Origin of the sequence: Trichocoleus sp. DQ-U1, from assembly GCF_039961925.1 — a bacterium.
GTDB lineage: Bacteria > Cyanobacteriota > Cyanobacteriia > Cyanobacteriales > FACHB-T130 > FACHB-T130.
The window spans coordinates 1-57,671 of sequence record NZ_JAMPKB010000004.1; the positions used below are offsets into that span (position 1 = coordinate 1).

The following is a 57,671-nucleotide window of genomic DNA, read 5'->3' on the forward strand; positions in this document are numbered from 1 at the left end:
TTTTCAGGACGTTATCGCAATCGCAGGCAGAGATTTGGTTTGCGCTTAAACCTAATTGCTGGCTTGCTGAACTACGAACTGGCACATGCCTCCTGATTCATGCAGGAGGTCTAATGTCTGGGCAGCAGAATTTGTGCCCTGCGCTCCGGCAGAGCGACTAGCCATCGATGGCAAAAGTATTCGTTGTACATTAACCGACTATAGTCAGTCATATCAAAACTTTGTCAGCATCGTGTCGGTGTTCAGCCATCAACGGGGTGTTGTGCTGCGGATGCAACCGCTGCACAACAAAGAAAATAGCGAGCTAACGGTGGTGCAGCAGTTGGTGTCCGCCTTTACTGGTGATGCGGTGATGTTTACCCTAGATGCTTTGCACTGCCAAAAAAAACAGTGGCACTGATTCGGGAAAGTGGCAATGACTACTTGATTGGTTTGAAGGAAAATCAGCCCACACTCTGCAAAACAGCCGAGATACAACAACACACCTCACCGCCCCTGAGTCAGGCCACAGTTGTAGATCATACTCACGCTCGCTATGTCAAGCGCCATGTTCAGGTGTTCCCAGCTCCACCAAAGCTGCAACGGCAATGGGCTGGACTCACTAGCTTCGTGAGCGTCGAACGTTCCGGTCAACGGGATGGTCAGCCGTTTATCGAGACTCAGTATTACATCAGCAGTCAGTCTCAAAGTGCGAGTGAGTTTCTCCGCGCCACTCAGGGACACTGGGGGATTGAAAACCGGCTGCATTGGGTCAAGGATGTTACCTTCGCTGAGGACTTTCCATTACGACGGGGCGGTATTGCTCCGGTCAATTGGGCAATATTACACAACTTTTTTATCACTATTGCCAGATATCTTGGTTTCCGCACTATCCCACAGGCACAACGGGCTTTAGCTAACCAACTCCAGAAAGTTTTTTCTTTTTTTGTATGAAACCACCCTGCCCGGTGTCGAAGCTTTAAGGGAGAAGCGGCTTACGGCTACTGTGCGGCAAAACAGCAGACTTACTATGGCTTTCATGGTCATTTACTCAGGGGGTAACAGGAAGCTTGAAGCAGATGTGTAGCAAGGGATAGAGTCGCTAAGCACAAAAAAAGATAGGCTTGATACTTGACCACAAGCCTATCCCAAAAAATGCTGCCTCCATTCTACCAAGCTCATCTCCAACAGTGCCTCAGTCCTCGCCATTACTTGCTCGTGAATCTGCTGGTGTTGCTATTGCAATGGCACAAACAAGTGCGTCTCGAAAGACTTGCGGCCAGCTTGCCACTACCGATTCAATTTGAGGGTCGTCGCCGCTGTTTGCAACGCTTGTTTTCGAGTCCTCAGTTGCACATTGATACCCTCTGGTTGCCCTTAGTTGGCTACTTGCTGTCTTGCCAATTCCGAGTGGGACAAACTCTCTACTTGGTCCTCGACCGCACGCAGTGGCAAGGGGTGAATGTGCTGATGGTCAGTGTGATTTATCGAGGACGAGCGCTGCCTTTGTACTGGCAGTTCTTGTCCCATTCTGGGAGTTCGGGTTTAGCGCAACAACAAGCGGTTTTACGCCCACTTTTAGCGCTACTCAAGCCTTATCAAGTCGTGGTCTTAGGAGACCGTGAATTTTGCTCGGTGCATCTAGCGCAATGGTTGGGCCGAGAGCAGCTCAGCTTCTGTTTACGCCTACGCTGTAACGAGTATGTTCAGGATGGCAATGGCTCTGTTGAGCAACTCCAACACCTAGGATTAAAACCGGGCCTGCTCACAATTCTTTGAGCAGGTGAGGGTGACCAAACAAGCGGGAGTTGGACTGTTTAACGTAGCGAGTTATTGGAAACGAGTTTATCGAGGCCATTGCCAGAAAAGTGCTTGGTTTCTCCTGACAAATCTCCCCTCTTTGAGTGCTGCTGTTCAGGCTTACCAGCATCGCATGGGCATCGAAGCTTTTTTTCGCGATTACAAAAGTGGGGGCTATCAAGTCGAATCCACTCGTCTCAATCCTGAACGCTTATCGGGCTTATTTGTCCTTTTAGCTCTTGCCTATACCAGTGCGGTCATTCAAGGCTATGAAGTTCGTTCTCAAGGCTTATCGAGCTATATTTTTCGAGCCAAAGAAGGACGAAGAATGCGACGCAGACATAGCGATTTTTGGATAGGTTTGTATGCCCAAACCTGGTTAGAAGGGATGGATTTAGCCACTGATTGGGTAGAGTCTTGGATGCAGCTTAGTGGCAATAAGCAACTCTATCTTCAGCAAGGCTTGCATGCTGCTTCTCTCCTCCAGTCTTTGTTCTAGCCTTCTTGTTACCCCCTGAGTGGTCATTTACTCATCAGTGCAACCGGAGTAATTACTGGATTTAGCCTGACCCCAGCCAATGGCAGCGAACGAGAAACACTCGCTGGTTTGGTGCCTGCCATTGGTGGCTTACTCATTGGCGACAAAGGGTATCTCTGGGCTGCCCTTGAGCAGGAGCTTCAAGCCAATGGCATTCGCCTGGAAACGGCGTTGCGATCCAACATGCACGACCCTCGAAGCCCAGCGTTCGTCAAATTACTCATGCGTACCCGACGACTGGTTGAAACCGTGATTGGGCAACTGGTTGAGCGCTTCTCGATTGAAAAAGTCTGGGCACGCGACTTGTGGCACTTAACCAGTCGGCTCAATCGCCAACTCTTAGCTCACACTGTTTGTCGTTGGCTCAACCGTCATAGCCTTGACCCCTTGCAGTTTGAGCAACTTCTGGCTAGCTAGTTTTAGTCGCACATCGCGTTACAATTTCCGGCGTTGCTGAATAATGGGAGGAATCAAGCAGGAATTGGGACATCCCAAAATCTCAAGTAGTGAAGTAACAAGCGGATTGAATGTCTCAGCATTGCTTCGGATTTGGAACGGGACTTAGACAAAAACTGAGGCAAAAATGGCTTCAAATCGAGATAGAGAAATGCTTTCAGCTCAAATGGGCATAAATCTAGTATTCACTAGGGTTTCAGGCGTTTTTATGTTGTTGACCTCTTTCCCTTGTCCTGAAAGCTTTTCAGCCCCTTCAGGAGCCAGAAAATGTCTAAGCCCCAATAGCACAATGTTTTGCGATGTAATCGTGCTAGATAGTGCCTCAAACGTGTATTCTCACCTTCGACTCGTGTCATGTAGGTTTTGCTCACAATCTGATCTCCCGATGGAATAAATCCCGGATAAACACTCCAACCATCAGTGACATAGAAATAACATTGCCATGCTCCAACGATTGCCCACAAAGGTTCAAACGTCTTTGCACTACATCGCCTAATACCCAACCTAAAATGCCTGCTCTAAAGTGGTCTACTGCTGTCCACAGCCAAATTTTGTTTTTTTTGCCCCAACAAATGTTTCGAGTTCATCGAGTTCACCGACTTGTGGAACCACTTCTGGCTCATAGGCATCAGGCAGGTGTTCTCCAACCTGTTTGACCCAGTGAATTACAGTTGTATGGTGAACGCCTGTCACTCGTTCAATAGCTCGAAAGCCCATACCATTGACATACATCCGTAAGCATTGCTGCTTGATGTCGTCACTGTATCCTTGAGCCACGGTGTAGCTATCAACGAACTGACGGCGACAACTGGCACAGATGTAATGAAAGCTTACCCCTTCTCTTGCCGTTCTTACGGATGTGAGTAGATTGACAGTCTGGGCATTGCATCAAAACCCACCCTAATTCATCCCTCCATTATGCAACGCCCAATTTCCCTTAATAAACTGGAAAGTAGGGAAATCCGCATCTCGATGGGTGGGAATTCCATAGGTTTAAGTAGTCTGCCCTCTACTCAGAACGAACAGCGATCGCTCACAATCAATACTTAAGATACTCGAAGCAAGCGAATTAGAGATCCCTAACTATGCTGGAACAAGGCACAATCACGATTCATACCGAGAATATTTTCCCGATTATCAAGAAATCTCTCTACACAGACCACGAGATATTCTTGCGGGAACTAGTTTCAAACGCTGTGGATGCCATCCAGAAACTCAAGATGGTTTCCTTCGCAGGCGAATTCACCGGCGAACTGGGCGCACCAGAAATCAAAATCGCAATTGACAAAGACAAAAAAACCCTCTCCATCTCGGATAACGGTATCGGCATGACGGCAGAGGAGGTCAAGAAATACATCAACCAAGTTGCCTTCTCTAGCGCCGAAGAATTTATCCAAAAGTACAAAGCCAACGCAGATCAACAGATTATTGGTCACTTCGGTCTTGGCTTCTACTCCTCCTTCATGGTGGCCCAAAAAGTCGAGATTGATACCCTCTCTTACCAGCAAGGAGCGCAAGCAGTTCATTGGTCTTGCGATGGTTCACCCGTCTTTCAGTTAGAAGACTCACCAAAAACTGAACGCGGCACCACCATCACCCTCACGCTTCAGGATGAGGAAGTGGAATACCTGGAAGCAATGCGGATTCGGCAGTTGGTAAAAACTTACTGCGACTTCATGCCAGTAGCTATCCAACTGGACGGGGAGACAATTAACCGGCAAAAGGCACCTTGGAAGGAATCGCCCCAAAACCTGACCAAAGAAGATTATCTAGAATTCTACCGCTACCTCTACCCTTTCCAAGAAGAGCCGCTGCTGTGGGTGCATCTTAACACTGACTATCCCTTCATCCTGAATGGGATTCTTTACTTCCCGAAGCTCAAGCCGGATGTGGACACCACCAAAGGGCAAATTAAGCTGTTCTGTAATCAAGTATTTGTCAGCGACCACTGCGAAGAAGTCATCCCCAAGTTCCTGCTGCCGCTGCGAGGCGTCATTGATAGCACTGACATCCCCCTGAATGTCTCGCGCAGTTCCTTGACCAACGACCGGACAGTGCGGAGAATTGCCGATTACATTGCTAAGAAAGTAGGCGATCGCTTGAAAGAACTTTACCGCGAAAATCGCGACGAGTACATCCGCTGCTGGCAAGACGTAGGCACTTTCGTCAAATTCGGCTCCCTCAACGACGACAAATTCAAAAAGCAAGTCGAAGACATCCTGATTTATCGCACCACTGCGAACCTTACACCTGCGGCTCCAGAAACTGCTCAATCCGATATCCCAGCCGTTGAAGTGCAATCTCAAGAGGGCGATGTCTGGCAAGAAGTGACCCCAAGTCAAACCTCGGCTTCTTCACCTCTCAGCCCTCAGTCCGAAGCTCTCGCCACTAACTACACCACCCTCAAAGAGTACCTGGAACGGAATAAAGACCGCCACGAAAATCGAGTTTTTTACTGCACCGATGAAGTCTCCCAGGCGACCTACGTAGGACTACACAAAAATCAAGCTCTAGAAGTCCTGTTTATGGACTCCTTCATAGACTCCCACTTCATCAGCTTCCTAGAGCATGAACATCCGAATGTTAAGTTCTCCCGCGTAGACTCTGACCTCGACCAAACCCTGCTTGACCAGGATAAAGCAGGAGAAATTGTTGACCCCAAAACTAACAAAACTCGCTCAGAACAGATTAAAGAGTTATTCCAGAAAGCCCTCAACAAGCCCAAACTAAATATCCGCACCGAGGCGCTCAAGTCAGATGATCCTCAGGGAACCCCACCAGCAATGGTACTCTTGCCAGAAGTTCTGCGGCGTCTGCGGGAGATGAACGCATTGATGCAGCAGCAAAACGTTGAATTTCCTGAAGAACACATTTTAGTGGTCAATACCGCGCATCCGCTGATCCAAAATCTAGTTCAGTTAAGCCAAGGGAGTATTATCCAAGGTGAGGGTCAATCGCCCACCGGCGATTTAGCTAATCTGATGTGCCAGCATATCTATGATTTGGCATTAATGGCTCAGAAAGGATTTGACGCTGAAGGGATGAAATCCTTTGTGGAACGGTCGAATCAAGTGCTAACTCGTCTGACAGCACGCTAGGCGAGTATGGGTGGGCAGTGCCCACCTAAGCAATAGCTTGGGTACAATCTAAAAGCTATATCTAAATAACGACCGAAAATCTGGAGATTAGACTATGTCGCGCAAATGTCAGCTGACCGGCAAAAAGGCGAATAATGCCTATGCAGTTTCTCACTCTCACCGGCGTACCAAAAAGCTACAGGAAGCAAATCTTCAATGGAAGCGGGTTTGGTGGCCTCAAGGGAATCGCTGGGTGAAGCTAAGGCTTTCTACGAAAGCAATCAAGACTCTAGAGCTAAAGGGTCTGCAAACGATGGCTAAAGAAGCGGGAATTAACCTGAATCACTATTAGTACACACTATTAGTACAGCCTCTAGAGAATCCCTGAGTGCTTATGGCTTCTAGTAGAGACGCTGCCTGCGATGTCTCTACGCTTTGTTATTTATGTGCTGCCTGATACCCCACTACATGGTGCGTGTTGGGCAGTTTCTTTATTTTTTTACTAGAGATGATAGGTTTTGCACAACATCTGGGTATCTTAACTACAGTGAATCTACCTCGATTTTTTGTTAAGTTGTGTTGAAGCTAAACGGTATCTTTGCAAAGATGGTTTATAGAGACTCTTAAATCTATCCCTTGAGGGAAGCGCACATCTAGCCTTTATTTCAGAATACGGAACGGACATTTCTACTCCGGAAAGGTACTGAAAAATTTAACAAGCCGTTAAACAGCAGTTAAACGTCTGAGTGCGTAGTTTCCCGGTTGCCCACCAGAAATTGGGTTGTTAAGACAGAGGAGAAATGTCGAACTATAAATTTTTGATGAAGCTTCCCTTCACCTCATAAAAGGCGAAATTTCAGGCATTCAGCCTTTTCTCAAACTGTTTAGCGCCAGCCCTTAATTTTTTAAGTTTTAAACTCTTCATTCCACTAATCTCTCACCTTTGACAGGAAAGCAGCCATGTCATCCCGCAACAAGCTAGTTAAAGCTATCCAGAATCTTGTCCGACAAATGATGCAGCTAGCAAGAGTAATTACCAAAACGCTCATGAACTGGCTCTTGCGGAGCTTAATGGTTATCGGTCGAAGCTCCAAGCTTGCCAAGTCGGGATTTATCTTGCCAACGGTGACGATGGTGATCCTGGTCGTCATTTTGTTGACGACAGCGATGGTGTTCCGGTCGTTTGATCGTTCCAAAAATGCCAGCAATATTAGAGTGAGTCAGGCAACTCTGGCGGCGGCTACACCAGCACTTGACCGTGCCAAAGCAAAGATATCTGCTTTACTGACAGACCCAACACTGCCACGAGCCACTCCAACAGATATTGCCTTAACAAACGCGATCGCAGGCAATATCAAAAAGTATACTTTGGGCGACGAAACACCGTTAGTTGTTCAATATGACTTTGGAAACGGCACAGGGGGTCTTACTTCAGATGGCAGTATTCAATCTTTGAGTTCTGCAAGCAATAAAGCAAATTCGTTAGAAAACGACGAAAGAAGCACTACTGCTTGGAGATTTCCCGTTGATACAGATAACAACGGCACACCCGATAGCTATACCCTGTACGGCATCTACTTCCGCACTCCTTTAACCAGAACTAAAAGAGCCGCTGTAGATTCTAGAACTCCACCGATGGATGACAGCGCAACTAACCAGCAATGTGCAGCAGCACAAGGTAACTTCGCTGGATTAGTCGGCAGTTCCGGTTGGAATAAATCAGGGGCGGTTCTGAAGAAAAGCTTCTATGTTTTTGCAGCCACTGTTCCACACACTCCACCTGAAGGTACTCCTCCCAATCCAGGGATGGAACGCTACACAGGCAACAGAGGCTTTACTGCTATAGAGTACCAGCAAGACCGGGCGCAGATTCCCCTGAGTAACAATGCTGTTGTATACGAAGATGACTTAGAGATTACTCCAGGTTCTGGTCTAAAGCTAAATGGACGCATCCAGACCAACAGTAACTTAATAACTAACAAAGCGGGGAGTGGGGATGTTGAATATTACCAAGTCAGCAGCTATAAATCTTGCTTCTTTCAAGAAGAAAACGGCAAAATTACTGTTGGCGGTAACGTGCTGGTTGGCGGCATAGGTAGCACTAGTACCGGGTCAGTTTTTGTTGATTTGTTTAAAAATGACAAAACTGTTAACCGTCAAAGCTTAGCAACGGGCAATCAATCAGTATCAAACACGCCCGACCAAGCGGGCTATAATAGCCAAGCGTTTGCTAATAGGATTGACATCTTAGCTAAGAATACGGCTCCTGGAAAAGAGCCAAAAGAAGTTTTAGAGAAAATTCCTGCGACTGCTTCTCCAGAAACAAAAGAAGAGATTCGCTTAGATGCGCTAAAGAATTACTTCAAAGATCGGATGCCTCGCGTCCCGTTTGCAGAAAATGCTACTGCCGATTCTCCGACAACAGCACCTGAAGGAAATGGAGATACGCCGGGAAACCCGCTGCGACCACCCGCAATATGGATAAATCCATTTGCTGGAACTAAAAATCTGACGCTTCAACCGAGTAAGCCGCCTGCAACAGAACCGACACAACAGAAACAGACAGGCACAGAATCAAGACTTGGCGATCGCATCCTTGTTGGTAACGGTTTACCCGCTACATGGTGGAATGGCACCTCATTCGTGGGTTCGCAAGAAAAGCAGCAAGTTGATACTTCCACAAAGTGGGATGGTTCCAGCGAGTTGCGCTACCGCACCACGCAAATCGTACCTCTCTCCGATTTAGGTAACACAGATCGGGACGGCTTCTGGGAAGAACACGCCGCCAAACCACCCAGTCAACCGCTTGACGGATGGGGAGGGCTGCGAGTGGTTACAGGTGCTGGGGTTTACACAGGTGTGCGCGTTGGCTCAACTCCCCCTCCGACAGCAGCGGAACTTCCTTCTGCGTCTTTTCTGCCACCACCAAAACCAGGTGTAGCTGGGTCATTGCAGGAATTGCAGGTTCCCGACGATACGTCAACCACAAATATAAACGAATCAAAGTTTACAGTGGTCTGGCCTGACACCATGCCAATGTGGGACGACACAAATAAGAATGGTCTTCCTGACCTAGAGCCGGTTGACAGAAGAGGGGATCTAGTGATGCGAGCCACGGCAGTTTATCACTATAAAAAGAGTGCTGCTGCCAAAATCACAGACAATCAAACCCCCATTGCTTGTGTCAGTAACTACTACGACCCCAGCACCAGCCTCACAGCTAAGAACCGGCCTTTACTAGCCCCAAGTTTTGCGGGTCCACCAGGCGTTACCGGAACTACGGGCAGATCCAATAACGGCATCAGCTACCCACCGCCCACCGCCCCAAGACCTACTACTTCAGCAGCACCAGACAGTACTACTGGTCTATTTCCCGTAGGCTTGAACCCCAATGTGTTTGGCCCAATAATCGAGCGACTCTACTATCAAGCCAACCTGATCTTCCCCAACGGGCGTTTTGTGAATGAGCCACTCCGGGATGCACTAACAGCCCTATCCAAACCGAATGCGGCTCTCACAATTTCACAGCAATCTGCGATTGATGCCACCATGTGCTCTTTGCAAATTTTAGGGGGGGGTATAACTCCTAGTAATGCTGTCATCCCGCATGGAACAATCTACGAAACGAGTTTTCTAGATGCGCGCCAGGTTAAAGCAATTGATAAAGACGAGGCTCCTGGTAACGATGCGGTGGGTGGTTTAGCAACCTTTAGAGCCTTAGGCCCCGGTAATGGAACTACACTCACAGGAAAATATAACCTTCCCGTCGAAGAGCGTCAGCCGCTAGAAATTCGCGCTACCGTTTTGGATTTAAGCAAACTGCGAACCACAACAGTTACGGGAACCACTGTCGCTAAACCCGATCCCGAATACCTGCTACCAAACAGCGGCATTATCTATGCTACTCGTGACGACGCGCTGCCCGATCTGAGTGAACCTTGGCCTACAACGGGTAGCACAGCACAAAGAAATGCAACGCGCAAAGCCAAAAGTCCAGTTGATTTTAAGCTAGATCCTACCCGACGACCCAACGGGATCATGTTAGTGAACGGTAGCATCCTAGCCCGTGGGGCAGGGAATACCAATACTTACAATTTGGTAGATCCCCCAGGGGCGGAGAAAGGTCTGATCTTAGCGACTAACTTGCCAGCTTATGTGAAAGCTGATAGCCGAGGCTTTAATCTGCACTCATCCTCAGCAACGGGACAAGCTTTGGAAGAGTTTGATGATGTATTGTTGTCAAACGTTCCGACCTATAACAATACGACATTTTATAGCCGTCAAGATCCAGAGGACGACTTCGGCTGTCGCAAAGGACAGCCTGGGATTCCCTGTCCTAATGGTGACTTGTGGCGACAAGCAACAGTACTTGCCGACTCGGTTAGCCTACTCTCTGATAGTTTCCGGTTCGGTTTCCGCAATGAGGGAGACTATGACCTGAGAAACAACCAAGGATATCTCACCTCGATCAACCAGCGCAAGGAACAAGGCTTCTTAGACAACAACTTTGTAACTAATGGTCTCAGTAGCGGTGCAACAATCATTGCGCCCGCTGGTAATGGAATTAATCCTACCCCAGTAGACAAAATACCTACAGACTTTACCTACGCCCAAAACAACACCACCAGTCCTATCCCTCCTAATTACGTCCCCAGTTCTTACTTCAACAACTTCGTCACGCCAATTCAACGACGCGGCAGTTTCCCAGAGTATTTGATGGAAGTCTGTACAAAACTACCCGTTACTGAATGTACTCCTGCTGACTGGTATATCGATCCAACGCCTGGTTCACTAAAAAAAGCATCAGATAAGACTGTTGGTGGTACTTATAAATTCATCGATCAAGCCTTGGACATCTCCAATACACATAAAGCAGGCACAACAGCTAAACCTGCTCCGCAGTATCAACGTTACGCTCGGCGGGTGGCTTTCCTAAGAGATGATAGCGACAACCTGGTGAATGACACTGGTAGTGCGATTACATTTCCACCACCTCTCAGCCCACCTCCTACCCCGGCTGCCGTCGCTGCTATCGCCGCCAACTTGGTTCCTCTGGGAATTGATAACTCAGGCAATATTAGGCGGTATCCATACAGTGGTACAACTGTGCCAGCACCTGCAAATAATGCTTTGTGGTTTAAAACAACTTCGACTCCAGCAACTCCAAATAACGGTGCTAGCTACAGCACTAGCAATCGACTATTTATTCAGGAGATACCATCAACCGCACAGGGTCAGCCGCTCTTAGCACCAATATTGCAAATTCACCTGACAAACCAATCTACGATTACAAACCCCAATTCTGAAAATATTGGTACTGCGGGGAAAGCTATTGCCAATAATACGCTCTGGCTGCACAGACCTAGCCCTAACACGGGCACGACTTTCAATCTTTTGATTGCAGGAGGTGATAGTCCTAGCAGACCCGGAGAAAGCAATGGAGGATTGCAAAACTTTGTGCGCTTTATAGAAAACTGGAAGGCCATTCCCGCCCGAATCAACGGATCGTTCATCCAATTCAATCGCAGTGCCACAGCTACAGCTCCATTAACTACTGCTAAAAGCGCAACTCCGCCTGTTAGTCCTTTTGGCTATAACAAGTTATACGCCAGCGAAATCAGCAAGGTTAGCGATGCTGTAGGGGGTAGCACAGCCTTCTACGTGGAACCTTTGCGTTACTGGGGCTTTGATGTAGGGCTACTGTCTCAGCAACCTGACTTGTTCTCGCAACGGTTCACTACGCCAGATGCGGGCGCTCCAAACGAGTTCTACAGGGAAGTCGCTCGAGATGATGAGTGGGTAAAAACCTTACTGTGTGCTAAGTTGCCGCCTACTACACCGACTGCCAATCCTACTACTCCAGCCATAGATGCAAACCAGCGTCCGGAGGCTTTCTGCACGGCTAAGACAGGCGGTTAATTTCCCAAAGCAGCAGGCAAAAAGATTCCAGTTAAGAAGAGCAAAACTGTAGTTAAGGTCAAGACCCAGCCATGAGCAAACGCAAACAGCCGCAACCTACCTCCCAGTCCAATCAAGCTGGTTTCACTATTATTGAGTCCTTGCTGGCGATTATCGTAGTGACAATTTTGATGGTGGGGCTATCACCCGTTATCGTGCTTTCGGTCGCAACGCGGGTTCAGGCGAAGCGGGTGGAACGAGGAACCGAAGCTGCCAGAGCATACATTGATGGTGTTCGATCGGGGGCTATCATAAGTACCACTACAGGGTTTCCCGTTCATACGACTCAGTCTTTTAAGTCGGTTCCTAGTCCTACAAGTGCGACAGGTTTGTATTGCGCCGATCTCGATGGTGGTGGTTGTAGTAGCACCAGCAACACAGACTTATATATTCAGGCTTTCCGAAATGGGGATGCAGCCAAGCCGGAGAATGGCTACAAGTTAGGTATTCGAGTTTATAGAGCAGATGCCTTTGCAGATTCAGGTGCCCTAAAAACAATGGGAACTGATAAAGCTAAAGCTCAAACTTTTAGTGGGGGGCTAGGCGATCGAAAAGCTCCCCAATTTGAAACGACTACAGAGATTGCTGGCAGTGGAACTTCGCTGAAAACTTTGTGCGATCGCATTCCAAAAACCAATCCTGACAGTTGCTCTTAGTAATTTTCATTCTGGTTGCTAAATATTTGCGAATAATAGGAAAAATCGTAGCATGATGAATTCACTTAAATTCCTGTTAACCAGTCAGCTAAAATGCTCTCAGTTGGCTCAGAAGAATGGCGGTTTTACCCTCATAGAAGTTCTAGTAGCTATGATCCTAGCTGCTCTGGTCATCGGCCCTTTGCTAGGGTTCATGGTTAACATTCTGGAAAGCGATCGCAGAGAGCAAGCTAAAGCAGCTTCAGAGCAAGAAATTAAGGCGGCTCTTGATTACATTTCCCAGGATTTATCACAAGCAGTCTATGTTTACGACGCAGCAGGATTGAATAACCTCTCAACAGCAGCCACTCCAGGAATTAGAGACCAAATACCACCTACTAAAGCAGTTGGTAATTGTAACTCTATTACAACTTGCAAACCTGTGCTTGTCTTCTGGAAGCGAAAGTTACTTACTAGCGCTGAGGTTGGAACTCATACAGGTGGAAATGATGCCTTTGTATATTCACTTGTAGGGTATTACTTGATCAATGATGCTGGTGTTAATGGTACTTGGTCAAAAACATCCAGAATTGGCAGATTTGAAATTAAAGATGGCATCCGCAGTCCTAACACGGCTGGCACTGCCAGAGTAGAAGGGACAAGTACAGTTTACTATAAACAAGTGCCTGACAAAGGATTCCAGTTATTTGATTTATCCATACCAGGCGACTTGTCTACTAAGATGAATCAGTGGAAACAACACCCGGAGGGCTATGATGTAGCTAAAATTACTAATCATCCAATAAGTTCTGTATTAATCGATTATGTAGATCAAACGGCTATTCCTAATGGAGCTACTTGTCCTGCTGGTTTGGCACCGACATTACCGACAACACCAGGATTTTATGCCTGTGTAGATGCATCTAAAGGTTTTGCACAAGTAAATATTAGAGGAAATGCCTTAGCTAGAATTCAAAACACTCCTCTTCCAACTTGGAGTGCAGGTTCAGTTTATTTCCCCAGTGCCAGCATCCAAGTACAAGGACGTGGTTTTCTCTATACAAAGTAATAAACTTCACCAGCAAGGCAAATCAGTGAGAAAAGAAAAGATGGGAAGCCTAGCTTTTTTACAAAAAATACAGCATATCCAGCCCAAACGATCGCGCTATCAATCTGCTGCTGGATTCACCATGATCGAGTTGCTGGTAGTAATTATAATCATCGGAGTATTAAGCGCGATCGCCGCTCCTGGTTGGCTTGCCTTTGTAAATCGGCAACGGATGAATGCAGTTAACGATGGGGCTTTGAACGCTCTTAGAGAAGCTCAGAGAGAGGCTAAAAGAACAAAACTGAGTTACAGCGTCAGCTTTAGAACCAACGCTGATGGTATTCACCAGTATGCTGTTTACTTTGCTGATAAAGACAATAGCGGAAACTTTCTTCCTCCTCCTGCCCAGGCTTGGAGGAAACTAGGTGAGAACCAGGAAATACCAAAAGGGACGGTTTTGCTTGGTACAACCCTCACTGATGTAAACAAAGCTGGTTCTTCCCTCTCCCAGCTAACTGCTAATCAGCCAACAAAAGCAATTATCTTTGATTATCAGGGGAATTTATCGCCTCAACCCAGCTTGGGAAATAGCGGTTTAATTGTGGCTGTGGCACAAAACCAAGCAGCACTTAACACTGCTAACGGCACGAAGCGTTGTGTGATTGTTAAAACCCTCTTAGGTTCTATTCAAACAGGGCAAGATGATAAATGCAGTCCCTAAACATTAAAAGATTAGGCTGTTACAAAAAACAGTGAAAATATCAAACTCAGAAGACGTACCTAGAGAGGAAGTTGAAAAGCTAGGTGTGCTTTTGTGTATATAGCTAATGCCTAAGAAGCTGTTAAATCGCTCCGGCGGTGGTTCACCCTCAATAGAGAGTTTAGTCGTAATTTTAATAATCGGGATCTTGAGCGCGATCGCTATTGGAAAAAATACTGGCTAAAACCAATAGTCAATTGCAAAAATCAGCGAAGATACGGAACTCAAAAGACACATCAAACAAGGAAACTTGAGAAATTGGGTGTGTCTTTTTAGTATCTAGCTAATGCGTAAAAAGTTATCTAATTGCTCCAGCGGTGGGTTCACACTGATAGAAAGTTTAGTCGTAATTTTAATCATAGGGATTTTGAGCGCGATCGCTGCCCCTAGTTGGTTAGGATTTCTCAATGCCCAACATCTCAGAACAGCACAAGACCAAGTTTACCGCGCGATGAGAGAAGCTCAAAACAATGCTAAGCGTGACAAAGTTGCTTGGGAAGCCAGCTTTCAAGAACAAAATGGGGTCGTTCAGTGGGCAGTTAATCGTGCCGGTATTAACCCCAGCCCCGGACAATGGCAGAATTTTGAGCAAAATATTCAAATAGACGCTCCTAATACCACCTTAGCTTCACAGTCATTAGGTAGTCCGCGCCGAGTCCGGTTTGACTATAGAGGTTGCGTAATCATGAATCCGCAAGAGAACTTATATTTGGCAAGGGTAACGCTGAACATTAAGAATGGTGGGGAAGTCAAACGGTGTGTATTTGTTTCCACCCTTCTGGGAGCGATGCGAACAGCGCAAGATAAAAGTTGCAAAGTGTAATCTATGCGATCGCTATTATCGCTTGGTAATAGGGAATGCGATCGCATCGAGATTCTTGTTCCCAGAACGGTTGTCTGGGAACAAGAAACCCGACTATCCCTGAGACAACCAAGACTGCATCGCGGCTGCTGTCTTCTGCCGGTCAAGCTTCAAAACCAGCACTCCTAGTGGCGGCAAACACAAGTCTAGCGAATAAGGACGGGTGTGGAACGACCACTCATCTGTCCACTTACCGCCTAAATTGCCCATGTTACTTCCCCCGTACTCACGGGCATCGCTGTTAAACAGTTCGGTATAGAATCCGGGTTCGGGGACACCTACACGGTAGTGACTATGCGGCTGAGGAGTAAAATTGCACACTGTGATAATAAACTCCTCCGAATCTTTCGCCCTGCGGATAAACGCGACCACGCTATGACGGTTGTCGCTGCAATCAATCCACTCAAAGCCTTCTTGAGCAAAATCCTGAGTAAAAAGAGCCGATTCGCTGCGGTAGACATGGTTGAGCTCACTCATAAACCGCTTCAGTTTTTGATGCGACTCATGCTGCAACAAATGCCACTCCAAGTCACCCCAGACATTCCACTCACTCCACTGCCCAAATTCCATGCTCATAAACAGAGTTTTCTTGCCTGGGTGAGTGAACATAAAGGCGAATAAGCAGCGAGCATTCGCGAACTTCTGCCACTCATCCCCCGGCATCTTGCCAATGATATTACTCTTGCCGTGGACTATCTCATCGTGAGATAGCGCCAGCATGAAGTTCTCGCTGTGGTTGTACCACATACTGAAAGTAATATTGTTCTGGTGGAACTGGCGGAACCAAGGGTCCATGTGGAAATAGTCCAGCATGTCGTGCATCCAGCCCATGTTCCACTTCAAATTAAAGCCCAGTCCCCCTACGTAGGTAGGCCAAGACACCATAGGCCAAGAAGTTGACTCTTCTGCAATCGACAGAGTGCCAGGGTAATAGCTGAAAATCGTATGGTTCGCCTGACGCAGAAAATCAGCCGCCTCAATGTTTTCTCTGCCGCCGTACTGGTTAGGCAACCATTCCCCAGGCTCGCGGCAATAATCTAAGTAAAGCATCGACGCCACAGCATCCACACGAATTCCATCAATGTGGTATTTGTCAAACCAGAACAGGGCGTTGGCAACCAGGAAGTTCCGCACTTCATTGCGGTTGTAGTTAAATACTAGAGTGCCCCACTCTTTGTGTTCGCCTTTGCGGGGGTCGGCGTGTTCGTAAAGGTGGGTGCCATCGAAGAAGGCGAGACCGTGACCATCTTTGGGGAAGTGACCCGGAACCCAGTCCACTAGCACCCCAATCTCGTTCTGGTGGCACTGGTCAATAAAATACATGAAGTCCTCAGGTGTCCCAAAACGGGAAGTGCAGGCATAGTACCCTGTTACCTGATACCCCCAAGAGCCATCATAAGGATGCTCAGCGACTGGCAATAATTCAATATGAGTAAATCCCAGCTCTTTAACGTAAGGAATTAGCCGTTCTGCCAGTTCCCGGTAGGTAAGAAAACGCGCTCCTGGTTTATAGTCAGAGACGACTACCACTGGCTCTGTCTCTCCATTTGCCAACCGTGGCGGTTCAGCGGAGGAAGCGTGCAGCCAAGACCCTAGATGTACTTCATAGACAGAGATAGGATGGGTAAGCGGGTCGGTGTGGCGGCGCTTTTCCATCCAATCTTGGTCATTCCATTGGTAGGAATCTAAGTCAGTGACAATCGATGCTGTTTTAGGACGCACTTCATGTTGAAAGCCGTAGGGATCGGATTTTTCGTAGATGTGACCGTCGGCGTTTTTGATTTCATATTTATAGTGTTCCCCAAAGCCCAAACCGGGGATGAACAGTTCCCAGATGCCGGTGGAACCTTTACGCATTTGATGTTCGCGACCATCCCACTTGTTAAAATCCCCCAAGACAGAGGCGTTGCGGGCATTGGGTGCCCAAACGGCAAAATAAACTCCTGTCACCCCATCAATTTCCGTCGTATGGGCACCTAGTTTCTCATAGATGCGATGATGATTCCCTTCGGCAAACAGGTGCAAGTCAAAGTCTGTCAGGTGGACAGAACGGAAGGCGTAGGGGTCGTAGATAACACGCTCGTGTTCCCCTTCTTGAATCCGCAGCTGATAGTTTGCTAGTTCTGGCGTTTCAATGGTGCATTCAAAAAAATGAGGGTGATGCACTGTTTGCATGGCGTATTCTGTCCGGTCTTGGGGGCAAACTACCCACGCGGCGTTGGCATTGGGTAGGTAGGCTCGCACTGCCCAGACGGTTTTGCCATTTTGCTCAATGGGATGGGCACCCAGGATTTCAAATGGGTCTTGATGTTGATTCCAAACAATCCGCTCAATCTGTTCGGGGGCGATGGTCATGGACATAAACCTACTTATCCTAAAGGTCTTGAATGAATGGTTTCTCGATAAGGCTTTTTGGACGCGCACGTGTGTTGCGATCGCCCGTATCGTTGGCTTAAGGCGATCGCGTAGCGTCTGCCCTAAGCCTGAAAGTCTTCCCGTCAGGTAGGGCTATAGCAGCTAGCGGTTGAAGAACGAGCATCTCCCTCTGGTTAACAGCACTTTAATATTTATATACATTTTTTGTTTTTTGTATATTTTGTCATCGGTAGCAGGACACAGTTGTTTCTTCTACGTAGGACAATGTCAATAAAAGTGCATCGTCATCTAGCGTGAAACTGGCTGTTTTTAGAGTTATTGAAATTTACGTCTTCATCTGAGTATTGAGTTAAGAGCCGGAGCAAGCAAGTAGGTATAGCAAACAAAGGCAGATTTTCAAGTGGGGTGTACGCAGTTTATGATAGCGACTTACTTAGGCAAACGCTTTTCTCGTTGCCATCACTTTCCAAGGAACGCGAACCTTTATAACACTGACCCCACACAAAGCAGATAAATTAATTGCTAAAATGCAGGATTTATTTGGGAGTAGGGATACCGAAGGTACGCAGAAGCCGCCGCACGCGGAGCAGAAAAACTAATTCTCGGAGTTTGGGATTTACCTGGGATGTTGCAGCAGGACGGGTTTGCAGAGCGTTCTGCAATTGGGCATACTCAGCAGCCGTGAGTTGCTTGCCGTCGATAGGCGATCGCGCTTCCGTAATAATCTCCGTCCGCAATACTTCCTCAGGAGTATCCTCCGGTGGTGGCAGTCCCCTAGCAGGCATCACCCCCAGCAGTTGAAATGAAAATTGCAAAATCCATAGTGAAAAAATGGGCTTTTTCATTTCTATTTTTAATATTCAGTGTATTTTTAATTTTTAATTTTTAATTTCCCAATCCGGGGGGTAGTGGTTCCCGACAAAGAAGGTGAATCCGCTCAATGCGCTCAAACAACCAAGGATAATCTTCTCGGTATTGAGGAATCAGCGCCAGAGGACTCAGTAAAGCGGCTGCGGCGATGTCTGCAACACTTAAGCGATCGCCCACCAGGTAGAGGCTATTCTGCCCGCGACTGGACAAGACTTCCATTGCTACCTTCAGCCGATTTGCTGCCAGTTCCACCGCCGCCTGATTAATTCCATATTGCCGCCGCACCACCTGAATCACCAGCTGACTAGACGGCGAAGGGTCGATTTGCTTACCAGCACCGGCACGAAAATCATAGTAAACAAAGCGAGTCGCCGTGCCGATACTTTCATCCAGCCAATCTTCCAGCATCAAGGCTTCTGTCTGTAGTTGGCGATCCGGTAACGATAGCGCTGGTTCTGGGCGATAGCGATCTAGAAATTGTAAAATCTGCGTCGAGTCAGCGATCGCTTGCACTTCCTGCCGCGTCCCTGAGGGCGTAGCTTCGCTGACTCCCTGCATATCTTCTGCCTCTAACAAAAGCACCGGCACTGTCGTGAGTCCGGTGATTGGCTTGAGTTTGAGGATATGTAGCCCTGGGGTTAAATTTTCAACCTGATAAGCAATTTGCTTATAACCTAGCCCCAGTCTTGCTTTCCGACAATAGTGAGAAGTACTAAATTGCAGTAGTCGCATTTAATGCCAAAGCCGCCTACCGCAACAACAGATAAACATAGTCAGACCTTACTCCGACTCTAGGTGAGCCAACTAATGCTTGTGACCCCAGTTGTTTTCTCCAGTCAGTTGTTGCCAACATAACAGTTGTCTTGGGCGTCAATATTGACTCAGATAGTAGTAGATACCGAGTGAATGTGTGAGGAGCAATTACCAGATCGGGGTTCAGATGTTTCAGAACTCACTACTAACTTTCATACCCGTCGATTCGGTACGAATCCCTTCCAGGAGAAGTAAGGAGCGAAAACCAGATCACTAAGGAGACTTTGTGGGCGCTGGGCTAGTAGTCGTTCCACCAGTCGTCGGAGATGTGGTAGGAGAAGGGCTAGTAGTCGTTCCACCATCACCCGAGCCTTCCTGACAAGCTCCCAAGGTGGTAGCCAAGCCGAGAACTAAAAGCAGACTCACTATTTTTTTGTTCATACACTCCTCTTTAAGAGATTGCAACCAAAGGAATCGTTTGCTATTTAATCACAATATTGCGGTTTTTGCTTAGACGCTCCCGCAGGTGAAATCGGAATTCTTGGTTTCACCAGTCCTCTTAGCCAGTTTTGGGTATTCCAAAAGACTGAGGTTCCTTAGCTCCCAAGCTTGAATTCCGGTGCGCCCCACCGTATTCTTTGGATTTCTTTCGTACTTAGGAAAGAATACTCTCGCTCTACTGGATTCACACTCACTCTTGAGAGTGATATTGCTTTGAGTTTTTTCAATTTCTTTTTTAGCAGAAGCCTCGGAAAAACAGAGCAAGCTCTACCAGCAAGTGGTAATTTTGTCTATCCGCGAATTTTCGAGGATTTCCACATCGGGAGCGAATTTAGTTTTCTCAGCAAAGCAAAGGAATGAAGCTAAGAAATCAACCTTTATGGAGATGTGGAGACTCAGTATCAGTTATTCTGAATACAATTTACGACCAAAGTGACTGATAAACTAACTTGGCTTACCAATTGCTAGTGATTTGACAACAGGACGATTGACCGCTGCCTAAAATTTTTACCAAACTAGACGCGCAAGAAGAGTTCAAGGGAGGCGGCGTGTTTCCGCTTGTGGCTTATACCAGCAAATTATTTCCAGCCTGGATTCAGTACCCGCGAAAGCATTGGGCACTGCTACAGAAAATTGTGGATCGCATCCGCAACTCGTTGGAGTTGCAAGTGGTGCTGCAAACGGCAGTGGACGAAATTGCCACGTTGCTACACCTAGATAGGTGTTGTTTTTTGTGGTATTTCGAGGATACCAAGCGGGTACAAGTTGTCTGCGAGCGGATCAATGGAGAGCAAAAGAATTCTCAACTGGGGTACCATCCCTTAGAAACTTTTGGCGCAGTGGAGAGTGCGATCGCTTCTGGGAAATTAATTATCAACAGCCAAACAGCAGGTTCTCACCCGACGACAGGGGGGATGATGAATCGATGGCTTTCCTGGCTAAAGCGAGATAACCAGCAAATCGACACCAGTGGACGCTCCCAAGGGTCTTCTCCCTGGGACAGGGCTAACTTGTTCGTTCCGGTTAAGCGAAAAGAAGGATGGGTTGGCTTTATTGTCTGTATTTCAGAGCAACCCCGCACCTGGTCAAACTCCGAAATTGAATTTCTGCAAGCGATCGCCCAGCAGCTAGAAATTGCGATTTGTCAAGCTCAGCTTTACGAGCAAACCCAGAAACAAGCTCAAAGAGAGCAATTGGTGAATCAAATTACCAGTCAAACCCGGCAGAGTTTTAACTTGGAGACGATTCTGACTGAAGCGATCGCTCATCTGATGCAGGCGCTGTCAGCAGATCGGTGTCTAGTTCATCTGGTGGAACATAGCGACACTTTGGAAGAGGAGCGAAACCGGGGAGTCGGGAAGCAGCTTGTAGAGACAAAGCCGATCGCGTCTGAAGCCGAGGAGCAAGAAGCAAAGGAGCAAACAGATAAAACTTGCTTATTGCAACCCTTGCCCGCTGACGGTGCCGCTTTTCGGCGGAAATACCTTTTTGAGGTGTGTCGGGAGCCTTTTCCTTCTACCATTGATGACTTTGATACCCACGGACCACTGACCCAATGGGCGATCCAGCATCGTCAACAAGTGAGTATTCCTGACATCAAGCAAGACCCCCGAATTGGGGAAGCAAACGAAGAGTATCAAAAAGCCCAGATAAAATCTTCCCTGGTCGTGCCAGTACAGGCAAACGGAACACTCAACGCAATTCTTTATCTCAATCAGTGTTCGCATATCCGGTATTGGTCGAAAAATGACCGGACACTTGCCCAAGCGGTTGCCGATCAGCTGGCGATTTCCATTCGACAAGCCAACTTATACGCCCAAACTCAGCAGCAGGCAGTAGAAAGCGCCGCTCAAGCTAAGCAACTGGCCCAAACGCTGATTGAACTGCGACTAACGCAATCCCAGTTGATTCAAAGTGAAAAAATGTCAAGTCTGGGTCGGATGGTAGCTGGCGTTGCCCACGAAATTAATAATCCAGTGAACTTTATCTACGGCAATATTCCTTATGTGGAAAAGTATGTAGATGACCTGATTCGATTAGTGCGGAGCTATCAAACTTTCTATGTCAATCCAGATGCTGAATTACAAAAGCTCACTGAGGAACTAGAGCTAGATTTCCTCCTGAGAGATTTACCGCGCATTTTGAATTCGATGCAGGCAGGTGCCCAGCGAATTCACGAAATTGTTAAATCATTGCAGAACTTCTCGCGCCATAATCAAGCGTCCCTGAAACCAGTAGATATTCACATCGGGCTGGAAAATACGCTGTTCTTGCTGCACAGTCAGCTGGGCAATGAGATCCAAATAGAGAGAAACTATAGCGACTTGCCTTTAGTGGAGTGTTACCCGAAGCAACTCAATCAAGTTTTCTTGAGTATTCTGATGAATGCGATAGAAGCGCTCAATCGGGGGTTTTCCGAGGACAAAAAAATCGCCTTGCGTACCGAATTGGTGCCGGACTACTCTCCAGGGGTCGCTAGTGTGCGGATTGCGATCGCTGACAATGGGCCAGGAATTCCCCCAGAAATTCAGTCGAAAATCTTTGACCCCTTCTTTACTACGAAAGACGTTGGTCAGGGCAGCGGATTGGGCTTAGCAGTAAGTTACCAAATCATCGTTACCCAACACAAAGGCAAGCTACAATGCCACTCCCAAGTCGGTCAAGGTGCAGAGTTTATTGTTGAAATTCCCTTAATGCCCCCCCAACCGTTGTTAGCGCGGGGTGAGGAGAAGGACGCTAGCATTCAGGAGTCAGCAGTCAGAAACTCAGAAGCAGAAATTTATCCCTCATCCTATCCGGTGGGTAACGCGAGCAGCTCTCCAGCAGCTTCCCTCAGCATCCCAACATCTTACATCCTTCATCCTACCGAACCTTCTCCTGTTCATCTCAAAGCAATCGCGACGACCTTGCCAAAAGAAGCAATTAGAGAGTGTTAAGCTGTGGTTGCGTCGAAGGTAGCGACTAGGTACACGTTCGCTATCGATTAGCCATCTCGACAAGAATGTTGGATTCGATGCGAGAAAATATGGACTATAGACAGCTCTTGTGTCTAGAGTTTAAATTGATTGGTTTATTGTCCTTTGTCAGTGGTCAACAGTCAGTGGCAAAGCAAACTGACCTTGAGAAGAGAAAAAACTCATTTCTGACAACTGATACTAATAAAAAGAACTACTTATGGCTGCTGCCCCTCACTCCCTGACTCCAGATCGTCACCGTCCGGATAGAAGAAGCACTGTTTCCTCGCGGCAACCTAAAGGAAAGACAATACCCCCGCGTTCCGAAAGCGGTTCATCGTCTAGAACCCGTAGCAGAAGCTCCCAACAGCGGGACTTTCAGGCACAGACACCCGCATGGCTGCGATCGCTGGTGAGATTGCAGCGCACCTCCAACCTGGTATGCTTCTTCCTGATTGCTAGCACCCTGGGAGTTTATGCCTGGACGGTCTATACTCAGCAGATGTGGAGCCAGGAGTACCGCAAGTTAGAAAATCTGCAACGCAACGAGCGGCAAATGACAGCGGCAAATGAAGCCCTAAAAAACCAGCTGGCTCAAGAAGCTGAGCGTCCGGGTACGGGTTTGGTTGCTCCCAATCCAGCTAACACCATCTTTCTGCCGCCAGCGCCCCAGCGCCAGTCACGGCCCAAGCCAGTGGCAGCTCCTAACTCAGAAACATCCCCAACTACGCCACTAGGCTATTAACGAGGTATGGAAAAGTCAGGAGTCAGCAATCGTAGGTCGCTGCCTACGCAAAAGGTTTCTGCAACTGCTAAAGAGACGGGCGAGTTGAACCAGAATGGAAGTGGAATGCCAGAGTTAGTGAAAAAACTGCCTCGAAAACCCACTCGAAACGGAAAAAGTCGTCAGTCATCAGAACCGAAGCAAGGCGGCGAAAATCGGCAACAGGAGAAGATATCACCACAGCAGTCTTTACCTCAGAAGTCTTTTGATTGGAGCCTATTGCGTTCTCCGTCCTTGTTGCTGGGTACTTCATCCTTACGGTTGCTGCTTGTTTGGCTAATCATGTCTCTGAGCGGGCTAGGGCTTGCGATCAATTTGTATCGCCTACAAGTGGTGCAGGCACCGAGCCTGCTGCAAAAAGCGCGACAGCAGCAGATGGTCTATCTGCGCCCCTTTGTTCCCCGACGCTCGATTGTGGATCGCAGTGGTAACGTTTTGGCAACTGACCGTCCCGCCTATACGCTGTACGCCCATCCAAAGCTGTTTAAACAATCCAAACAGGCAATTGCGACGAAATTGGCGGTGATTTTGGGAGTTTCTGCTGACAATTTGCTTAAGCAGTTCAACAAGCAGGAAAGTGGAATTCGGGTTGCCTACGCCCTGACAGAAGAAGAAGCTGACGGTATTTCCCAATTGCGAACCGATGGCTTAGAGCTGATTCAACATTACGCCCGCCTCTATCCCCAGCAGGATCTAGCCGCAGACGTCGTGGGCTATGTGGATGTGGATCATCGAGGTCAGGCGGGTGTGGAGTATAGCCAGGAAAATTTACTCACCCGGGCTGTTCGCACCGTTCGACTGAGCCGCGCTGGTAACGGAACGTTGATGCCAGATCACGTGCCCGAAGGATTGCTGCATTTTGATGAACTGCAACTCCAGCTGACAATTGATAATCGCCTGCAACGTGCTGCTCGTTCTGCCCTCAAGCAACAAATGGAGTTGTTTAGTGCCAAACGGGGCACTATCATCGTGATGGATGCGCGGGATGGTGCGGTGCTGTCCCTGGTTGCAGAGCCGACGTACAACCCGAATGAGTACTCTACATCGGATGTAGGTTTGTTTAAGAACTGGGCGCTGGCAGACCTTTACGAACCGGGTTCGACGTTTAAGCCGCTCAATATAGCGATCGCGCTAGAAGCGGGAGCCATCAAACCCGACACTGTATTCTACGATCGAGGTCAGATTCAGGTAGCTGGCTGGCAGATCAAAAATGCTGAAGAGGGCAGTCACGGTGCCCTGTCGATTTCTCAGATTCTGCAACAGTCAAGCAACGTCGGCATGGTGCAAGTTATCCAACAACTCAAGCCGAGTATCTACTACGGTTGGCTGGAACGGCTGGGGCTGGGGCAAGCGGTTGGTATCGACCTGCCCTTTGAATCACCCGGACAAATGAAAAGCCAAGAGCAGTTTACGTCATCTCGAATTGAACCCGCTACCACCTCCTTTGGTCAGGGCTTTTCTCTCACCCCCATCCATCTGGCTCAGTTGCACGCTGCTCTCGCCAATGGCGGCAAACTGGTAACTCCTCATCTCGTCCGGGGACTCATCGACTCCCAAGGGCAGATGTACTGGCAGCCAACGCTACCCACGCCGCGCCCCGTCTTTTCCCCATCGACGACTCAGACGGTGTTAGAAATGATGGAAGCGGTCGTCACCAAGGGAACCGGGAAAGCGGCGCAAATCCCAGGCTATCGAATAGGAGGGAAAACGGGCACTTCCCAGAAAGCCAGCGCTACTGGGGGATATTCTAGCTCTGCCAGAATCACTAGCTTTGTGGGTATTTTTCCGGTTGATGCTCCCCGCTATGTGGTTCTAGCTGTTGTCGATGAACCGAAGGGCAAGGTCTATGGTTCCACCGTAGCCGCACCTGTAGTGAAATCAGTGATGGAAGCCTTAATTAGCCTTGAGAAAATTCCGCCTTCTGAAATTAAAAATTAAGTAGGAGAGCGTAAAGAAACCTATGTTGAAGCTGTCATTAGTTATTGGTGATAATTCAGAGCTAATAACTAATCGCAACCAACCGTTAGATTAGTTGTGCAAATCTGCTGACCCTTACATTTTTAATTACGAGTGGGGATAACGGCTTGCAGGCGATCGCGCAAAATTTTTATTTAATATGACTTTCTTAATTAGGCTGCCCAAGGTATCCTTAAATAATAGAAATATGTCTGATTTAAATATTAAAAGCTATTTCTTCCTTATCGATTTTATTTTAACAAAAATAAAATAAAAAGTCTATATCGTAGCCCTCAATAATTGTATGTAAAGGCAAGATCCCCGACGGCTGAGAGAAGTCGGGGATTCGGAAATCTAGCATCTCACAATTAAAATAGGATTGCTATCGCAGCCCTAAATGATTTGTGAAGCACCATCCTAAAATAAATTGCGGCTAATCGCTAAAGCCAATTCCGAAGGTGAAATTAAAAAAGAAGAATTAAATCTTACCTCTTTAATTTCTAACTTGGTACTTTTAATTGCGAATTTGACTTCGCTGCACTTGTTCCCACATTTGGTCGCGACTTTGGGACGGTTCCAGACAAGTTAGTCCTTGGCAAACTAACCCGACCGCACCTGATGGCAGATTCGACTCCGCCGTCGATACTGTTGTAGGCAGATATTGAGCAACTAAAGGAGTTAGGTGGTCGATAGTAGTGCGAACCAGTGTACAGTGATGATACCAATCCAGGGCGGTAAACAAACTCGGACAAGCTTGAGGTGACTGATGCATCACACTGCTGAAGGCTTGCAAAGCTTGTTCGCTGCGGTCGAGATAGGTAAGATTTTCAGTGAGTAAAGCCAGACGCACTAAGTTAGCGATCGCAATCCCATTGGCGGATGGTGTGGCACTATCCACATAGCTGCGTTCTCGCACTAACAGATCGCTACTAGCATCGCTGGCGGTGTTATAGTATCCACCTAGTTCCACACTCCAGAGGAATTCGTCAAATTCTTCTTGGAGGGCGATCGCTTTCTCCATCCAGAAACTAGCGTGAGTTACTTGGTGCAAATCAAGCAGCGCTTTAATAAACAAAGCGTAATCTTCCGACTGGGCCAGTATCGAAGGTTTTCCGTCGTAGTTGAGACGATGGAAGCGCCCCTCTACCCACTGACAATCCAAAATGAAATTAGCCGCTTTTCCAGCTAAGGACAGATATTCTTCCTTCCCAAATACCCCGTAAGCTCTGGCTAAACCTGAAATCATCAGGCTATTCCAAGCCACAATCATTTTAGTATCCGTCACTGGCGGAATTCGACCCGACCAACTGCCAGTTTTTGCCTCGTGGTTATTGCGGGCAGGAGGAAAGGTTTCTAGGGCGGCGGGTGGCGTACCGTAACGTGCTTCAAATAGCTTTGCGAGTGCCCTTTCCACTGTTTCGCTCAAAATACCCGGATGGCGGCGCTGTAAGACGTTGAGACCTTCAAAGTTGCCTCCTGGCGTCACGGTAAATTGTAGTTGAATTTCCTCTAACTCCTCTGGAGTCAGCAATTCGACTACTTCAGGGTACGTCCAGACATAAAATGCCCCTTCCTCGGGTTCGGCTTCCTCTGGATGGGTAAAATTATCCGCATCTTGGGCAGCATAGAAGTAACCCTCCAGTGCCGTCATTTCGCGCTTTAGCCATCGAAATGTACCTGCGATCGCTCTTTCAAATGCCGGTTCTTGTATCCCAGCGCTCCACAAATCAGCCAGATACTCCACGATCTGACCATTGTCATAGAGCATTTTTTCAAAATGCGGTACCGTCCAAGTCGGATCGACCGTGTAGCGGTGAAAACCGCCGCCTACATGGTCGTAAATCCCGCCCAGTGCTAAATCTAAACCGCGCTGGGTACACGCCTGCTTGGCGTCGTATTTGGATTCAAAATTAAATCGAATTGCTCGCAGCGCCAACTCGGCATAGGGCATCATTGGGAAACTAGCGCCATGTTCGCTAGAAGCCACTATCCCGGTATTCGTTTCTAACCCCTGCTGTAGCAAATCCTTGTTGGTCAAGGCAGGTTTTAAACCCGTCCCCATACTTGGTCGCAGAATGGCTGCTTGCTGGAGATGACCCAGAAGTTCTTCTTTTACCGCGTGCAACTTCGCTTTGTCTGTATCGTAGTAACCACGAATCGCTTGTAGCACTTGTAAAAATCCGGGACGCCCGTAGCGCGGTTCTACCGGAAAATATGTACCGCCATAAAACGGCACCCGATCCTCAGGAGAGAGAAAGACATTCAAGGGCCAACCGCCTTGACCTACCATCATCTGTAACGCCTGCATATAAATACTATCAATGTCAGGTCGTTCTTCCCGGTCTACCTTGATCGGGATAAAGTTGGCATTCATATAGTCTGCGATCGCCTGGTCGGAAAACGCTTCTCCTTCCATCACCGTACACCAGTGGCAGCTGGAGTAGCCAATCGATAGGAAAATTGGCTTATTGTCCCGCTTGGCAGCTTCTAGGGCTTCTTCACTCCAAGGCCACCAGTCGATGGGATTTTCAGCGTGTTTGCGGAGGTACAGGCTTTCAGCTTGATTGAGGCGATTGGTCATGGGGCTAATAGCAGAACTCGATATGAGTACGTTTTCACCCCTAGCAGTTTAGCGTGATGAATGGAGCGATCGCTCCATCCCACGCTAGATTCTGGTCAATCGTGGCTGGGTGAGTACATTAGTTAACCGAACCTTTGAGCGAAGCGTTATTTTCTTTAATTTCGATATCGTTTATTTTTAAGCGTCCCAGTTCCAGTTCCAGTTTCAATCTTTGTTCAATTTTCTCTTGAGGAATTCCCAGCCGCTGGGAAAGTTCTGCTGTCGTAAAACTCAAATTCCCCACTTTTATTTTTGTTTGTTCTTCAAGTTTTAATTGCCCATTTTCTACCCTTGGCTTACCTTCCACACCAATATAAACTTCTTTCTCTTCTAAAAAAGGGAATGTTTTTATAACTTTTTCCAACAATTCTTTCTCTTGTTGATTCAGTTCTTCTTTGGGAACTTCTGAGACATTGAATACAACCCCGCTTTCTACCTGACCATTCTTGATGGTTGTATTGAGACCCTTGGTAGATGCCAGTAACTTACTGGTGTTTTTATCTTTAGCAATTGTTGAAATTACCAAATCATTCACTTCATTTTCACTCAAGTCAATTTCTATATCTTGACTATCTAATTCCGCCTGAGTATTTTGGGTATTTTTATCAATAGCAGGTTTTTTATCACTTCCATCCCGTCTGCTTAGTTCTGTTTGCAATCCTTGGCTAGCTCCAATGCTATTTTCTATTTTGGCATCAACATTTCTTTGCAATCTGGCTTTGACTGTTTGGACTTCAGCTTCATTTCTAAAGTCAATTTGTCTAACTTGGGAATTTGTAGCTTTTTCCTTGCTAATATACCATTCAGGAAGTTGGGTTGCCTGTTTCCAGTAATAATAAACTACTGAAAAAGAACTCAGGGCTAACAACAAAAATAGAAAAATGCTTTTTTTCATGTTTAACTCAATTTCCTTTTGTCACAAAATCTGATATTGATATATAAAGATTTTATTCTTCTTTATAAAAAAATTAGGTTCTTTTCTTTTTTAGGGTTCTTTATGTTTTTGGCGTTGAATAACATTGCCTGGTTCGCGGGAAGCACAGGGATGAGAAAAAGAAAAGCGCCCCAGCCGCTATAGCTTGTGTAGATTATAGATGCCGCCCCTATCCAAGCGAGCAACTAGAGCGGTAGGACAGGGGTGCTAGGAGCGTGCTAAGAGCAACACCGCTTCGCTACCGCGTCTACCAAGAACTTCCATCAATTAAAACATCCTATCTCTGGCTTGATTGATGGAGGGGGCGATCGAGGCGCTGTTGGTACAAACAGACAAAAAACTCAATTTCTTGTCGGGCACTTTGTTGGAGTGGTGTAGGAAGAGAATCCGCTAACACGGTAAAAGGTTCTGTGACACTTTCGAGTAAATCGTAGATTTCTTCTAAAGGTACATCCTGATATTGCCGTGTCTGTGCAGCCAGTGCTGCTGTTGGCGTTAGGTCAATCTTCTGTTGAGCGATCGCTTCTAAATCTTTAAATTGCACGGTCATATCGAGCAACTCCTTTGTTAATAAGGACGCATCTGTACAGAAGTCGATCCAGTCAACTCCCCATTAGTGTTGGGTTGAGCAGTTGAGAGCGATCGCGGTGTCTGAATTGTTGTTGGGACACTCAGTGCTGCGATTACATTGAGCAACAAGGTGATCGTGGCGGCTTGCAGAAGTCTTTTAGACATGACTCGGTTCCCTCCATCCCCGAATAGTTCTAACAGTACGATTTGCTATAGCGATCGCACTTCGTCCCATTGATTCACCCAGTTGGGCGATTGTTTCCTGACGAAGACAACCAGCAAGATGCGATCGTTGTTGAAAAACCGAACCCCAGAGGAAACAACGACAAAACACGCCTACCCTTTCAGTGCTACCGACGGGTTTTCCCGGATGTTCTACATTCCAGCCGACAAGCCCAATCCACCTGCTGCAAGCGAACCTTCTCGCTAGGGTTGTATCGGTAGTATTTCCAGCACCCGGTACTTTCTCTTACAATCGCTAAAATTAAGAAAAATCACCCGAAAAAGCAGACTCCATGATTCCTACCGTTATCGAACAATCAGGTCGTGGCGAACGTGCCTTTGATATCTACTCCCGGCTCCTCCGGGAACGCATCATCTTCCTGGGACAACAGGTTGATTCCGACCTTGCCAACTTAATCGTGGCTCAGCTGCTGTTTCTAGACGCTGAAGATCCAGAGAAAGACGTTTACCTGTATATCAATTCTCCCGGTGGTTCCGTCACCGCAGGTATGGGCATTTTTGACACGATGAATCAAATCCGCCCGGATGTTTGCACCATCTGCCTCGGATTAGCCGCTAGTATGGGCGCTTTCCTCCTCAGCGCGGGTGCTAAAGGCAAGCGGATGAGTCTGCCCCATTCCCGGATCATGATCCACCAGCCTCTCGGCGGCGCTCAAGGTCAAGCCACCGATATTGAGATTCAAGCCAAGGAAATCCTGTACCACAAAAGACAGCTGAACGAATATCTGGCTAAACACACAGGTCAGCCCATCGAGCGGATTGAGGAAGATACCGAACGCGATTTCTTTATGTCGGCAGAGGAAGCCAAGGACTACGGTTTGATCGATCAGGTGATTAAACGCAGTCCCTCTGCTACCCGCACAGCCGTTGCAGCGGTATAGAGAACTAAAAGTTAACGGACGTGCAATTTCTGGTTAGCCCCTCCATCGAGCGGGGCTTGGGAGGATCGAGTCAAGCAAATGTTGTGAGATCCCCCAGGAACATAGATTAAATAACTTACGCTCGTTCACGTTCTGTAGGGACATGGCAATGCCATGTCCCTACTACGCAAAAATTAAGAGGTTAATCAATCCACGATCCTTCGTTCCCGATCGATTGAGGGAGAAATACAGAAAATTACACATCCCGTCAATAAAAAATGGAGCTTCCCCCATTTTTTATTGACAATGTTGCTCAGTTACTTTTCCGGTGTTGGGAGAGATTCAAGATAGCGCAGGAAATCCAGCAATTGTTCCTGATTCAGCTCCGAACGACCTCGCTTACCGTAGGTTCGCTTCAGATAATCTTTTCCTTGCTCAGCAGTCCAGCGCAAACGCTTAATTTCTACCGTCGTTCTAGCCATCGCTTCGGATAAGTCCATCTCCTCAGCAGCAGAACTTGTGCTACCGATAGTCATATCCATCGGACTTGGCTGAATAACCTCTTCGCTAGCGTGATAACCAGGCGAAGAGGTCATTGGCTGATTATGCTGGCTGCTAAACAAGCCTCCCGATATTTCTTCGGGTGTCTCGATCGCAGCATCATCCCCATAAAGCTCAGTATGGGCAGGGGAATACTCTTCTGCAAACGGGACATCCTGATTCGATAGCACGACGGGAGGTGGTGAAGCAGCTTCTTTTTGTCCCCGATCTGAGAAGGACATTCCAGCCATATCATTGAAGCTGACTGGATCGGAATACAGCCGATTTGGGCTTGGCTGCGAGGGGCTTTCTGACGGAATGACCGTTTCGCGTCTGGGGTTAGCGATCGCCCCCACTGGCACCTCAACCGCCACAGTTTGCGTAATCTGAGCATCAGACTGCGTAACTGGAGTGTTGTGGCTAGAACTTCCAGCAGGAATTCCCAAACAGTTCAACGCTCTGGCTGTTGCCTTGTCTTCTGCCAGCTCAATCTCACCGGCTGCTGCCAAACCTGTCGCTAGGATTACACCTTCGACTTGAACAGCGGCTTTGACCACGTACTTTCCTTCATGAATGGTCAGTAACTCAGTGGTCAGGCTGCCTAAGGGATAACGAACTCGGAATTGAGAAAACATAATACTCCACGCCACCCAAACCTAGTCGGGTTTTTTGGCTCCCATCAACGTTAAGTATAGTACGCCCCCTGAAAAACGATTTTAGAGAAGGTACCGCAAGAAACTAAAATAATTAGAGACTGTTCATCGGTATGGTATAAAACCATTCCCTACTGCCCGCTACGCTCGCAAGTGACCGAGTCCGTTTCACAGTGGTTGGCTTGAGAAAAGGCAGTCAGACAAAGTGCTTGTCGTCGCTTTTGTCGTCAAGCACCTGAACAGAGAAAGCACTGGTTGCTGCCAGTCGCTGGTTGCATCCGGAGTTCTTGTTCGGGACATCTGCTTGATATTCGCAAAGGCGGGCTGAAGGAGGGATGGTTGCCTGACGATGTTCCCTTGACGCTCAACTGTGGACTGTAGATTAAAGACGACCAACCGTGGACTAGAGACTACCAAACGCAGCCGTCTGTTGTCCAAAATCTGTAAAAAGACAAAATTTTGTTTGTTTACAAAGTCTAAAATCGATAGTCCAAAATCTTCCGCTCGCGTAGTGTATGCCGCGATTAACTGCGACTCCTCGCATAGCGTATATCGCGATATGCATCTCCTCGTGTAGCGCTAAGAAGGCTAGAGCATCGCGTTCGATGACGATGACAAGGTTTCGCATACTGTAGGGTGAGAAACGCGCCACCCAGGTAGTAGCGAGACATCTGTTAAAAACGCGGCGAATTTGGCGCTGCCACATCAGGGTAAAAATACCCATGCTTTCTAAGCATGGCGTCAGGATAACAAGGAGAAAAATCGCTTTCAATCGTCAGCGGTCAACAGTCAGTAGTCGGCAAGAAGAAAGAAGCAACTGTTGTAGAGACAAGGTTAGCTCGTCTCTATCAGCTGACAAATTTAGACAAACAGAATTGTTTTTATGGTGGAGGCAAACTCATAGCTGCATGGAATTTTCAATCGCTACACTACTTTCTAATTTCACAGATGACAAATTAGTTGCTCCTAAGGTTCTGGAAAAAAAACTGCGTTGCCAGGATGAAGAGAGCTTAACTAAACTACAAATTGCCTTGGATGCCTTGGAAAAAATTGGCATTTTGGTCAAAGATCGCGGTAAGTATCGGCGCGTCCAAGAAGAAGATGTCGTCGAAGCCAAACTGCGCTGTTCGAGTAAAGGGTTCTGCTTTGCCATTCAGGAGGTAGAAGGAGCGGAAGATATTTACGTCCGAGAGAGCCATCTGAGTACTGCTTGGAATGGCGATCGCGTTCTCGTCAAAGTCACCAAAGAAGGAAACCGCAAACGCTCTCCAGAAGGGGAAGTGCGGCTGATTCTAGAACGAGCCAATCCCTCGGTCTTGGCACGAGTCAAGCAAGTCGAAACCGGCTTTAGAGCCGTCCCTCTAGACGATCGACTGCTATTTGAACTGAATCTGCATCCGAACGGTCAAAACTTGGCGGAAGCCGTCGATTACCTGGTTCACGTCGAAGTTTTACGCTATCCCCTGGCATCGCAGCCGCCGATTGGCAAAGTCGCTCGCATTCTCGGCAGCAATGCAGAAGCCGCCGCAGACACGGATATTGTCTGTTGCAAGCACGACTTACCTCGCAACTTTCCATCTGAGGTGCTTAGAGCCGCAGAGGAATTGCCCAAACAGCCGAGTCAAAAAGATTTCAAGCACCGGCTGGATTTGCGGAATTTGTTAACTCTTGCCTTTATTCCTGAGCCTTCAGGAGCGGGAAGTGAGAACGAAACCGCTCAGCACGTCACAGAAAACGCTCTGACTCTTAACAAAACAGAGGCTGGAGCGTGGCAGTTGGGCGTCCACATCACGGATGTTGCTCACTACATTGAGCCTTCAGAAGCGCTGGATCGGGAAGCTCGCAAGCGGGGAAACACCGTCTATCTCGGAGACATGGTGCTGCCAATGCTGCCGGATGCTGTTGCCAGTCGCTGCTCCTTGGTACCCGGCGAAGCTCGCTTAGCGATCTCGGTACTGTTAACTCTCGATTCCGCCACCGGACAAATGGTGGAATATGAGATTCAACCCACGGTGATTCAAGTAGATCGCCAACTGAGTTATGACGAAGCGACGGCAATTTTAGAGCGTCATCAAGATGCCGAAGCGCCAGTGTTTGAAATGCTCAGTCAGTTGTTTTACGAGCTGAGTCCGGCGGTGAAAGCACAGCGCCTAGGGAGGGGAGGATTTGAACTGAATCTGCCCGGTACTCAATTGCCCTACAACGATGAAGGCATCCTAGGAGCGATTGTATTTTCGGGAGGAGTGCGTTCTCTAGTTGTAGAGTTGATGCTCCTGGCAAATCAAGCGATCGCTACCCATTTGCAAGCACTCTTTCTGCCTGCAACGTATCGCATTCAGCCTTCTCCAGATCCGGAGGATGTGCAGGAATTGATGAAGTTGGCGAGTAATCTGGGCATGGAACTGCGCCTAGAGCAGGAAGAAGCCGTGACATCGCGGGACTATCAACGTTTTACTCAAATGTTCGCTCAATCCCAGTCAGAGCGAGTCTTGATGTATCTGTTGCAGTCCACCCTAAGACCCTGTGGTTATAGTACAGCTCCCGGCTCTCACTTTGGTTTGGCTTTGGGAATAGGCGAGGACGAAAGCCCCTACACCCACTGTCTCTCACCGCTGCGACGCTACGCAGATTTACTGATGTCGCGGGTATTGCTTGCTGTATTCGAGAAAGGACGCGATCGCCGAACCACTCGCGCCAAAGAAAGCGTGAATCTGCGTCATAGTTCCGCCCACGGCAATATCAACTGGAATGTCTTGCCACCAGACGTGCAAGAAGATTTAGAAAGCCAGCTACAGGGTATCGTTGTGCATCTCAACGAGCGTGAAAAGCTGACTTCAGATGCACAAGCGGATCTGGAAGGACTCAAAAAAGCCGAGCTAATGAAGGAACGCACGGGAGAAGTCTTCCAGGGGTTAATTACCGGCGTCCAGTCTTACGGGTTCTTTGTGGAAATTGAAGACTTGCTAGTGGAAGGACTGGTACACGTCAGCTCTCTTAAAGATGACTGGTACGAGTTTCGCTCTCGTCATGCTTGTCTGGTTGGACGGAAAAGCCGCGTTTCTTATCGTCTAGGCGATCGCGTGGAAGTCCAAGTTAAGAGCGTTGATTACTATCGTCAGCAAATTGACTTGGTCATTGTCGGCGGCGGTAGCGAAGCCAGCAATGAGGATATAGAAGCAGATCCTTCTGCCGATCCTGAATTGGATGAATAGCTAATCGTTAATGGCTCATGGTGTGTTCAAGAACCATGAGCCATTAACCGTTTAGCTAATTACCCATTACCTACTACTAATGACCAAACCCCTTATCCTCGGCATCACGGGTGCCTCTGGCTTAATTTATGCCGTACGTGCCTTAAAATTTCTGCTCCAAGCTGAGTACAGCGTTGAACTGGTTGCCTCCAAATCTACTTACATGGTTTGGCAGGCAGAGCAAACTATCCGGATGCCTGTAGAAGCAGTGGCACAGGAACTATTTTGGCGACAGCAAGCTGGAGTCGAAACGCAGGGTAAACTTTACTGCCATCCTTGGGGCGATGTGGGAGCCAATATTGCCAGTGGTTCCTTCCGCACCCTAGGGATGGTGATTATGCCGTGTAGTATGAGTACCGTGGCGAAACTGGCAGCTGGCTTAAGTTCCGACCTTTTGGAGCGAGCAGCAGATGTCCAACTCAAGGAAGGGCGGAAACTGGTTCTTGTGCCCCGCGAAACGCCCTTTAGCTTGATTCACCTGCGTAACCTGACGGCTTTGGCAGAAGCAGGTGCCCGAATTGTCCCAGCAATTCCTGCTTGGTATCACAATCCCCAAACAATTGAAGACTTAGTAGACTTTGTGGTGGCGCGTGCCTTAGATCAGCTAGATATTGACTGTATCCCGATTAACCGATGGGAAGGAAAATGAAAAATTAAAAATGTAAAATTGAAAATACAAGAAGAAATTCTGCATTTTTAAGCTTTAATTTTTAATTTTTAATAGATTATGCCTGCGATTCGGATTTTACTGCTGATGTTGGTGCTAGGGTCCGTAGCACTACTTGCTTTACAAAATTTGTCGCCGGTGCTAGCGCTGGTATTTTTGGGTGCTAAGACGCAAGCGCTACCTGTAGGGGTTTGGATTTTGGCAGCGATCGCAACGGGTGCCCTGACTGGCAGTTTCTTACAATTGTTGAGCTATCTACAACGGCGTCCCTTACAAGCACGCATCCGCAAACTAGAAGCTACAGAACCCCCTCGTGCCAACCAGTCGCGGCGGGAAACTGCCCAATCTACCTATACCACTCAACAAACCTCTACCACTCAACAAACCAGTTACACCCCTCCCCCTCCGCCAGAGCCAACGAATACCGATGCAGATGGAGATGACTGGGAAGAGGAGGTTGCGGAGGATGATGATTGGGGGGATGAATCGGAGGAACCGCGCGATCGCACTCCAAGCCGACAACCGTTTGCAAAAGAATCTGTAGAAGAACGTACAACCTACGAGCGTCAGCAAGAACCGAAAAGCGCCTCTCGATCGGGTTCCGTCTATTCTTACAGCTACCGGGAACCGCGCAATTCTGGGGTGGGAAAAACTGAAGCCGTTTATGATGCCAGTTATCGGGTAATTACCCCGCCCTATCAGGAACCTGAACCTGTACGGAAAACCAATCCGGATGAGGACGACTGGGGATTTGAAGACGAGGACGACGAGTTTGACACTGATTGGAAGAACCGATAAGCCTAGAGGGTGACTTTTTTTGCGAGGGTTTCCCTCAACCCCCCTCCGGGGAAGCATTCACACGCTTTATTATTTTGACTCCTGAATGCTCAAGTCATTAACCCCAAGAATTAACTCTAAACTACTACTTATAACCGCATCAGTTCGCGCGATTGCTGCTTAACAAGACCTGTCATTGCGGCTTTCTGCAAGGTCATGAAGGCATTAAAATCCTCATTGTCATACTTTTTTCTTAATAACTGTCGCAGTTGATCTTCAGCTTCAACGGTTAAATATCCAATAGTCAGTGCTTGTTCGACAAGTTCGCGGATGAGCATCATAATTTTTCACCAACTCAATCAATACCAGGAGAAACCATTAGGTTTTGAAATAGGGAATTCACTTCAGTTAATTTACGGATGCCTTTTCTGAGGCAGGGCAATATAATTGAGCCGCAGGGTAAGGTAATGCCGTTAAAACCTAGGAAAACCATCGCTTCGCCTCTTTTCTCCCTCTCAAAAACTGTGAAATTTTAATGAACTTTAGATGAAAGTTAGATAAAGTCTCCCTAAAATTTAAGGATAGCCAAAATATTAAAGAAACTTCATCTAACAATCGTTATTAAATTCGTTAGAACTTCATCGTAACTTCGTTAGGATTTCATAATTAATCCGTTAGAATCAGGCGTTGACAGCCTTTATTGAGGTTAGCAACGCGAGAGAATGGTATCAACTGTTGAGCGGCAGGACGACGAGTTTACAGAAGCAGCAAATAATTGGCATTTGGAGAAGCTTTATATAGATTTAGCATCTGCCAAAGGAAGGAGTCTGACACCCGTTGAGAAGAAATTCTTAAGAGGATTGTTGTGTGGCTATAGTCCAGCAGAAATAGCAGACACTGTCTACAAAAGTCGCACTAGCAGTGCTGTTAGAGTTTATTTATCTAATGGGCTGTACAAATATATTCAAGAACTCCTGATTCGCCAGACGGGTGACGTTATAAAAATCAAGAACTGGAGCCGCGTCACCAACTTGCTCTCAAAAGCTGGATATAAAATAAATTCCGCTAACGTATCCGAACACGGTCAAGCTGAGACATCTGCCATCGGGACAGCGATCGCTTCCCAGGATTGGGAAGAAGTGATTGATGTAGCAGCTTATTACGGTTGCGAGGAAGAACTGGCAACCTTAGAGCAGTGGATTGTCCACGACAGCTGCCGCTTAGTGGCATTGTTGGGGATAGGGGGAATCGGGAAAACTGCTCTTGCTGTAAAGCTAGCAGAACAGATTCAGCAAGATTTTGAGTTTGTCATTTGGCGATCGCTACGTCATGCTCCATCAGTTCAAGATTTGGTGGCAAACTTGGTTCAATTTCTGTCGCAGGGACAGGAAATCATCGGTGACGCAACCGCAGACGAGGGAATTTCCCTACTGATGGCTTATCTGCGATCGCACCGCTGTCTGATCGTCCTCGATCGAGCTGAGGAAGTTTTATCTCCTATCCAACACGCTGGATACTATCGTCCCGAATATGAGGGATATGGGGAACTGTTCCGACGTCTGGGAGAAGAACGCCATCCTAGCTGTCTGGTTCTCACCAGTCGGGAGAAACCGAAAGAAATTGCATCCTTAGAAGGGGAAAACTTACCCATTCGTTCCTTAGAACTGAGGGGGTTGTCAGCATCCGATGGACAAGAGTTACTGCAACTCAAAGGTTTAGTTGGCTCAGCTGAAGAATGTAGAGTCCTGATCAACCGCTATGCCGGGAATCCGTTAGTCCTGAAAATTGTGGCAACGACGATTCAAGATGTCTTTGACGGGAACATCACCGACTTTTTAGCAGAAGGGTTGGTTGTCTTTGGGGATATCCGAGATCTACTAGATCGGCAGTTCAATCGCCTCTCGGACTTAGAAAAAAAAGTAATGTACTGGCTGGCAATTCGTCACAAGTTAATTCCTATACGTTCCTTGCGAGACGAGGTGGTGCCGGGAGTATCGAAACGGCAGCAGCTAGAAGCAATGGAATCTTTGCGACGGCGATCGCTGATTGAAAAAACCTCGAATAATTTCACCTTGCCACCTGTTGTCAGGGCGTATCTCGCTGACAAATTAGTTGAGCAGATTTGTGAAGAAATGACGACTAAAGATGTGGCTCTTTTATTAAGCTTGGGGCTAATTAACGCTCCATCTGGGAGATACGAAACCAACCGTCGTCTAACCTTACCGGGTTAAAATTACCGGGTTAACAAAGGGCTGGAAAGGACGATTTTTCGCCAATGCTTGGCTTAGCCGCTAGCATCTCCCACAGGAAAGTCGCTGAGAAAGGGCGAGTTCGCGGGACTCTTGCCTCACTTGACCCAGCATTGCAGCTTGCTGCAACTGCATAAAAGCGTTGAAGTCTTCTAATCCATACTTAGTTGTTAAAAGTCTCCGCAGCTGTTCTTCGGCTGCAACAGTTAAGTAGCCTGTACTCAAAGCGTGTTGGACGACTTCGCGGATATTGCTGAGGTTATTTTTCATGGTAGAACACCCAACTTTGATGATCCTAAGTGAGATTACCGTGCTTCACAATTTAACCTTATTAGGCAACCGTAACATTACTGAAATTGAAACAAAGCAATTATAGGGTAATTTCAAAGTAATTCAAAGCCAAGTTGGTTGCTCAAGTTAATAGTTTGCAGGATTTTGTTGACACAAAGCTCCAAATTTTGTCAGAAATACGCAAAAAGGTCTATCGGTATCTATATGGCTGGTGGATTTGACCTCAGAAGAGATAACAGTAACGTTTTTTTGTCCGCAAGCTTAAAGAAAAAGCTACACGAAGAATTCAACAGAAAGTACAAGCCTGAAGGCAAGCGTGCCTTAATGCAAGAATTTTTGAGTGCGTGGCGGAAACAACTCAATACACTTGAACCCTCCCGCCAAGCTTTACAAGCAATTTTGAACTCGGAGAGCCGCCAAACCTGCGAGTATCGGATTGCCAATGGCTTATGTCATCTGTTATTGAACTGTTCCTATGATGAATGGAGCGAGTTTTCTCAGAATGCTCCCGACAATTCTCAGAGCTTGCTATCCTATCCAATCGGGGAAGAGGTCGGTTCTCAAGACTCCTTATCTACCACTCCTGGTATAAGATGCTGGGAGGAAAGTCAAACCGTCAACGCCCTAACCGAAGCGCCACTAGATCGGGGCAAAAAACGCCAGTGGGGCTTGTTTATCCCTAATCCGCGATGTCGGATGGTGTGGGGGCGAGAAAGCTTCATTCAAGAAGTATTGAACCGCCTGGACGATCCCACAGAACTCTCTATTTTTTCCCTCAGCGGCAGTCCAGGGTATGGCAAATCTGAAGCTGCCAGCCAAATTGCGAAAGAAGCACTCGACAGAAATCTGTTCGCGGATGTGGTGTGGGTGACAGCGAGGCAAAGCGAGTGGGTGGATGGTTACATCAGCCAGGAAAAGCAGTTTGAGGCGCTGACGTGGAAGAAATTTTTAAATGAAATCGCGCATCAACTGGATTGTCCCCCTGAGCGAGTTCACCAGCGTTTGAGAGCAGAGAAATTGCTTGTCGTCTTGGATAATGCGGAAACCGCACAAGTTGAAGATATTCTGGCGAACCTTATCAAAATGCTCAACCCCAGTCGCGCACTGATTACCAGCCGACACCGAACTAAACCTCCCTATGTAAGACTAATTGAAATCCCAGGACTCGAAGAAAGATGGTCGTCTAAATTGTTGGAGGATGAGGCAAAATACAACAACATTTCGGTAATCAAGCAGGCAAGCAACGAACAGCTTTATCAAATGCATCAATTGTCTTGCGGCGCACCCTTAGCACTACATTTCCTGGCTGGGCGAGTATTCCACGATCAAGCACTTGAGCCAATCTTGTCGGAATTAAAGCTTGCCAGCCGACAAGTTGAGACCTTCTACCGCTTCTGTCTGGAAGCAGCGTGGCAGCGAATCAATGTGGCAGCAAAAAGTGTACTGCGTTATATGGGCGGGGTGGATGCCACGGTTAGCAGAGCCGAGTTGTCTCAAGTTGGGAAATTACTGGATTCGGACTTAGATGCGGCACTGGCGGATCTGAGACGATGGTATTTGATTGAAGACGTACAAGATGAGCTAGGTAATCCCCGCTACGATCTGCATCCTTGGGTGAGAAGCAGCGTGCGCGGAGGATTGGTAGAAAAGTGGCAATCGTCGCTGGAAGACTTGGATAAAGATAGCTACCGGGAAATTTGATATGTAGGTGAAAGAGTTAATTTCTTCCGTTGATGGTTACACTAGGACAGCGATCGCTCTGGCAATTGTAAATATGGAAAATAGCAATCAGAACCTACGCGACCGGCTCAAGGGCATCAATGTCTATCTGATTGGCATGATGGGTGCGGGAAAGACAAGCGTGGGACGCTTATTGGCGCAGCATCTGGATTATCGCTTTTTCGATACCGACGCTGTAATTGAGCAAGTTGCCAAAAAATCGATTAATGAGATTTTTGCCAGTGACGGGGAAGAAAGCTTTCGGAAGCTGGAAAGCCAAGTGCTGTCCGAATTGTCGGCTTATACGAAGTTAGCGATCGCTACTGGCGGCGGTATTATCCTGAAGCGAGAAAATTGGAGCTATCTCCAGCACGGTCTCGTCGTATGGCTGGATGTCCCTGTGGAACGTTTAGTCGCCCGTTTGCAAAACGATACCACCCGACCTCTGTTAAAAAACGCTGACATCGCGACCGAATTCCCAAAGCGGTTTGAGCAACGAAAACCGCTGTACGCCCAAGCCGACCTGCACATCACCGTTGGCGAGGGGCAAACTCCCGAACAAATTGCGACGCAAGTAATTGAAGCAATTCCCGCAGTTCTTAAGCCAAAGCCAGACAATAACGGTCAGTAAAACTGGAAACAGCCGCCTCTAATCGTGCCGCAGACGCCAGTATGCACTAAACTTCTAGAAAACGATTACTGGCATCATCCTGCTAAGCAATGCTTAACGATAGCGAATACCTCAAGAAAGCTGAAGCGACTCGCGTTCGAGTGCTAAGCGAAGCACTACCCTACATCCAGCAATTTGCCGGTCGCACCGTTGTCGTTAAATACGGCGGCGCGGCGATGAAAGACGCTTCGCTCAAAGATAAGGTAATGCGCGACATTGTATTCTTATCCTGTGTAGGCTTGCGTCCCGTCGTGGTACATGGCGGTGGTCCAGAAATAAACTCTTGGCTGGGCAAACTGGGAATCGAACCCCAATTTAAAAATGGCCTGCGCGTGACCGATGCCGCCACAATGGAGGTGGTGGAAATGGTTTTAGTGGGTCGGGTCAATAAAGAAATTGTCTCCTTAATTAACCGTGCTGGCGGTTCCGCTGTTGGACTTTGCGGCACAGACGGCAACTTGATCAAAGCCCGACCAGAAGGGGTAGAGGGCATTGGTTTTGTGGGAGAAGTGAACAGTATTGATATCAAGCTTTTGCAGTCACTGGTCAGTAGCGGATATATCCCTGTAGTGTCTAGCGTGGCAACCGATGACAGTGGACAAGCCTATAACATCAATGCGGATACCGTAGCTGGGGAACTTGCGGCAGCTTTGGGGGCAGAAAAGTTGATTTTGCTCACAGATACAGCAGGGATCTTGCAGGATTATAAAGATCCCTCCACTCTGATTGCCAAAGTGGATATCGCCGAAGCGAGGCGTCTAATTGAGAAGGGTATCGTGGGCGGTGGGATGATTCCCAAGGTGAAATGTTGCGTGCGATCGCTTGCTCAAGGCGTTCGGGCTACTCATATTATTGACGGTCGTATTCCCCACGCACTGCTATTAGAAATTTTCACCGACGCCGGTATCGGCTCGATGATTATCGCCTCTGAGTTTATGACTTAGGGTTTATGACTTAGGCGTGCGCGATTAACGAATAATAATCTGCCTGGGTTGGTTGAAGCGTCTGCGATTGCCTCGCGGATTCACAATCACTGGATTAATCAGGATAGAATCCCGAATCTGGGGATTGATTAAGGTGGGGTTGATCAGTGTCGAGTTGTTGACTCTTCTGTGCGATCCCACCGGGTAGCCGGGATAACTCGGATAGGAGTTGGGATAACCCTGGTAATAGTCGGGATAACTTGGATAAGAGTTGGGATAACCCTGATAGTAGTCGGGATAACTCGGATAGGGATTGGGATTGACTCGATAGTAATTACTCGATCCGCGATCGCTCATCCCTGTCGTTGGGTTGATCGGAATCGGGCTGGGAATCGGACTGCCATAAACAAAGCTACCTGATGACTGCTGGGGAACTCCATGCTGGGGAAATCCATAAGTAGGCACGCCTTGCTGAATGATTAATTGTGCCTTTGCTGGGGAAATCGCCCCGGTTAGTACCGTAATGCCCAGCGTCAAGGGTGCTAAGCCGGTGGCAAGGCAAAACCGATGAAAACGATGCAACGGCAGAGGTAGGGTTTTGAGCATGGTTTTACATCCTAATCTTTTGGATGGTGCTAAGTATGAAATTTTGAATGACTTCTTAAGATAAACCCTGGCAAGGCGAGGAAAATTCCCCTCGTTGATTCACCTGAACGGGTGATGTTGAAACAACGAAACAGAAACCACCCCTTACAGACGATAAATCTTCCGAGCTGGCAGCTTGCAATTTTTGTCTTTGGATGCTCTCGAAAACCCTGGCAAAGGCAATTGATTTTAGCCGTCCTGATTACAGGATAATCTGCTTCGCTAAAATTTAAAGAGGCTATCGGTGATGACGTACAAAGCACAAAAAAGTTCTCTTTAAATTCGATTGGCACAGTGAATTCAGAAACCCAGGAAATTATTAGAACCGAGTACCAGACTGGCACAGCAGCATTTGAGCGAGGAAATTACCGCCAGTCAGTGCAGCATTTAGAGAAGGCAAGTAGCTTGGTGACTCGAAACTCCCGATTGGGAGGAGAAATCTTGATTTGGCTGGTGACGGCTTACGAAGCAGCAGGACAAACAACAGAAGCGATCGCCCTCTGCAAACAGCTGCGACATCATCCCGATCCACAAACTAGCAAGCAAAGCCGTCGCCTACTCTACATTATGGAAGCCCCGCAACTCAGCAGGCGTCCAGAATGGTTGACAGAGATTCCCGATCTCACAACTCTCGCTGACAGCGAACCGGAATTTCGCCGGGGGAGCAATCTTCAGGGTGCTACGAAAACTCCTCAAAAGCGTCCAGAACCGGAACCCATCGATCTCAGCCAAGTAAATACCAAGGACAATTTGTTTATTTGGGTTGCCTTGGTTGCCATTGGTTTGACACTCGGTGGATTAGCTTGGTTTAATTTTTGAACGCTAATTTTATCTGTGATTGGGTTCTTGTTTGGCTTCCCGCAAACCTTTTTTTATGCCCAATATGGCGTGACTGGATGGGCTTTCCTAGGTTGGGAAAATTCATCTAATCGCAAATCCAGCTTCTGTTTGAGTTGTTGAGGAGATTTTTCTCCAATTAAAAGTCGTAGAACAATTAGCAGCAGTCGGTAAACTTCCTGTCTGTCTTTACAGCGGTATTTAGGGCAGTAGTGCGACGAGTCCCTCTGGTAGCTTTAAGATGGTATGGGTGAAGCGGGAGAACCTGAGATGGTGACTGATGCGACGCTGGAGCAGATTCTGAAATTGGCGAAGGGACGAACCGACTCCGCTGAGGTTTACTATCTATCAAGCCAAGACACACCAGTTGAGTTTGAAAACAATCGCTTAAAATCCCTGCAAACCAAAGCACTGCAAGGAGTCGCGCTGCGGGTGCTACACGAGGGGAGGCTGGGTTTTGCCAGTTCCACAGACTTGACGCGGCTGGAAGATTTGGTGGATGCTGCCGTACAAACTTCAGAAATTGGCGACAAGGCTGAGTTTGAATTTGCTGCGGATGTACAGGTGACGGAACCGGAAAAAAAATATACGCCACCAGCAACCCAGGAATTAGTGGAAGTGGGCGATCGCTTAATTTCTCAAATCCACGACTACAACTCCGATATTCTGGTAGATGTGGGGTTCCACGTCCGGACAAATAACGTAAAAATTGCAACCAGTGCGGATGTCTACGCCTCGCGCACTAGCCAAGTTGTCAGTGCCAGCCTTTCGGGGAATTTGGTACGGGGTGAAGATTTTCTCCAGGTTTATAGCTCCGATATTGCCCGTGAAGGCGTCCCAGATTTTAATCGCCTTCTAGAAGATTTGTTACGAAAATACGCTCTAGCAGAGCAGCCAGCGACCATTCAGAGCGGATCTTTCCCCGTTCTGTTTAATCCTAGAGCTGCCGCTAGTGCCATCGGACGCCTATTTAAAACGGTTCTCTCCGGTCAAAGTATCGTCCAAAAAGCCTCTCCTCTGGTCGGTAAACTGGGCGAAACCCTATTTGACGAACGCTTAAATTTATTTGAAGATCCCAGCATCGGGCCATCTGCCTGTGCTTTTGACGATGAAGGAACGCCCACCCGTCGCAAAGTGCTTATCGAGAAAGGCACGGTAAAAGAATTTTATTGGGATCGGCGCTGGGCAGCCAGGGCTGGCTGTGAGTCAACAGGAAACGGCTTTCGGGGTGGTTTGTCGCGTCCCAGCCCAGAGTTAGTAAATCTCTGCTTTGCGCCTGGGAAGACATCGACAGCGGATTTAATTGCCAGCATGGATGAGGGGGTGATTGTGGATCAGGTTCTCGGTGCTGGACAGTCGAATCAAATGGCGGGAGAGTTTTCTGTCAATCTGGATTTAGGCTACAAGGTAGAAAAAGGTCAGATTGTCGGTCGAGTCAAGAATACGATGGTGGCTGGTAGTATTTTTGAGGCGTTTAAAAATTTGGTGGATTTGGGCGATAAGCCGGAATGGGTAGGCGGGGGTAGTTTCTTGCCGAGTTTGTTGTTCCAGCAGTTGGGTGTAGCGGCGCGGCAAGGGTAACGAACGACTTCCGGCACGAGAGAAGGCAACCAGAGAAGTAAGGAGGAGAGAAAGGCGTGAAGTTAGCTGTGTTGAGTCGGAGTGCGAGGGGTGCTTTCGGTAAAGTATTGCCGAAAATGCGGGTTTTTTGGGCGATGCTGTTAGCGGTCGTATTGCTGTCGGGCTGCGTTCAGTATGATGCTGGGGTGAGGTTCGAGAATCCGAACCGGGGCGAGATTGTCCAGCATATCAAGTTGGGCGAACAACTGACTGCATTGAGCAGCGAGCAGGCACAGGAATGGTTAGATAGCCTTCAGCGTCGGGCGCGACAATTGCAAGGGAAAACGAAGCGCATCTCAAACCAGGAAGTTGTGGTGACAATTCCGTTTGCTAGCGGTGCGGAACTGGAGGAGAAGTTTAACCAGTTTTTTAATCCCTCGGCAAAGAAAGGTTCTCAGGCGGCGACAGATACAGATTTACCAAAGATTAATTCCCACCTGAGTCTGAGACAGGGGAATTTCCTGTTCTGGATACGGAATCGCTTAAGCTACGATTTGGATTTGCGATCGCTCGGCGTTCTTTCTACTAACGGTAACGTTATCGTTAGTCCCGGTTCGCTGTTCGATTTGGACTTTAGCTTGAGAACCCCTTGGGGGGCGCGGAGTGTTGAGAAGGCGGAGAATGCACTCAACCCAGTTATCTCAGAGAAAGGCCATCTGTTAGTTTGGACGCTCAAACCCGGTGAGGTGAACCATCTTGAGGCGGTATTCTGGCTTCCCAGTCCCCTCGGTATTGGTACCCTGATGATTATCTTGTTAGTAGTGGCAGGGTTTTATTTAAAATACAACCGAGGCAAGGGAAGCGGTGTCAGTTCTGCACCCCCATCGGTGCCACAGGTGCCGTAAAAAAGCGATCGCGCTTTATTCGGAGCTAACATTCGGAGCTAACAGACTGGGAGCCTAGAACAGCTTACTTGCCGTTCGGAAGCCGCTTCTGGGAATCCCAGTCGGTGGGGTAGACATCAGCCTCAGTCTGCGATTTGCGTACCAACAATGTATAAATTTCGGTAGGTATTTCAATCTCCGCTTTGTGCAAGGCTTCTTTAATCGCCTCATTCGCTTTAGAAGTGGTTTCTAAAAACTCCAAACGCCGAGAATTCACCCAAAAGCGGATTTCCAAATTCACCTTTCCAGAATCCAGTTCCCGGACAAGGACTTCTGGCACTGGTTTTGGCTGCACGCCTTTGACTTTAAGAACGGCATCAGTAATCACTTGTTTAGCAGTAGAGATATTGGCACCATAGGCAATGCCAACTGTAACCGAACTGCGGCGGTGCTTGAAAGCTGTGTTATTGATAATGCTGGCAAGGAAAACTTCTTGATTCGGGATATACACTTTCCGCCCATCATAGGTATTTAGAGTGGTTGCCCGCAGTTGGATTTGAGTAACGGTTCCCTCAAATTCCTTGATCGTCACTTGATCGCCTAACCGAAAAGGTCGGGCGGCAAGTAAAATCATCCCGGAAATGTAGTTACTGAAAACCTCTTTGAGGGCGAAACCAATCGCTACGCTAGTGAGTCCTAAGGCTCCCAGCAAGGCCCCAATGTCAAGCCCCAAGACGCCTAGAGCGATGACAGAGCCAATAACCCAGACTCCACCGTATCCCACTCGCCCCATCAGAATTTCTGTGCTGCGATCGCCTTCTGTCTCTTTCTGCGCCCATTTCAAAGCTATGTAACGCACGCCTCTAGCGCCTACCCAGGTGATGCCAACAACTACCAGCGCCCCTAAAATTGAGGGCAAGCTGCTGATGGCATCCCGTACTAGATCGCTCACCGTAAGATAAAGTCGCTGTCCAACATCAATGGCTAGGGGCGGTTTTTTGAAAGCTTGATTTAATTGGTTCGCCCATTTCTCGCCAAGCACCTCTACAGACACCCCAAAGTCGCGGGCGTCCTGTTGAGTTACTGACATTAAGACTCGGTTATTGAGTTGTAAGGTGGCTATCTTCCGTGGATTGTCTGGTTTAACGGTGACTTGCCCCAAAGCCTCTGATTGCAGCAGTATACTGGCAATCCGCCGATTAATAATTTGCGATCGCTCTTGAGCGCTGATTCCCGATAAACTACCTACTTGAAAAACTGGGCGTCCTCTGACAACAACATCAGCAAAATATTGTTCTTCAGTTGAAATCCTTACGGGTGTGGATTTTGGCGAGGTAGCCTCCTGGGCAAGTCCAGATGGAATGGTAATGAAGAAAATGCCAGTGATAACCATTAAAATCTGGAGTCGCTGTGAGCCTTGCTGCCAAGTGCAACGATGAAAAAGAATTTTCATATCCATTCCGAAGGACGACCAAATTTAGCATAATTCGCGCATTTGGCATCTGAATTCTTACTATAGATAGGGAATCTTACTCTAAGTTTCAGTTGTTGCATTTCTCTTCCCCATACTTGACTTGTTTTCCGTCTATAAAATTTGATGAGCGATCGCTTGGTGTTCGTTATTCATTTTTTTATCTGTCTTTAGGCGGATGAAAATAATTGATAATTAAAACTCTTTATTTTTAGTAAACTGCAACACTGAATAGTCTTACCCGCTCTGCTACTCTGTTGAAACAAAAATTATTCCAATGGAGAAGCGCAGTGCAAACTTCAACAAAATCCTATCTTCCAGAAGAGCTATGTAAGGCTCCAGATTATCATTTAGCTGAGAATTACCCAAAAGATTTACCAGAAGTTGAAATAGGTTCTACTAAATCTAAATACTTAGACTCCCTAGCACCCATTAGTGCTGTGCAAGTTTTTGAAGACATACCAGGTATAAAAAAATCTACTTTCTCATTTGATACAGAGACAGAGACTTCCTTTGAAGTTTGGACTATTCTACCCAACAGGGTATTACTTCCCGAAGATTTAGAGTTTCTCAAGCAAGACAAGCATCGGGTAGAATTAATCGCGAAACAACTGGTTGGAATTGGTAATTCTTGGCTGAATTCACGAATTTTTGACAAAAAAATAAAAGTTCAAAGTTGGGAAGATATTCTAAGTATTTTGGATAAGTATGAATATGCTTATGATTTAATCGATATTATTGAAGTTCCTTATAAAATTAGTAAAACAAATTTACAAAACGAATCTAGTGAAAAAGCTAAATATTGGAGTATTTCTCCACCGAGTTGGAATATTTCCCTGAAGAAAACTCGCAGTTTTAATGGATGTTATATCGTCGATGACTACAATTCATCTTATAATTTCTCGATAGAAGTTTGGATAGGCATTCCTTTTTTGAAAAATATCCAAACGGGAGAAGTCATTACAAGGGAAAATTTTCAGTGAAGATGCGATTCTACTGGGGAGACGGTAAACTATAGCACGGCAGATGTTGAGAGAACGCTGTCTAAGTCGCGATCGCCTCTACGATAGAAATCATGCGCTACTCTCTGTTAAGTCGGTTTCGCGGCACCTTGTTGGGCGCTGCATTCGGGGATTTCACCCCTTTGAGCAAAAAACAGTCTCAGCAGCCTCCTAGCTGGGGCAAAATGGCAGTTTGGGGTGCAGAAAGCTTAATTGAGCGGGGTAAATTCGATTTAGCAGATTGGCGTCACCTCACGGAAAAATTTGTGGAGATAGACGCGAACAGTGCTAACGCGCCTACGCCAGGAGCGATTATTGCCACACTGCCGATTGTGCTGTTCTCCCATGAATATAAAGCCAAACTGCGGCAAAATTTAGAACAAGTTGTCAGCATCTGGCAAGATGAGCCAGAGTTAAGAGATGGGGCGTTAGCAGTGGGATACGCGATCGCTCAATGCCTTCGAGAAAAACTCAATCGGGCTACTTTGATTCCCAAAACCCTTGCCTTCTTAGGAGATTCCCAGACGCCTCTGGTGCAACAATTAGAGCAAGTCCAAATTTTATTAGCAGAAAATGCGAGCTTAGAAATAGCGATCGCTCAACTATGTCGGAATGCCCAGCCTCAGAGTACCCCCATCGCTCTGGGTTTTTACTGCTTCCTCAGTACTCTAGAAGATTTTCGCCTGAGTGTCGCCCGTGCTGCCCGTAGCGGCTACCAACCCCCGATTACCTGCGCGATCGCGGGTGCTTTGTCAGGAGCATATAACGGTACAGTGGGCATTCCTGCGAGATGGCGGCTATCTTGGAATCAACCTAAGTGGGGAATCGCCTCAGATGCTCAGTTGTTTCAACTAGCAGACAATCTCCTTGCTGTTTGGTCTGGTGTTTATGATGCCTCAACAGCAAAGCAAGTCCAGCAAATCAGCGCTGTAGCAGCGCCCCATGTAATTCAACGGCGTTAATTTTTTTTAATACCAGCGATCGCTACTCCATGCAAGCTAAGCTGGTCAAAGAAAATTAAATTTAATCGGATAAATCCCCCAAGGGGGATAGGCAATTTAGGCAGTGTTTTGTAAGGTAGGATGAAGCCAACAAAGGGGTGCCATTAAGGGTAAAGATTGCTGTAAGGTGCCTTTTATGAATGCCAATCTACTTTTCGCTACCATCACTCCTGTCGCCTAAAACGACAGCCATACTATAAACATGAAGACGCTTCAGTCATTGACGCACCAGCTTGATCAATGGCGGCGGACGTACCAGCCCCTTCGCAGTCTTTTACCTTCCCGACTTGTTGATTCGCCTGCCGCTATACCAGGGCAAGGTCTAGGATTAGGTCTTGGCGCTACTCTCCAAAACCGCGGAAACCGTCCTCGGATTGTTTGGCTGCTGGCAGTGGTGTCCCTCACCGGAACAATGGGGCAGCGCTACTACAATGCGCCAAAGCTCGCCGTCGGCAAGATAGCACCGCAGACGATTCGGGCAACCTTTGACGCTAATGTCGTAGATACTTTCACCACAGAAGAAAAACGGAAGGCAGCCCGCACAGGTGCCGTGCCCGTCTTGACGATCCAGCAAGACGTAACCGAACAAGTTTACGATGATTTGGAGCGATCGCTTCGTACCGCCGACGACCTCCGACAACTAGCCGGTTCTTTTCCAATGGTTCCGACTGCCATATTGTCTGCTGCCACTCAGATTGACCTCCGCAAGTGCGCGGAGTGGGAGTGGCGCTCCATATTGGCAGCGGTGGACACTGACATGAAAGTGAATCAACCCCAGTCAGGGTTATTGCCAGATGCCAACGGTCAATCGAATATTTCCGCAACCCCTGCTGTTGCCGAACTCCAAGCTTACCACCAGGCCGCAAGTCCTCAAGATTTTTTAGCCCTAATAAGCACGATTAACCAAGCCCGCGCGCAATACGCCAAAGCTGTCGCCGCCTTCTCAGATGGCAATCCAGAAAGGCGCTACGATGCCTCCCTGCTTGACTTATCGAATGAAGCTTGGCAGCAAACAAAAACCGGCATCCCCCAGGTTGCCGAACGGATGCTCACCCAAGGGATTCCCCCAGGCTTGCCTGACAGTATCTTACAGCAAGCGTTGAGAGTGCAAATGAATTTGCTCGTTCCCCCGGAGGCTGAGCCGGTGGCAACCCAAATGTTGCTCTGGGGACTGCGCCCCAACTTAATAGAAGATCCAGAACAAACGAAACAACTGGCAGAACAGGCAGCAAAAGCGGTGGCACTGCAAACGATCGCAGTTCGGCAGGATGAGGTGATTGTCCGCGCCGGTGAAACCATCTCCCAGGAAGATTTTGTGCTGTTAGAGTATTTTCAATTAAGCCGCCGGAGCCTTAGCTGGTCTGGATTGATTGGTTTTGGAATTCTGGTCACGGGTGGCGTGTGTACGTTCTGGCGGGTGGAACGGCGATTTAATCCCCAAATCCGGCAACGAGATCACTTGCTGATATTGCTGCTGACTTTGAGTACGCCAGTGCTAGTGAGTTTGGGTATTCGCTATACGAATTTGCCAGCAGTTGGTTTATTGGTGGGCAGTTTCTACGGTTCTGCGTTGGGTGTCACCGTTGTGGGACTGCTGGGTGGCGTGTTATCGGTTAGCCTGCCCATTACTTGGGATTGTTTGGTGGCGGGTGCTGCGGGTGGAATTATGATGAGCTTACTGGCAGGGAAAATGCGATCGCGCGAAGAACTCGCTTTCCTTGGCGTTGGCGTCGGATTAACTCAAGGCACTGTCTACCTGATTGTGAATTTGATTCTCGGTGCCGCAACGGGTTCAATTTGGTACACCGTACTCCAAGAAGCTGCCTTATGCGGTTTTTCCGGTTTAGCCTGGAGTATTGTGGGGCTAGGTCTGAGTCCCTATCTAGAACACGTCTTTGACTTGGTGACACCGATTCGTCTGGCGGAACTCGCGAACCCCAACCGTCCCTTGTTGAAACGTTTAGCCGCCCAAGCTCCCGGCACTTTTCAACATACGCTGTTCGTTTCCACCCTAGCAGAAGCCGCAGCGCGGGAACTGGGCTGCAATGTAGAACTTGTTCGAGCAGGTACTTTGTACCACGATATTGGGAAAATGCACGATCCATTAGGATTTATTGAAAATCAGATGGGCGGTCCTAACAAGCATGATGAAATTAATGACCCCTGGAAGAGTGCTGAGATTATCAAAAAACACGTAACTGAGGGCATGGTAATGGCGCGGCGATGCCGTTTGCCCAAGGCAATTCAGGGGTTTATCCCGGAACACCAGGGAACAATGTTGATTGCCTATTTTTATCACCAAGCGCAGCAGATAGCCGAGAAAGACCCGACGAAAATTGTGCGGGAGGAAGATTTCCGCTATGATGGGCCGATTCCTCAGTCGCGAGAAACGGGGATAATGATGTTGGCAGATTCCTGTGAGGCAGCATTGCGATCGCTTAAAGATGCGACTCCAGAACAAGCCCTCTCCATGATTAACAAAATTCTCCGCGCCCGTTGGCAAGACAGCCAGTTAGCTGAGTCTGGGTTAACGCGAGAAGAACTATCCCGCATTGCGGAAGTTTTCGTCCAAGTCTGGCAACAATATAATCACCAACGCATTGCTTATCCCAAATTTACGGTTAGCTCAGACAAAGGATGTAAAGCATCCGTTTAATAGAAGAGGATTCGCGTAGCTGCGCTCTACTTCGCAGGCTGAGAAAAACACAATTAGCAATTCGCTGCTGAGAAATAACCTTGAAGCAGTCCAATTACGACTTCTGGTTGCTCTAAATGAGGTAGCACTCCCGTTCCTACAATTGGCTGAAACCGGCGAATTGCTTTTGGATTGAGTGCAGCCAAACGTTTCCCTAGATTCACACTGATAAATTGTGCCTCCTCACCCCACAGGATAAAAGTCGGCACCGTCAATTGCTGGATATACAGGGCGAGGTCAAAATAAAGATCGCCCCGCAAAAATGCCAGCGCTGCGTATTCCCCATTTGGCTGCTGCGCTGACGCCAAATAAGCCTCTACTATCTCTTCCGACAATCGTTCTGGCTTAGTAAATAGGAAGCGTTCTAGAAAACTCCGCACCGCCACGTCGTTTGTCGCCCCAAGCGTATAAATTAGCTTATCTAACAGCGGAGTTCCAATTACTTGAAGCGGTAATCTGCGCCCAGCATCTTGCCCAAAATCGGCAAATCCAGACGGACATACTAAAAATAGCGATTGGGATAACTCTGGACGTTCAATAGCCACACGGATAGCGAACGCCGCCGATAGCAAAGATGCCACCACTTTTACAGGGGTAAAACTTTGCTCTCCTCCAGAAATCGCAACTTTTTCAATAAACTCCGTTAGCGTCTTCAAATAGTCTGAAATTTGATAATCTCGGACTGGATGAGCCGACTCTCCCCAACCAATTAAATCTGGGGCGAATATGCGGTGAGTCGTCGCAAAAGCCGGGTACACTTTCGACCACTCGTAGGCAGATGCTCCACCACCAAAACCATGCAGGAAGATTAACGGTGGCAATTCAGCTTGTCGTTGCCCTAACCACGGTTCCTCTACTGCGGTATAGTAAACCATCGAACCGAGGGAGGTTTCTATGACTTTTTGCTCAAAACCAGGCGGTTGAAACTGAAGCATAGGCGCTAACAAACCTTAAGCTTACATCTTTAATTTTGCGTACTTTTGTGCTTACCTTGGTGGCCTTTGCGTTAAAAAAAGCTAATTTTAGGCTAAAGGAAATAGTAGCCTATAAATCTGTATTTACTGGAGCAAAATCAATGGCAATTACAACTGTAAAGAGCAATAACTGATTCGGGAACAGTAATTGTTAACTCACCCAACAGAGCGAGATTGAAAGCGAGGATACGATCGCACATCGAGTAGTGTAGTCTAATTCGCGTCCGTCCGCTGGCGATCGCATCCTGTTCCCATCCGTTCAAACGTCAGTATCGCCATAAGTTTGTCTCCAGCTTTCTGCTTGCTGAAATTTGATACCTGCGGCTTTTGCAGCATTTCTGTCATCCGAGCGGTCGCCTACCATTAAAACCTTCTCTGGCAAGTGCTTTTGTATTGCCAAATTCAACATTCCTGGATTCGGTTTGCGAAACTTTCCAGATTCAGAGTGCTGGCTGTAGTTAACAATATCGCTGGGGGTTACGCAAAAACACTTTTTTCCTTCAAAGTCAGGACAGAAATAAATTTCTTCTATCTCTGGTAATAATCCCAAAGTGTATTGCTGCTCTTTAATGCAACTTTGCAGAGATTTTTTACCACTGGCGACACCCCCTTGATTGGTTACGCCGACAATTTTCCAGCCAGTCGCGGCAAAGTAAGCGATCGCTCCCTCAGCGCCTTGAATAATCTGCTGATCGCCGGGACGCTGGATAAACTTGTGATTTGAGAGTGGCGATCGCACGGTGCCATCAAGATCGAGGATGAGTAAGTTAGTCTCAGCATTGACAGATGAAGGATCTTGCTCCATTAGAGAGTTGTTTTCAAGTCAGTTGGCTATTAAACCAAGATAAGGGGAAAAGTCAGCTAAGAACGTGGAATCTTACAAGAAAATGACGAATCAAAATAACCGATCTAAATGGGATTTCGGCAGATTTTTGCAAACGCTGACCTATTTCGAGGTGATTCCTTTCTTCAACTGCCTTCAGCGGTTACTGCAAGGTCGCACCAAGGATAATCAAGACAAACCTACTGGAGGAAAGCGCGTGGGAGTGATACTGGTTGCTGGGGCGACGGGTGGTGTCGGTAAACGAGTCGTGCGGCGACTGGTTGAACGGGGTTATCCAGTGCGTGCCCTCGTCAGAAATACTCAGAAAGCGCGGGAAATGCTTGGCGACAACGTAGAACTCTTTGAGGGAGACATCACCATCCCAGAAACGTTGACTCCGGAAATGATGTCGAACGTTAGTGCTGTAATTTGTTGCACTGGTGTTCGGGTACAGCCAGTCGAGGGCGATACACCAGATCGGGCGAAGTATTATCAGGGTATCAAGTTTTATATGCCCGAAGTCGTTGACAGCCCGGAAATCGTGGATTATCAAGGCATCCAGAACTTAGTGCAAGTTGCTGCCAACTCCTTCACTCCTCTTACGGAGGGGGGATCTGTCGAAAAAGTGGTGTTTGATTTTAGCAACCCCTCCGATGACATCAAAGATACATGGGGTGCGGTGGATGATGTCGTTATGGGTGGCGTAAGCCAGAGTGCGATGCAACTGGTGGAAGGCACAGCCCTGTTTGCTGGCAACGTGTCAACCGACAACTCTGGTGGCTTTGCTTCCGTCCGTACCCGTAACTTTGACACTCCGATAAATTTGGCAGGATACGAGGGTGTGGAATTGCGCCTCAGAGGCGATGGAAAACGCTACAAATTTTTCATCCGCACTGAATCCAGATGGGATGGGGTTGCTTATTCTTATTCTTTTGATACCGTAGCCAATACCTGGATCGATGTTCGCGTTCCCTTCGCTGACTTAACTCCCGTGTTTCGCGCCAAAACTTTGCAAGAAGGCGAAGCAATTAACCCTAGCAAAATTTGCTCGTTCCAGTTGATGCTGAGCAAGTTTGAATACGACGGAGAATTAAATCCAAAGTTTTCACCGGGAGGCTTTGTTTTGCAGGTGGAATCTATCAAAGCTTATGGCGGCGCGGTGCCTCAATTTATCATGGTCAGTTCGGCAGGTGTAACTCGTCCTGATCGTCCTGGCATTAATTTAGAGGAAGAACCACCCGCGGTGAGAATGAATGACCAACTAGGAGGAATCCTTACTTGGAAATTGCGCGGGGAAGACAGTATCCGCGAAAGTGGAATTCCTTACACAATTATTAGACCTTGTGCGTTGACTGAAGAACCGGGAGGCAAGGCGTTAATTTTCGAGCAAGGTGACAATATTCGGGGCAAAGTCAGCCGGGAAGATATTGCCGAATTGTGCGTGCGATCGCTAGAACAACCCAAAGCCTGTAATCTCACCTTTGAGGTAAAAGAGGCCCAAGAGAGTCAAAGTTCTCCCGACTGGGAAAGCTTATTCTCTAGCTTGCAAAGCGATCGCATTCCAGCAATCAAATCCTAAAACAACAAAACTTCTTGCATCTGCGGTTTCACAAAAAAACAACTGCGTGCAAGAAGTCTACTATCTTTACAAACATTTGCTTGTCCCTACTTAATTCCCTCAAATTGTCCTAGAAAAGTTGGTTGAGGACGGAGAAGATTCACCTCCAAAACGGCTTTTACAGTCGCGAGTGCTTCCCGCGTCGTATAGGATTTCATTACCCCATCTCCATACCGTCCCCAATCGGGTGTACCCAAGCCGATCGCATTCACACCTAATTGACGGCAAGTATACACGGCGCGTGACAGGTGGAACTGCTGCGTGATGACAACCGCCTGCGTCACCCCAAAAATCTCTCGTGCGCGATAGCAACTTTCATAAGTGCTGAAACCAGCATAATCCAGAGTAATATCAGCAGCCGGTACACCGCGATCGCTTGCGTAGCGCTGCATCACGCTCACTTCATCGTAGTCGGTGCGGCTATTATCGCCCGTCATTAAGAGTTTTTTAACGCGACCCATCTGATAAAGTTGCACAGCCGCTTCCACCCGATCGGCTAGCATCGGTGTGGGGCTACCGTCGGGCAATACGCCTGCACCAAGAACAATGGCGACACGCTCAGCCGGAACTTGGGCAGGATCGGTATAGCGATCGCTTCTGGTAACTGCACTCACATAGTAGATCGTCGCTGGAGCGATCGCGGCACTTCCCAACAAGAGGAGCAGAAAAACACGACGCCAGTAAGACAAAAACCATTGACGCACGCTCAATCAAACTCCCCCCAAACGTTATCAGAAATCTGTTCTAGCTAGCCTCAAGGAATTGCATCCCAACTCCGGAAAATATCAATCGGTCAAAATAACCCCTTAAAAAGAAAAACCCCTGGCTTGTCTCCAGGGGTAAACATCAGGGTGCATCTAACTAATCTTTGTTTTACATAGACAACGTAGCTATATCCGGAAGAAAACTAATTTCTATACCTCTACGTCTTCAGTTGTTCTTCCGATCGGAATTTGAAAGATTAACGAGCGAATCAACTTTGTCTAATTAGGCAGAGTAGGAAACGCCCAGCCTGTCTAATCCACGTTTCACGCTGCGCTAGCAGTGGCAAAGAACAACTTCTCCAAGTTTTGTGGCTGCATAAATGCTACGTATTGAGGGGCAATCTCCGGGGGTAGCAGTTCAATCAATAGCTTGTTCTCAATCCACAACTCGATCACATCAAAAAACGAGTCCCGGTTACAGCGCAGCACGCGCCAGCCTTCACGGGTGGCAATCTTCTCAATCTGTTCTTGGCTCGTCGGTACAGATATGGCAGCATGGGTAGCTGTAAACGGTGAGTACAAAACGTTTTGAATGAATGCTGCCTGCTCGTAACCTTCACCAGGTATCATTTCGGTACCAACCGGATAAATCTCAATCATCGTCCCGTACTCATCGCCAGCAATAACGATATAACTGCCTGGATTTGGTGGGAATGGGGCAACCTTCCCATTCCATATCTCTGCAAAGACATTGGCGACGTGAAGGGGATTTTCAGCGGGGAGAGAAATGTGGTGAATCATAGAGAGTGACTGCTCCTGAAGGAAATCGCTGCAAGAATTTAAATTAGGTACTTCTGAAACATCCATCTGAGTCATTGAAATTTCGCAAACAGCCAGGTTGTTCCCACAAAGTTCACCCGATTGGGTGAGTTTCCATCACCTGATTGCATGACTTAAATCGAGGTGAATCCACTTAAATCTTTTGTGCGCGATCGCTTTCAATCGAATTCAGGACTCTTGGAACTGAAAATAAAGCTAACAGTAGCACCGCTCTGTTTCTAAGGGAAATTTCTGGTTGGATAGGGTGCTTTGATAAATCTTTGCGCGATCGCCTTGATCTGAAGCACCATTAACCTTTGACGCCGCTCCCTGCATCTGTCGGCACAATATATCGCTGCAAAAAG

At 47.6% G+C, this 57,671-nt stretch carries 47 protein-coding genes and 5 pseudogenes (1 of these 52 running past the window's edge); 32 read left to right on the plus strand and 20 right to left on the minus strand.

What is annotated here, in order from left to right; genetic code table 11:
* The 6 genes and pseudogenes from NDI34_RS02495 to NDI34_RS02520 form a co-directional block, all read left to right on the plus strand.
* Positions 1 to 96: pseudogene (locus tag NDI34_RS02495) on the plus strand (IS5/IS1182 family transposase); the annotation flags it as partial.
* 37 nt (positions 97 to 133) lie between these two features.
* Positions 134 to 400, plus strand: coding sequence for a hypothetical protein (locus tag NDI34_RS02500; RefSeq protein WP_348231745.1), 267 nt, complete (start codon positions 134 to 136; stop codon positions 398 to 400).
* Complete coding sequence (locus NDI34_RS02505) at positions 391 to 933, plus strand: ISAs1 family transposase (protein WP_348231746.1); 543 nt, start codon at positions 391 to 393, stop codon at positions 931 to 933. The genes NDI34_RS02500 and NDI34_RS02505 overlap by 10 nt, the downstream gene beginning before the upstream one ends.
* A gap of 201 nt (positions 934 to 1,134) precedes the next feature.
* Complete coding sequence (locus NDI34_RS02510; RefSeq protein ID WP_348231747.1) at positions 1,135 to 1,758, plus strand: hypothetical protein; 624 nt, start codon at positions 1,135 to 1,137, stop codon at positions 1,756 to 1,758.
* A 10-nt stretch (positions 1,759 to 1,768) separates the two neighbouring features.
* Positions 1,769 to 2,278, plus strand: coding sequence for a hypothetical protein (locus tag NDI34_RS02515; RefSeq protein ID WP_348231748.1), 510 nt, complete (start codon positions 1,769 to 1,771; stop codon positions 2,276 to 2,278).
* Between the two features lie 21 nt (positions 2,279 to 2,299).
* A pseudogene (locus NDI34_RS02520) lies at positions 2,300 to 2,734 on the plus strand (transposase); the annotation flags it as partial.
* Positions 2,735 to 2,787: 53 nt separating this feature from the next.
* On the opposite strand, the pseudogene NDI34_RS02525 reads toward NDI34_RS02520, so the two are convergent.
* A pseudogene (locus NDI34_RS02525) lies at positions 2,788 to 2,871 on the minus strand (IS1 family transposase); the annotation flags it as partial.
* Between the two features lie 183 nt (positions 2,872 to 3,054).
* Positions 3,055 to 3,662 (minus strand): annotated as a pseudogene (locus tag NDI34_RS02530) (IS1 family transposase); the annotation flags it as partial.
* Positions 3,663 to 3,858: 196 nt separating this feature from the next.
* Between NDI34_RS02530 and htpG the strand changes: the two are divergent.
* From htpG to NDI34_RS02565, 7 genes are all read left to right on the plus strand, one after another.
* Positions 3,859 to 5,871 (plus strand): molecular chaperone HtpG, encoded by a 2,013-nt coding sequence (htpG, locus tag NDI34_RS02535; protein WP_348231749.1) that lies wholly within the window; start codon positions 3,859 to 3,861, stop codon positions 5,869 to 5,871.
* 94 nt (positions 5,872 to 5,965) lie between these two features.
* Positions 5,966 to 6,202 carry a 50S ribosomal protein L28 gene (gene rpmB / locus NDI34_RS02540; RefSeq protein ID WP_190410643.1) on the plus strand — a complete coding sequence of 79 codons (237 nt, stop codon included), beginning with the start codon at positions 5,966 to 5,968 and terminating at the stop codon, positions 6,200 to 6,202.
* A 608-nt stretch (positions 6,203 to 6,810) separates the two neighbouring features.
* Positions 6,811 to 11,769, plus strand: a complete 4,959-nt coding sequence (hpsA, locus tag NDI34_RS02545; protein ID WP_348231750.1) for a hormogonium polysaccharide biosynthesis protein HpsA — start codon at positions 6,811 to 6,813, stop codon at positions 11,767 to 11,769.
* A 71-nt stretch (positions 11,770 to 11,840) separates the two neighbouring features.
* Positions 11,841 to 12,464: a prepilin-type N-terminal cleavage/methylation domain-containing protein gene (locus NDI34_RS02550; protein ID WP_348231751.1), complete on the plus strand. Its 624-nt coding sequence runs from the start codon at positions 11,841 to 11,843 to the stop codon at positions 12,462 to 12,464.
* A 55-nt stretch (positions 12,465 to 12,519) separates the two neighbouring features.
* Complete coding sequence (gene hpsC / locus NDI34_RS02555; protein ID WP_348231835.1) at positions 12,520 to 13,512, plus strand: hormogonium polysaccharide secretion pseudopilin HpsC; 993 nt, start codon at positions 12,520 to 12,522, stop codon at positions 13,510 to 13,512.
* 40 nt (positions 13,513 to 13,552) lie between these two features.
* Entirely contained in the window at positions 13,553 to 14,212 is a 660-nt protein-coding gene (locus tag NDI34_RS02560; RefSeq protein WP_348231752.1) for a prepilin-type N-terminal cleavage/methylation domain-containing protein, read from the plus strand.
* Between the two features lie 325 nt (positions 14,213 to 14,537).
* Positions 14,538 to 15,074 carry a type II secretion system protein gene (locus NDI34_RS02565; protein WP_348231753.1) on the plus strand — a complete coding sequence of 179 codons (537 nt, stop codon included), beginning with the start codon at positions 14,538 to 14,540 and terminating at the stop codon, positions 15,072 to 15,074.
* 93 nt (positions 15,075 to 15,167) lie between these two features.
* Here the strand turns inward: NDI34_RS02565 and glgB are convergent, their stop codons facing one another.
* From glgB to NDI34_RS02585, 4 genes are all read right to left on the minus strand, one after another.
* On the minus strand, positions 15,168 to 17,474 hold the full coding sequence (gene glgB, locus NDI34_RS02570; RefSeq protein ID WP_190533460.1) for a 1,4-alpha-glucan branching enzyme: 2,307 nt from the start codon (positions 17,472 to 17,474) through the stop codon (positions 15,168 to 15,170).
* A gap of 551 nt (positions 17,475 to 18,025) precedes the next feature.
* Positions 18,026 to 18,334, minus strand: coding sequence for a hypothetical protein (locus NDI34_RS02575; protein WP_190533457.1), 309 nt, complete (start codon positions 18,332 to 18,334; stop codon positions 18,026 to 18,028).
* A gap of 40 nt (positions 18,335 to 18,374) precedes the next feature.
* Positions 18,375 to 19,091 carry a glutathione S-transferase family protein gene (locus NDI34_RS02580; protein WP_348231754.1) on the minus strand — a complete coding sequence of 239 codons (717 nt, stop codon included), beginning with the start codon at positions 19,089 to 19,091 and terminating at the stop codon, positions 18,375 to 18,377.
* 294 nt (positions 19,092 to 19,385) lie between these two features.
* Entirely contained in the window at positions 19,386 to 19,553 is a 168-nt protein-coding gene (locus NDI34_RS02585) for a hypothetical protein (protein ID WP_348231756.1), read from the minus strand.
* Between the two features lie 608 nt (positions 19,554 to 20,161).
* Between NDI34_RS02585 and NDI34_RS02590 the strand changes: the two genes are divergently transcribed.
* From NDI34_RS02590 to NDI34_RS02600, 3 genes are all read left to right on the plus strand, one after another.
* The gene (locus tag NDI34_RS02590; RefSeq protein ID WP_348231757.1) at positions 20,162 to 22,549 is read left to right on the plus strand and encodes a GAF domain-containing protein; all 2,388 of its coding nucleotides are present in this window, start codon (positions 20,162 to 20,164) and stop codon (positions 22,547 to 22,549) included.
* Positions 22,550 to 22,787: 238 nt separating this feature from the next.
* Positions 22,788 to 23,312: a hypothetical protein gene (locus NDI34_RS02595; protein ID WP_199324160.1), complete on the plus strand. Its 525-nt coding sequence runs from the start codon at positions 22,788 to 22,790 to the stop codon at positions 23,310 to 23,312.
* 321 nt (positions 23,313 to 23,633) lie between these two features.
* Positions 23,634 to 25,289 carry a penicillin-binding protein 2 gene (locus NDI34_RS02600; protein ID WP_242028987.1) on the plus strand — a complete coding sequence of 552 codons (1,656 nt, stop codon included), beginning with the start codon at positions 23,634 to 23,636 and terminating at the stop codon, positions 25,287 to 25,289.
* A gap of 532 nt (positions 25,290 to 25,821) precedes the next feature.
* On the opposite strand, the gene NDI34_RS02605 is transcribed toward NDI34_RS02600, so the two are convergent.
* The 4 genes from NDI34_RS02605 to NDI34_RS02620 all read right to left on the minus strand — a co-directional run bounded on the left by NDI34_RS02605 (position 25,822) and on the right by NDI34_RS02620 (position 29,596).
* Positions 25,822 to 27,888: a thioredoxin domain-containing protein gene (locus tag NDI34_RS02605; protein ID WP_348231759.1), complete on the minus strand. Its 2,067-nt coding sequence runs from the start codon at positions 27,886 to 27,888 to the stop codon at positions 25,822 to 25,824.
* 118 nt (positions 27,889 to 28,006) lie between these two features.
* Positions 28,007 to 28,822, minus strand: a complete 816-nt coding sequence (locus tag NDI34_RS02610) for a hypothetical protein (protein WP_348231760.1) — start codon at positions 28,820 to 28,822, stop codon at positions 28,007 to 28,009.
* 316 nt (positions 28,823 to 29,138) lie between these two features.
* Positions 29,139 to 29,411 (minus strand): hypothetical protein, encoded by a 273-nt coding sequence (locus NDI34_RS02615; protein WP_190410656.1) that lies wholly within the window; start codon positions 29,409 to 29,411, stop codon positions 29,139 to 29,141.
* Positions 29,412 to 29,428: 17 nt separating this feature from the next.
* Complete coding sequence (locus tag NDI34_RS02620) at positions 29,429 to 29,596, minus strand: hypothetical protein (RefSeq protein ID WP_348231761.1); 168 nt, start codon at positions 29,594 to 29,596, stop codon at positions 29,429 to 29,431.
* 69 nt (positions 29,597 to 29,665) lie between these two features.
* Between NDI34_RS02620 and NDI34_RS02625 the strand changes: the two genes are divergently transcribed.
* Both NDI34_RS02625 and clpP read left to right on the plus strand, forming a co-directional pair.
* Complete coding sequence (locus tag NDI34_RS02625; protein WP_348231762.1) at positions 29,666 to 29,875, plus strand: hypothetical protein; 210 nt, start codon at positions 29,666 to 29,668, stop codon at positions 29,873 to 29,875.
* Positions 29,876 to 29,943: 68 nt separating this feature from the next.
* Positions 29,944 to 30,555 (plus strand): annotated as a pseudogene (gene clpP, locus NDI34_RS02630) (ATP-dependent Clp endopeptidase proteolytic subunit ClpP); the annotation flags it as partial.
* A 296-nt stretch (positions 30,556 to 30,851) separates the two neighbouring features.
* Here clpP and NDI34_RS02635 read toward each other — a convergent pair.
* Positions 30,852 to 31,709, minus strand: coding sequence for a hypothetical protein (locus NDI34_RS02635; protein ID WP_348231764.1), 858 nt, complete (start codon positions 31,707 to 31,709; stop codon positions 30,852 to 30,854).
* 926 nt (positions 31,710 to 32,635) lie between these two features.
* On the opposite strand from NDI34_RS02635, the gene NDI34_RS02640 reads away from it, so the two are divergent.
* The 3 genes from NDI34_RS02640 (at position 32,636) to NDI34_RS02650 (ending at position 36,443) form a co-directional block, all read left to right on the plus strand.
* Positions 32,636 to 34,939, plus strand: coding sequence for a ribonuclease R family protein (locus NDI34_RS02640; RefSeq protein WP_348231765.1), 2,304 nt, complete (start codon positions 32,636 to 32,638; stop codon positions 34,937 to 34,939).
* A 79-nt stretch (positions 34,940 to 35,018) separates the two neighbouring features.
* Entirely contained in the window at positions 35,019 to 35,627 is a 609-nt protein-coding gene (locus NDI34_RS02645; protein ID WP_190410662.1) for a flavin prenyltransferase UbiX, read from the plus strand.
* Between the two features lie 78 nt (positions 35,628 to 35,705).
* On the plus strand, positions 35,706 to 36,443 hold the full coding sequence (locus NDI34_RS02650; RefSeq protein WP_348231766.1) for a LapA family protein: 738 nt from the start codon (positions 35,706 to 35,708) through the stop codon (positions 36,441 to 36,443).
* 128 nt (positions 36,444 to 36,571) lie between these two features.
* On the opposite strand, the gene NDI34_RS02655 is transcribed toward NDI34_RS02650, so the two are convergent.
* Entirely contained in the window at positions 36,572 to 36,763 is a 192-nt protein-coding gene (locus NDI34_RS02655; RefSeq protein WP_190410913.1) for a hypothetical protein, read from the minus strand.
* Positions 36,764 to 37,144: 381 nt separating this feature from the next.
* Here NDI34_RS02655 and NDI34_RS02660 point away from each other — a divergent pair, with 381 nt between their 5' ends.
* Positions 37,145 to 38,653, plus strand: a complete 1,509-nt coding sequence (locus NDI34_RS02660; protein WP_348231767.1) for an NB-ARC domain-containing protein — start codon at positions 37,145 to 37,147, stop codon at positions 38,651 to 38,653.
* A gap of 60 nt (positions 38,654 to 38,713) precedes the next feature.
* On the opposite strand, the gene NDI34_RS02665 is transcribed toward NDI34_RS02660, so the two are convergent.
* Entirely contained in the window at positions 38,714 to 38,941 is a 228-nt protein-coding gene (locus tag NDI34_RS02665) for a hypothetical protein (RefSeq protein ID WP_190410665.1), read from the minus strand.
* Positions 38,942 to 39,211: 270 nt separating this feature from the next.
* Between NDI34_RS02665 and NDI34_RS02670 the strand changes: the two genes are divergently transcribed.
* The 3 genes from NDI34_RS02670 (at position 39,212) to argB (ending at position 42,295) form a co-directional block, all read left to right on the plus strand.
* The gene (locus tag NDI34_RS02670; protein ID WP_190685739.1) at positions 39,212 to 40,663 is read left to right on the plus strand and encodes an NB-ARC domain-containing protein; all 1,452 of its coding nucleotides are present in this window, start codon (positions 39,212 to 39,214) and stop codon (positions 40,661 to 40,663) included.
* 73 nt (positions 40,664 to 40,736) lie between these two features.
* The gene (locus NDI34_RS02675) at positions 40,737 to 41,312 is read left to right on the plus strand and encodes a shikimate kinase (protein WP_190685878.1); all 576 of its coding nucleotides are present in this window, start codon (positions 40,737 to 40,739) and stop codon (positions 41,310 to 41,312) included.
* Between the two features lie 89 nt (positions 41,313 to 41,401).
* On the plus strand, positions 41,402 to 42,295 hold the full coding sequence (gene argB / locus NDI34_RS02680) for an acetylglutamate kinase (protein ID WP_190410667.1): 894 nt from the start codon (positions 41,402 to 41,404) through the stop codon (positions 42,293 to 42,295).
* Positions 42,296 to 42,319: 24 nt separating this feature from the next.
* Here the strand turns inward: argB and NDI34_RS02685 are convergent, their stop codons facing one another.
* Positions 42,320 to 42,880, minus strand: coding sequence for a hypothetical protein (locus NDI34_RS02685; RefSeq protein WP_348231768.1), 561 nt, complete (start codon positions 42,878 to 42,880; stop codon positions 42,320 to 42,322).
* Between the two features lie 333 nt (positions 42,881 to 43,213).
* Here NDI34_RS02685 and NDI34_RS02690 point away from each other — a divergent pair, with 333 nt between their 5' ends.
* The 3 genes from NDI34_RS02690 (at position 43,214) to NDI34_RS02700 (ending at position 46,221) form a co-directional block, all read left to right on the plus strand.
* Positions 43,214 to 43,738 carry a tetratricopeptide repeat protein gene (locus tag NDI34_RS02690; protein ID WP_190410669.1) on the plus strand — a complete coding sequence of 175 codons (525 nt, stop codon included), beginning with the start codon at positions 43,214 to 43,216 and terminating at the stop codon, positions 43,736 to 43,738.
* Between the two features lie 291 nt (positions 43,739 to 44,029).
* On the plus strand, positions 44,030 to 45,337 hold the full coding sequence (locus tag NDI34_RS02695) for a metallopeptidase TldD-related protein (RefSeq protein ID WP_190410915.1): 1,308 nt from the start codon (positions 44,030 to 44,032) through the stop codon (positions 45,335 to 45,337).
* Positions 45,338 to 45,393: 56 nt separating this feature from the next.
* Positions 45,394 to 46,221, plus strand: a complete 828-nt coding sequence (locus NDI34_RS02700) for a DUF3153 domain-containing protein (protein WP_348231769.1) — start codon at positions 45,394 to 45,396, stop codon at positions 46,219 to 46,221.
* Between the two features lie 64 nt (positions 46,222 to 46,285).
* On the opposite strand, the gene NDI34_RS02705 is transcribed toward NDI34_RS02700, so the two are convergent.
* Complete coding sequence (locus NDI34_RS02705; protein WP_190410670.1) at positions 46,286 to 47,653, minus strand: mechanosensitive ion channel family protein; 1,368 nt, start codon at positions 47,651 to 47,653, stop codon at positions 46,286 to 46,288.
* A 308-nt stretch (positions 47,654 to 47,961) separates the two neighbouring features.
* Between NDI34_RS02705 and NDI34_RS02710 the strand changes: the two genes are divergently transcribed.
* From NDI34_RS02710 to NDI34_RS02720, 3 genes are all read left to right on the plus strand, one after another.
* The gene (locus NDI34_RS02710) at positions 47,962 to 48,654 is read left to right on the plus strand and encodes a hypothetical protein (RefSeq protein WP_190410671.1); all 693 of its coding nucleotides are present in this window, start codon (positions 47,962 to 47,964) and stop codon (positions 48,652 to 48,654) included.
* Between the two features lie 92 nt (positions 48,655 to 48,746).
* Positions 48,747 to 49,634, plus strand: coding sequence for an ADP-ribosylglycohydrolase family protein (locus tag NDI34_RS02715; RefSeq protein WP_348231770.1), 888 nt, complete (start codon positions 48,747 to 48,749; stop codon positions 49,632 to 49,634).
* Positions 49,635 to 49,875: 241 nt separating this feature from the next.
* The gene (locus NDI34_RS02720) at positions 49,876 to 52,329 is read left to right on the plus strand and encodes an HD family phosphohydrolase (protein ID WP_348231771.1); all 2,454 of its coding nucleotides are present in this window, start codon (positions 49,876 to 49,878) and stop codon (positions 52,327 to 52,329) included.
* A 53-nt stretch (positions 52,330 to 52,382) separates the two neighbouring features.
* On the opposite strand, the gene NDI34_RS02725 is transcribed toward NDI34_RS02720, so the two are convergent.
* On the minus strand, positions 52,383 to 53,303 hold the full coding sequence (locus tag NDI34_RS02725) for an alpha/beta hydrolase (RefSeq protein WP_348231772.1): 921 nt from the start codon (positions 53,301 to 53,303) through the stop codon (positions 52,383 to 52,385).
* Between the two features lie 298 nt (positions 53,304 to 53,601).
* Positions 53,602 to 54,147 (minus strand): HAD-IIIA family hydrolase, encoded by a 546-nt coding sequence (locus NDI34_RS02730; RefSeq protein ID WP_348231774.1) that lies wholly within the window; start codon positions 54,145 to 54,147, stop codon positions 53,602 to 53,604.
* An 82-nt stretch (positions 54,148 to 54,229) separates the two neighbouring features.
* Between NDI34_RS02730 and NDI34_RS02735 the strand changes: the two genes are divergently transcribed.
* A complete protein-coding gene (locus NDI34_RS02735) occupies positions 54,230 to 55,744 on the plus strand; it encodes a CIA30 family protein (RefSeq protein WP_348231775.1) in 1,515 nt (504 codons plus the stop codon).
* Positions 55,745 to 55,830: 86 nt separating this feature from the next.
* On the opposite strand, the gene NDI34_RS02740 is transcribed toward NDI34_RS02735, so the two are convergent.
* From NDI34_RS02740 to NDI34_RS02750, 3 genes are all read right to left on the minus strand, one after another.
* Complete coding sequence (locus tag NDI34_RS02740; RefSeq protein ID WP_348231836.1) at positions 55,831 to 56,448, minus strand: ElyC/SanA/YdcF family protein; 618 nt, start codon at positions 56,446 to 56,448, stop codon at positions 55,831 to 55,833.
* A 363-nt stretch (positions 56,449 to 56,811) separates the two neighbouring features.
* Positions 56,812 to 57,288 (minus strand): hypothetical protein, encoded by a 477-nt coding sequence (locus NDI34_RS02745; RefSeq protein ID WP_190535420.1) that lies wholly within the window; start codon positions 57,286 to 57,288, stop codon positions 56,812 to 56,814.
* Between the two features lie 328 nt (positions 57,289 to 57,616).
* A protein-coding gene (locus tag NDI34_RS02750) for a carbohydrate ABC transporter permease (protein ID WP_348231776.1) crosses the window boundary here: on the minus strand, positions 57,617 to 57,671 show its 3' end. Its footprint extends 824 nt past the window's final position; only the last 55 of its 879 coding nucleotides appear in the window; the start codon falls outside the window, past its right edge; it ends in the stop codon at positions 57,617 to 57,619.

Bases quoted from the DNA above. Each gene is read 5' to 3' on its own strand.
- NDI34_RS02605 (WP_348231759.1), bottom strand. From the start codon at position 27,888: ATGACCAATCGCCTCAATCAAGCTGAAAGCCTGTACCTCCGCAAACAC.
- NDI34_RS02730 (WP_348231774.1), bottom strand. From the start codon at position 54,147: ATGGAGCAAGATCCTTCATCTGTCAATGCTGAGACTAACTTACTCATC.
- NDI34_RS02660 (WP_348231767.1), top strand. From the start codon at position 37,145: ATGGTATCAACTGTTGAGCGGCAGGACGACGAGTTTACAGAAGCAGCA.
- NDI34_RS02560 (WP_348231752.1), top strand. From the start codon at position 13,553: ATGGGAAGCCTAGCTTTTTTACAAAAAATACAGCATATCCAGCCCAAA.
- NDI34_RS02645 (WP_190410662.1), top strand. From the start codon at position 35,019: ATGACCAAACCCCTTATCCTCGGCATCACGGGTGCCTCTGGCTTAATT.
- NDI34_RS02565 (WP_348231753.1), top strand. From the start codon at position 14,538: ATGCGTAAAAAGTTATCTAATTGCTCCAGCGGTGGGTTCACACTGATA.
- NDI34_RS02685 (WP_348231768.1), bottom strand. From the start codon at position 42,880: ATGCTCAAAACCCTACCTCTGCCGTTGCATCGTTTTCATCGGTTTTGC.
- NDI34_RS02650 (WP_348231766.1), top strand. From the start codon at position 35,706: ATGCCTGCGATTCGGATTTTACTGCTGATGTTGGTGCTAGGGTCCGTA.
- NDI34_RS02715 (WP_348231770.1), top strand. From the start codon at position 48,747: ATGCGCTACTCTCTGTTAAGTCGGTTTCGCGGCACCTTGTTGGGCGCT.
- htpG (WP_348231749.1), top strand. From the start codon at position 3,859: ATGCTGGAACAAGGCACAATCACGATTCATACCGAGAATATTTTCCCG.
- NDI34_RS02510 (WP_348231747.1), top strand. From the start codon at position 1,135: ATGCTGCCTCCATTCTACCAAGCTCATCTCCAACAGTGCCTCAGTCCT.
- NDI34_RS02635 (WP_348231764.1), bottom strand. From the start codon at position 31,709: ATGTTTTCTCAATTCCGAGTTCGTTATCCCTTAGGCAGCCTGACCACT.
- NDI34_RS02655 (WP_190410913.1), bottom strand. From the start codon at position 36,763: ATGATGCTCATCCGCGAACTTGTCGAACAAGCACTGACTATTGGATAT.
- NDI34_RS02640 (WP_348231765.1), top strand. From the start codon at position 32,636: ATGGAATTTTCAATCGCTACACTACTTTCTAATTTCACAGATGACAAA.
- NDI34_RS02745 (WP_190535420.1), bottom strand. From the start codon at position 57,288: ATGATTCACCACATTTCTCTCCCCGCTGAAAATCCCCTTCACGTCGCC.
- NDI34_RS02615 (WP_190410656.1), bottom strand. From the start codon at position 29,411: ATGACCGTGCAATTTAAAGATTTAGAAGCGATCGCTCAACAGAAGATT.
- argB (WP_190410667.1), top strand. From the start codon at position 41,402: ATGCTTAACGATAGCGAATACCTCAAGAAAGCTGAAGCGACTCGCGTT.
- NDI34_RS02620 (WP_348231761.1), bottom strand. From the start codon at position 29,596: ATGTCTAAAAGACTTCTGCAAGCCGCCACGATCACCTTGTTGCTCAAT.
- rpmB (WP_190410643.1), top strand. From the start codon at position 5,966: ATGTCGCGCAAATGTCAGCTGACCGGCAAAAAGGCGAATAATGCCTAT.
- NDI34_RS02580 (WP_348231754.1), bottom strand. From the start codon at position 19,091: ATGCGACTACTGCAATTTAGTACTTCTCACTATTGTCGGAAAGCAAGA.
- NDI34_RS02675 (WP_190685878.1), top strand. From the start codon at position 40,737: ATGGAAAATAGCAATCAGAACCTACGCGACCGGCTCAAGGGCATCAAT.
- NDI34_RS02665 (WP_190410665.1), bottom strand. From the start codon at position 38,941: ATGAAAAATAACCTCAGCAATATCCGCGAAGTCGTCCAACACGCTTTG.
- NDI34_RS02720 (WP_348231771.1), top strand. From the start codon at position 49,876: ATGAAGACGCTTCAGTCATTGACGCACCAGCTTGATCAATGGCGGCGG.
- hpsA (WP_348231750.1), top strand. From the start codon at position 6,811: ATGTCATCCCGCAACAAGCTAGTTAAAGCTATCCAGAATCTTGTCCGA.
- NDI34_RS02735 (WP_348231775.1), top strand. From the start codon at position 54,230: ATGACGAATCAAAATAACCGATCTAAATGGGATTTCGGCAGATTTTTG.
- NDI34_RS02550 (WP_348231751.1), top strand. From the start codon at position 11,841: ATGAGCAAACGCAAACAGCCGCAACCTACCTCCCAGTCCAATCAAGCT.
- NDI34_RS02705 (WP_190410670.1), bottom strand. From the start codon at position 47,653: ATGAAAATTCTTTTTCATCGTTGCACTTGGCAGCAAGGCTCACAGCGA.
- hpsC (WP_348231835.1), top strand. From the start codon at position 12,520: ATGAATTCACTTAAATTCCTGTTAACCAGTCAGCTAAAATGCTCTCAG.
- NDI34_RS02595 (WP_199324160.1), top strand. From the start codon at position 22,788: ATGGCTGCTGCCCCTCACTCCCTGACTCCAGATCGTCACCGTCCGGAT.
- glgB (WP_190533460.1), bottom strand. From the start codon at position 17,474: ATGTCCATGACCATCGCCCCCGAACAGATTGAGCGGATTGTTTGGAAT.
- NDI34_RS02585 (WP_348231756.1), bottom strand. From the start codon at position 19,553: ATGAACAAAAAAATAGTGAGTCTGCTTTTAGTTCTCGGCTTGGCTACC.
- NDI34_RS02725 (WP_348231772.1), bottom strand. From the start codon at position 53,303: ATGCTTCAGTTTCAACCGCCTGGTTTTGAGCAAAAAGTCATAGAAACC.
- NDI34_RS02610 (WP_348231760.1), bottom strand. From the start codon at position 28,822: ATGAAAAAAAGCATTTTTCTATTTTTGTTGTTAGCCCTGAGTTCTTTT.
- NDI34_RS02600 (WP_242028987.1), top strand. From the start codon at position 23,634: ATGTCTCTGAGCGGGCTAGGGCTTGCGATCAATTTGTATCGCCTACAA.
- NDI34_RS02575 (WP_190533457.1), bottom strand. From the start codon at position 18,334: ATGAAAAAGCCCATTTTTTCACTATGGATTTTGCAATTTTCATTTCAA.